We start from the raw sequence: 57671 nt of genomic DNA on the forward strand, positions 1-57671 counted from the left end.
GATCTAGTAGTCATCCGCTAACAGAATTTTAAATTTTGGAACCACCGCGATCTCGCAAATCCCCAAGAACACACTAGTTCGCCTTGCTGTACCCTACCTGAAGTCTATGAGTACGTCTACACGACTTCGTCCCTATATTGGGCAGCACCGGATTATTTAGCCAATTTAAAAAGATAATCACAAGATTGATGTAGCCCAATACTAAAAAAACACAGAAAGCTCTTAACATTAATTGTTGCTGGCAAAAAAGGCGTCCTTTCGAGGCTCTTAACAAACAATTCTCAAACCTCATAGCAGAAGTCCGTTGTAATTAACACCCTAACTTGCCAATAAATTTATTTCTTGGCGCTTAAGTTTACCATCAGCATATAACTCTAAGGGTACTAGTTCTACCTTGCCATTAAATATAACTTGAGAGTAAACAATTTTTACTAATGGTGATTGATTTTCGTTGTAACGTACACACATAATTCCTCATTGCTAAAAACTTATACTAAATTTATCTATTTATTATTTTTTGAGTTTTCTAATATTTCCTATCAAAACTATTTTGTGCTACAATATCTACTAATTAAAATTAGAACAATAGACAGTAAAATCAGTTATTTTTGTCAAGATTAGCATGATAATTACAGATAATTATTAACAAAATAGACAAAATCAAATGTTGATTTTTTTATTCTTCGTTTGTCTGTTCTTCCCAATATTTAGGAAAGAGTTTCTCATCCCTATGTTCAATTAGCTATTCACAAGAGATAATAAATCAACCCCTGAACTGAGACTGTAATCTTATTGCCCGTTACAGAAACATTTCTAACTTGGTTGACATACTTAAAATACAAAGTCACAGGGTTACTTTCCGGAATCTACTCTCTAGTCCAATCATGAAAAAAGCTTTTCAAGTGCAAGATCGTCTAGAGTATTATTATCAGCAAATCAAAACAATCATCCTAGCACGGCAAAATCCGATTACTGGTCTACTGCCTGCAAGTACAGCAATCACGGCTCACGGTGATTACACTGATGCTTGGGTACGTGACAATGTTTACAGTATTTTGGCAGTTTGGGGGTTAGGATTAGCATACCGCAAAGTAGACGAAGATAAAGGACACACCTATGAATTAGAACACAGCGTCGTTAAGTTGATGCGGGGTTTGTTGTTTGCGATGATGCGCCAAGCGCACAAAGTCGAAAAATTTAAACATACTCAGTCACCCTTAGATGCTTTACATGCCAAATACAACACGGCTACGGGAGATATTGTTGTTGGTGATGAAGAATGGGGACACTTGCAACTAGATGCGACATCAATATTTGTGCTAATGCTAGCACAAATGACTTCTTCAGGATTGCAAATAATTTTTACTCTCGATGAAGTCAACTTTGTGCAAAATTTGGTTTACTACATTGGCAGGGCTTATCGCACACCAGATTATGGAATTTGGGAAAGAGGTAATAAAATTAATCATGGCAATGCAGAGTTAAATGCTAGTTCCATTGGCATGGCAAAAGCTGCTTTAGAAGCAATCGATGGACTAGATTTATTTGGTGTACGTGGTAGTCAAGCATCAGTAATTCATGTATTGCCAGATGAAATTGCCCGTGCCAGAATTACTTTGGAATCTTTATTACCAAGAGAATCAGCTTCTAAAGAAATAGATGCGGCACTTTTGAGTGTGATTAGTTTCCCAGCGTTTGCAGTTGAAGATGCACATCTACGCGATCGCACTCGCAAGGAGATTATGACAAAACTAGAAGGCAAATACGGCTGCAAACGGTTTTTACGCGACGGACACCAAACAGTTTTGGAAGACACTAAGCGTTTGCACTATGAACCGTGGGAACTCAAACAATTTGAAAATATTGAATGTGAATGGCCACTATTTTTCACTTACTTATTTCTCGATGGGCTATTTTGCGGCAATCAAGAACAAGCTAAATATTACCAAGAACGTTTAGAGTTTCTACTTGTAGAAAGGGATGGTTTAGGTTTATTACCAGAACTTTATTATGTACCAGCAGAATTTGTAGAAGCAGAAAAAAAAGCACCATCAACTCAGCCTCGTTTACCTAATGAAAATGTCCCTTTAGTATGGGCACAGAGTCTATATTATCTGGCTCAAATGCTCAGTGAAGGATTAATTGCTGTGGGTGATATAGATCCCTTGGGACGACACTTACGCATGGATAAACACCGAGAACCTCTGGTGCAAATCGCTTTATTAGCAGAAGATGAAGATTTACAAGCAGAATTAGAAGTTCACGGGATTGAAACCCAAACACCCAAGCAAGTAGAACCAATTCAAGTCCGCCAAGCTGATGATTTTATCAATATTTATGCCCAAATTGGACGTAACGACAAACTTGGTTTAACAGGACGTCCACCCCGCCGTCCTCGCAGTTTAACTACTTCTAGAATATTTCGTATTGGTAACGAAACAGTTGTATTTTTACCCTCATTTCTGGACTTTCAACAGTTTTACATAACGCTGGATTACCATTTTTTGGTAGCGCACTTACGCAGTGAACTTGGTTATATTCAAAAGTATTGGAGTGATTTAGGGCGTCCGATTTTAACTTTAATGTTGACGCGCACCATGCTAGAAACAGGTTCCGAAGCATTACTTAACTTAATGCAAGAACTCAAAGATGGTATTTGTAACGGCGTACGGGTAAAACTAGGACGATTGAATCAGCTGATGTTAACAGCAGCGATCGAACGAATTGATTTTTTCCCAGAGTTTGAATTTACCCTGTCTTCTGTCAAAGATGCTAAACCTCGCTGCGTCTATTTAGCACTACATCCCGATAAAAATTGGCCTTTGGGACATACTCAAGAATTTCAAGTAGAATGTGAAACCAACTTTGGATTACTGCTAAGTTACTTGCGTTCCTCAGAAAATATTTATGAACAAATAGAGTTATTGCAGACACTGACGCGTTTGCAAGGGCTAGAATTTGATACAGGTTTTGGTGGCCCACGAAATCCCGTCACAGTAGGGGATTTACTTGATGAAGTTTACACTAAAGCCGCAGAATTAGGAATTTGGGCCGTTGTACGACGTGCAGCAGGGCTGCGCCAAATGGCGTATATTGCTTTATCAGACGTAGTTACAAGTATCATCGTGCGGGGTAAACAAATTGCAGTGGGTAAAGCTTACAGTGAAGCGTCGTTGATTACTGTACCCCTCTCCCACAACGAAATAGTCGAGAAAATCAACCATTTTTGTCGCGAAGATATACGCGATCGCGTTTTAACTCAAGAAATCCTTATTTATCTCAGTACCTTAATCAAATCAGAACCAGAGTTGTTTAAAGGACTACTCACCCTCAGAGTTGGTTATCTGATTTTGTTGCTTACCAGCGAACTGGCGCAGGAGTTGAAAGTGACTCAAGATGAAGCCTACGAAACCTTGATGCAACTTTCACCCTTTGAAGTCAAAACCCGGCTACGGCAGGTATTAGCTGAATACGCTGGTATGAGTAAACTATTACGCCAGCAAGAGTCTTTACACGTCAAACAGAAAGAAAGTGATATTGACTGGGTAGTACAACCAGGAATTGTTGACGATATCGAAGTACAACCAGGTGGTTGGCGACGGTTCCGCCAAGCCGAAGGCGCAACCGGACGTGTACCTCAAGACTTTTACAAACAAGTTTGGTTGTTAATGCACCATTGCAAAGGTTTGGTGATTGGCGATAAACTAGAGCGTCGCAACCGCTTAGAAAGTGAAGAAATCATCTCGGAGATGACAGCCGGGGAAAAGAACTTTGCTCTGCAAGTAGAGCATCTGCTAAATAAAATAGAGGCTCCTGAATATCGCCAAGTTAATATCGAAACATTAATGGAATTAGCAGCGATCGCATCCAAAAACCCCGATTTGCAAATCGAAGAATATATTGTCTTAGATGTATTAATCGGTCACGCTGTGAGATTAGCATGGTTAGATGAACACCCAGAAAGAGGCGATCGCTATGATGAAGACAAAGGTAGTGCGTGGCGATCGTTTTACAATACTTCTCCCAGAGAGTGTGCTACTTACGTGGTGAAGGCGTTTAGGTTCTTGACGGAGTTTGTGCAAGAGTTGTAAATGCAAAGGAACGCAGAGGAAGACGCGGAGGAACGCAAAGTTTTTTTGCTTTTTCTGCGCTTGTTTCTTGGTAATGATGTGATTCATTTTAATTTTGGGCAAGTTAAAAGTAGTTGCTTTTTCACCCAAAATTGATGACAGAAAATGAGTTGAGTGGAGTGATTATTGGTTGTGCGATGAGAGTCCACACGGCTTTAGGAGCAGGTTTACTGGAGTCTGCTTACGAAGAGTGTTTGTATTATGAACTAAAAAAAACGGGATTAAATGTTAACAAACAAGTTCCTTTACCTTTAATCTACCAATCAGTGCAATTAGACTGTGTTTATCGATTAGACTTGCAAGTAGAAAACAAAGTCATTGTCGAAATCAAATCCGTAGACATATTGAAGCCAATTCACTCCGTTCAACTCCTCACTTACCTCAAGCTCGCTAACTGTAAACTTGGTCTTCTCATCAACTTTAACGTCCTCCACCTCAAAGAAGGTATCAAACGCGTAGCCAATAACCTCTAACTCTGCGCTCCTCCGCGTACCCTTTGCGCCCCTTTGCGTTGAACACATTACTCTACAATTAAAAGGGTGTTAATTCTCAATGTTGATCCAAAATAATGACAGCAAAAACGGTAGAAGATTTTCATCCTCTACCGTTTTCAATTTAAATTTTAGATTCAACCCAAAATCTTACTCAACTCCAGGTGTCATCAATTCGCGGCGCTGTTCGCCTCTGACCGCAATATTACCGCTCTCATCCACATCAACAATGGCAGTATCGCCTTCCTTGATGCGACCAGACAGGATCTCTTCTGCGAGGCTGTCTTCTAGTAAGCGCATAATAGCTCGACGTAGAGGTCTTGCACCATAACTGGGGTTGTAACCCTCTTGTAACAGGCGCTCTTTAAAGCGATCGCTCACTTCGAGATTGATTCCTTTCTCGGTAAGGCGACCAAATACTTCTCGAAGCATAATGTCGGCAATTTGCATTACCTCTTCCTTGTTCAGTTGACGGAAGACGATAATTTCATCCAGACGGTTGAGGAATTCTGGACGGAAGTAGTTCTTGAGTTCTTCGTTGACTAAGAACTTAATCCGGTTGTACTGCGATTCGCTTTGGTCTTCAGCAAACTCGAAGCCGATACCGCCGCCACCTTTTTCAATTACCTTGGAACCGATGTTGGAAGTCAAAATCAGCAAGGTGTTCTTGAAGTCTACGGTGCGACCTTTGGCATCAGTTAAACGACCGTCTTCCAAAATTTGCAGCAGCATGTTGAAGACATCGGGGTGCGCTTTTTCGATTTCATCGAATAGCACCACGGTGTAAGGACGACGGCGTACTGCTTCGGTGAGCTGACCACCTTCGTTGTAACCAACATAGCCTGGAGGCGAACCGATTAACTTGGAGACGGTATGACGTTCCATGTATTCGGACATATCCAAGCGGATCATCGCTTCTTCCGAACCGAAGAAGTAAGATGCCAATGCTTTTGCCAACTCGGTTTTACCGACACCGGTAGGTCCAGAGAAGACAAAGCTAGCAATGGGTCGGTTGGGGTTCTTTAAGCCGACACGAGCGCGACGAATTGCCCGCGAAACAGCCTTCACAGCATCTTCTTGACCAATTAGGCGCTGATGCAAGGTGTCTTCCATGTGCAGCAGCTTTTCGGACTCAGACTCGGTGAGTTTGTTGACTGGTACACCTGTCCAGGAAGCGACAATGTGGGCAATGTCTTCTTCTGTAACTACTGGTTCTTCACCTTCTGCGCGACCAGTACCGGTTTTGCTTTGAGCGATCGCGCGAATTTCGGCTTTGATTTCCATTTCGCGATCGCGCAGTTCTCCAGCTCGGTCGAAGTCTTGAGCGCGAACTGCATCATCTTTTTCTTTTAAGATCTGTCGCAGTTCTCTGTCTAACTCTTTGGCTGCGGGTGGCAATTGGGAGTTAATCAGACGGACCCGGGAACCAGCTTCATCGATTAAGTCAATGGCTTTATCTGGTAGGTAGCGATCGCTAATGTAGCGGTCAGACAATTTTGCTGCCGCAATCAAAGCTTCGTCAGAAATCTTCAGCTTGTGGTGTTGTTCGTAGCGGTCACGCAGACCACGTAAAATTTCAATTGTCTCATCGACTGAGGGCTCGCCGACCATTACTGGTTGGAAACGGCGTTCTAAGGCTGCATCTCGCTCTATGTGCTTGCGGTATTCATCTAAGGTGGTAGCACCAATACATTGCAATTCACCTCTTGCTAAAGCCGGCTTGAGGATATTTGCCGCATCAATTGCACCTTCTGCCGCACCTGCACCAATTAGGGTGTGTACTTCGTCGATGACTAAAATGACATTTCCAGCCTGGCGAATCTCATCCATGATCTTCTTCAGGCGCTCTTCAAATTCACCCCGGTACTTTGTACCTGCTACGAGTAAACCGATATCCAAGGTGACTACGCGCTTGTCTTCCAGAATGTCGGGGACATCTTTGTTGGCAATGCGCTGCGCCAAACCTTCTGCGATCGCGGTTTTACCAACCCCTGGTTCCCCAATCAAGACTGGGTTATTTTTGGTGCGGCGACCCAAGATTTGAATCACCCGCTCAATTTCCTTGGCGCGTCCCACCACTGGATCCAGCTTGCCGTCCAATGCCATTTGGGTCAAATTCGAGCCAAACTCATCCAAGGTCGGGGTTTTGTTACCGCGTGAAGGACCTCCTTGTGTAACCTCAGCAGTCTCTCCCAGCATCCGGATAACTTGAGTTCTTACCTTAGAAAGATCCACACCCAGATTCTCTAGCACTCTGGCTGCTACACCTTCCCCTTCTCGGATCAGGCCCAACAGCAGATGCTCGGTGCCAATGTAGTTATGCCCTAATTGGCGCGCTTCTTCCAAGGATAGTTCCAGAACTCGCTTTGCCCGTGGCGTAAACGGAATTTCCACGGCTACAAAGCCTGAACCCCGGCCTATGATTTTTTCTACTTCAATCCGAGCGTCTTTGAGATTGACGCCCATGGATTTCAGCACCTTAGCCGCCACTCCGGTACCTTCTCCAATCAGACCCAGGAGGATCTGCTCGGTACCAACGAAATTGTGTCCCAGGCGGCGTGCCTCTTCCTGGGCCAACATGATTACCTTAATGGCTTTTTCTGTGAAGCGTTCAAACATGGCATTTTTCCCATCACCTGCGTCGTGCCGGTACGCTGATTTTAGCACAGCCAAATCGATAGAATGTCTGTATAAAGAAATAGACATCCAATTCGGGATCACCCAGCTTTGATGGGAATTGTTAACTTTTTATTACTTTTTATTGAGTGTGTATTGAGGAGTTTAAATTTACTGTCTTTGAAGAGATTGACAACCAAGAAAGAGTTGGGTTTGCAATGTTTTTAATGCAAATCCCAACGAATGATATATATCATATTTTTGTATAATTGTCAATTTGCTATTGGACATTATGAAAATTTTTTATAGATAATAAAAACCATATACAGTTAAAATTTTTTATAAAAAATAAATTTTTAGGGATAGGGGATCAGGGATTGGGAGGGGGCAAGGAGGATAAGGGAAAGTGTGGGGAGTTTGTAGACGCGCTTTGCGGGGCTTCCCGTAGGGTGGAGTGTGAGGAGAATAAATAGTGACAAATGACCAACCACCAACAACTAACCACCAACAAACAACAATTAAGAATCAACTATGGACCAATTGTATAGATTGAGGCGATTGCTCATTTTGATACGTAGCTTTTCCAAAGTATCTTGAAATTCTGGATATTGGATATTTCCTAACCACAAAATCAAGGCATCTTCATCGTTATCTTTATAGTAACGCCGTCGCTGTCCTGCTGTTTTAAAACCAAATTTTTGATACAGAGAAATTGCAGCTTTGTTAGAAACTCGGACTTCTAGGGTAGCTCTTTCTAAACCCAGTTCATAAGCAGTCTTAAGCAAAAAATAAAGAATAGCCTGTCCTAAGCCTTGACGTTGATATTGGGGATGAACCGCCAAAATAGTAATGTGGGCTTCTTCTAAAATTGACCAAAAACAACCCATAGCCAGCAGTTTTACCTTAGATAAAGGTGCAAATAAACCGAGTAAAACGCTGTTAGGACTATCTAACTCTCGTTTATAGGCGTCCAGCGTCCAAAGACCACTAAAACAAGCCTGATCTAGTTCTACAACCGCACCTAAATCATCTGTTGTTATTGATTTCAGTTCTAATTGGTCATTGATCATTGATTAGTAGTTAGTGGTTCGTTGTTGATTGTTGGTTGTTGATGGCTAATAACAATGCCCAATTACCAATTACCCATTCCCAATTACCCATTACTAAATCAATCCCAGAAGACAGGGGCGAAAAAGCACGTTATTCGGTAAACTGGGAATCGGCATATCCGCTCATCGCTTGTAATTAGTACGAAGGACAACTCTTAATAGTTATGGTATCGACTCACCCTGCCGGGGTTCAACTTTCTGGTAGACAGTATTTACCAAAAACTGGTAATAATAACATTAATATTTCACCCAATCAAGAAATTTTACCACTGACTGCGAAAGTGAATAATCAAGACCACCTAGAAATAGGGGGTTGTGATGTGACAACTCTTGTGCAGCAGTTTGGTTCACCTTTATACATTTTGGATGAAGAAACCCTGCGAACAGCTTGCCGCCAGTACCGGGAAAGTTTCCAGCGCTATTACAAGGGTGAATCTAAAGTATTATATGCCTCCAAAGCCTGGAGTTGTTTAGCAGTCTGTGCGATCGCTGCTTCAGAAGGCTTAGGAATTGATGTAGCATCAGGAGGCGAACTCTACACAGCCCTAAATGCGGGTGTGAGTCCTGATAAAATTTACTTCCACGGTAACAATAAATCTCGTGAAGAACTGTGTTACGCGATTGAGTCTGGCATTACCATTATGGCGGACAATTGGCGTGATTTGCAGCAAAGCGTGGAGTTAGCAGGAGCACAACAGCCTGTCCGTATTATGTTGCGGGTGACACCTGGTATCGATTGTCATACTCATGAATACATTCGTACAGGACATTTAGATAATAAGTTTGGTTTTGATCCAGGAGATTTGGATGAGGTATTTGCTTTTGTAAGTAAACAACAAGCCCTGAATTGCGTGGGGGTACATGCCCATATCGGTTCCCAGATTTTTGAGCGCCAACCACATCAAGACTTGGCGGCGCTGATGGTGCAGTGGTTAACTAAAGCTGCTAGCTACGGTTTAAATCTTACCAATTTAAATGTCGGTGGTGGCTTAGGGGTTAAGTATACAGAATCAGATGATCCCCCTAGCATTGAAGAGTGGGTAAAACCAATTTGTGAAGTAATTCAACAAGCCTGTGCAGCAGAAAACTTGCCTTTGCCGAAATTACTTTGCGAACCAGGGCGATCGCTAATTGCCACAGCTTGCGTCACAGCTTACACTATAGGTTCTTCTAAAGTTATTCCCGGTATTCGTACTTACATAGCAGTTGACGGTGGTATGTCTGATAATCCCCGTCCGATTACCTACCAGTCAGTGTATCGTACTGTAGTTGCTAACCGCATGTCTGCTTCCTTGACACAAACAGCTACAATTGCTGGTAAACATTGTGAATCAGGGGATATTTTGATCAAGGATGCCCAACTACCTAAGACTGAATCTGGAGATATTCTCGTAGTTATGGCAACTGGTGCTTACAATTACAGTATGGCATCTAATTACAACCGCCTGCCCAAATCAGCTGCTGTTGTAGTAGCCAATGGCGAAGCAAATTTGATTTTGCAACGCGAAACTTATCAGGATTTGATTCGACAGGACTGCCTACCAGAAAGACTTAAGAAGAATGAAGGATAAAGGCTGAAGGATGAAGGATGAAAACTCAAGGCTGAAGGATGAAGGATGAAAACTCAAGGCTGAAGGAAAAGGATGAAGAATAAAAATAAGAATTTAGGTTTTATAGTTCATACTTTATATTTCACACTTGATACTTCATACCTTACACTTGATACTTCATACCTCACACTTCATACTTTACACTTGATACTTCACACTTCATACTTCATAGTTTCACCCCAGATGTCATGGGAGATTGGTGGAAGCAATGGCTGATAAACCAAGGTTGGTCTCAGCCTTTGCTGCTTGAGACTCTGGATATTGTTTTAGTACTGGCGCTGACGTACATGATACTAATTATTATCAGTGAGCGCCGGACACTGTGGATGGTGCGAGGTTTTATTATTTTGATGCTGGCATCAGCCATCAGTGGGAGGTTACAGCTACAATTGCTAAATTTTGTACTAGAAAAGTTAGTGATTGGCTGTGCTGTCGCAATGGCAGTTGCTCTCCAATCAGAGTTTCGGCGATTTTTGGAACAATTAGGACGTGGTGAATTCTGGCAATTATTTCAACCGTCCCGTCTAGCAGTTCCTAAATCTGATAGTGTAATTGATGAAATAGTCGAAGCAGTCAGAGAACTGTCGAAAAATCGGATAGGTGCGCTACTAATTTTGGAAACGACTGGCCCTATTGATGAACGGGATTTTTCTGTACCAGGAGTAAAACTGAACGCTGAAGTGTCCAAAGAGCTAATACAAACAATTTTTCAACCGAAAACTCTCTTACACGATGGTGCTACATTGATACGAGGTTCTCGGATCGTGGCATCTGGTATAATTTTACCGCTTTCGGGACGTACAGCTTCGCGCCAGTTGGGAACACGCCACCGGGCGGCGATGGGAATAACTGAGCGGGTCGAGAATTGCATTTGTGTCGTTGTATCTGAAGAAACAGGTTCTATTTCTTTAGCGGAAAAGGGAACTCTAAATAGACCACTGACGATTACGAAGCTGAAAGAGTCTCTAGAAGCGAGATTTTCCCCAACTGTGGATCGGGAGGCTGTTGCTCCTGGTTTGATCAGTTTAGGTCGTCAGATTCGTAGTCAGGCCTTAGCATTGGTTTCACGTTTACTCGGATTACCATCGACCGCATCGCGAGACAAAAAATGACAGCACAACAAACTGAACTGCAATATCTGCCTCTTGACTTAAAACGAGAACTACTGCCCAAGCACGTTGCGGTGATTATGGATGGCAATGGTCGATGGGCAAAGCATCAAGGGCTACCCCGAATCATGGGTCATAAAGCTGGTGTTGATGCCTTAAAAGATTTACTCCGTTGTTGTAAAGATTGGGGGATCGAAGCCCTGACGGCTTATGCGTTTTCTACGGAAAATTGGGGAAGACCGCACGAAGAAGTTGATTTTTTGATGACTCTATTTCAGCGAGTTTTGCGTCAAGAACTGCGGGAAATGGTGGAAGAGAATGTGCAAATTCGGTTTGTGGGTAACTTGAGCAGCTTACCGCGATCGCTACAAGCAGAAATTAGCCGTGCGATGGAAGAAACGAAAGTGAATCGTGGAATCAAGTTTACAATCGCTACTAATTATGGCGGTAGACAAGAAATTATTCAAGCTTGTCGGGCGATCGCCCAAAAAGTCCAACAAGGTCTACTCCAACCAGATGAAATTGATGAAGCCACCTTTGAACGTCATCTTTACACTATCGGTATTTGTGACCCTGATTTATTAATTCGCACCAGTGGAGAAATGCGAGTTTCAAATTTTCTCCTCTGGCAAATAGCCTATTCAGAAATATATATAACCGATACTCTCTGGCCTGATTTTGATCGCCATGAATTCCACCGCGCTTTGTGTGCGTATCAGCAACGGGAAAGGCGGTTTGGGAAAGTGTGAGGGGTGTGTAGACGCGTAGCGGCTTCCCGTAAGGGTGGGGTGTGAGGGGTGTGAGGGGAAAATTATTTATCTCACTCCAAATAGATCCCTACTTCACTTACAGCAAGCCGCGCACAGTGCGTCTACACACTCCTGACACTCCCCCTACTCCTCTACTCTTGTTCACTATGGTCCGGAAAACACAGCCTGTTCCACATCTCGCCGACTCAAGGAATATTTGAAGGCGCGTTGGATATCCTGTCCATTGTCTCCAACATTGAGATATCGAACTACAATTTGCTCAATGTCTAGCCAAAGTTCTGCTTGCCAACCAGGACGCTGGACGCGCCAACAATGTAGCTGCATTTCATCTTGTTCACAACCTTGTTCTCTTAACCACTGCTCAATTTGAGGAAGAGGGTGGTTATATAGTGGTGTGTCAGAAGGGGGAAGAGACATAACAATTAAAAATTAAAAATTAAAAATTAACAGGTGTAATATCAATCCTACAGGTTGTAAAACGGTCTCACCACGAGTTAAACCAATGGCGATCGCTAACAGCAAGCAACCTAAAAATGTTAAACCCAGAATAAATAAAGCGAAGATTTCACCTGATGAGAGGGGGCGATCGCTAGCATCAAGATAAGCTGATTTAGACCAGTCGTAGGAACGGGAAACGGGACGATTTAAATCGGGTGGTGCTTGAATTACTCCAAACCGAGAATAACCAATTTTCAGGTCATAACTTAACCGTCGTTCTGGGTTACTTAAGGTAGCGTAGGCTTCGTTGATTTGCTGAAATTTGGCAGTGGCGACAACTGTAGGTAAGCTTGTAGTATCAGGATGATAGCGTTTGCTCAATTCCCGATAAGCACGACGGATCTCGATTGGCGATGCACTCGGATGCAGTCCTAGCAGAGTGTAGTAGGTGTTCTCGCTGCTTTGTGACATTGCACCATTCTGATTCACGGCTGTTTGATTCACCTAGCGCTAAACTTTTTTCTAATATTCTAAACTTACTCTGTAACTCCTGGCTCAAGCAGAGTAGAAGAGGGAGTGGGGAGGTAGGGAGATCGGACAGGTGTAGGTTTTTTAGAGGAATGTGAGTATTGATTCGCACAGTCAGAAAATATAAATAGGAAATCTTGTGTAAAAGAGGCTCATAAGGGAAAAAACTCTTGCAGTTAAGCTGAGTATAGAAGATAAACTAGTAAAATCACATATTTATTAGTATAAAACTGCTCTATGTCCTTCAAAATAGATCGTGGATTGTTTAAATATGATTTCATAGACTACCACGCAATTTTAGGCGTGCCAATTAATACAAGTATTCAAGATATCCGCAAACGCTATCTGAAAATAGCCCGCCGCCTACATCCGGATAGTTGCGCTTTGTCTGGTGAAGTAGAAAAGGAACTGGCGAGCGATTTATTGTCAAAATTGGTGAACCCCGCTTACGAAAAACTATCTCAAGAAAAAAATTATACAGAATACACCCTAGTTCTCTCGCAGATGGGCAGGCGTTTAGTTCAAGAATCTGCTTCGGTGGAACTAACTAGCGATGTCGCAAAACAATTAGTAAGTATACCCAACTTAGAACAAGCTTACAAAATGGCGATCGCCAAAATAGCAGAAACTCAATATAACTATTTACAGCAATCAATAGAAGTCATTGCTCAAATCAGTGAATTGAATTTAGTTTACCTCATGCGGAGTGCAGGCAAAGCAGTCTCAACACCGCCTCCTCCTCCTAAACCCACACTTAACTCCACTACACCACAGCCAAATACAGCAACTGCACCTCCACCCCCGCCAGCAGCAGCCAAAGAAGATTCAGCAGCAGAACATTACCTCCGTCGTGCTCAAACTTTAATTGATAAAAACCAATTTGCCCAAGCCAAGGTAGAGTTACAAGATGCTCTGAAGCTAGAACCTAAGAATAGTCGCTGTCATAGTCTCATTGCACTGGTGTATATGAAACAGAATCAGCTGAAAATGGCCAAAATTCACTTTGATAACGCATTAAAATTAGACCCCAACGATCAACTAGCATTGACATGGAAACCTAAAATAGAAAAAGCTTTGGGGTTAGGACCTACTAGCTCCCAAGTGACTTCACCTTCTAAGACTGCAACCAAGCAGCCAGATAAATCGGGAGGTGGCGGTTTGTTTGGTGGTTTGTTTGGTGGGAAGAAAAAATAGTCAGTGACAGGGGCGACTGTGTGATCGCATAATCGTAGCAGCTTACCCCTAATCTTTGGACTAAAACAATACACTAGCTGAGTACAACACACTGCTAGCAAATTTCTCACCGACAGCAAGGTACTGGAGACGAAAATTTCTAATGGCGTTCAAATCAGATAATATGATCCGATATACGAGGGACTTTGCAACAAAACAGGACTAGTGTAACGGAGGATAAATGGTGTATCAACCACCAGCGGGAGCTAGAGATCTATTACCCCTTGATGTCGCTCAGAAATGCTGGATAGAAAACAGGCTACAGCAGGTATTTCACCGCTGGGGGTACCACAGAATTATCACCTCAACCCTAGAGCGGATAGATACGCTGATGGCGGGAGGTGCTATTCAACGCTCAACTGTGATTCAATTACAAAATGCTGAAGATGAAGAATTGGGACTGCGTCCAGAACTGACAGCCTCAATTGCTCGTACCGCTGTCACTCGCATGGCGGGGGTCACCTATCCCCAGCGTCTATACTACAATACCAATGTCTTTCAGCGCACTTGCGATTATCGGCGCAATCAACCCCAGGAATTCTATCAAGCCGGGGTAGAATTATTAGGTAGTGGCGGCTTACTTGCTGATGTAGAGGTATTGCTTCTACTAGCAGATTGTTTGCAAGCACTCTCAATTAACAACTGGTATTTAATCTTGGGTGAAGCGGGAATTACCCAATCACTGTTGCAGGTATTTCCTGCTAACTTACGCAACCAAGTCCGCAATGCGATCGCCCATCTTGACAGAGTAGCGATAGACAATTTACCCTTAACAGAAGAATTACGTTCCCGCGCCACAACAATCCTGGATTTGCGCGGTAACAGTGTAGATGTTCTACAGAAAGTCAGTAGCCTCGATTTAGATGCTCCCCAACAAGAGGCGGTGAATAACCTCAAATCCTTGGTTGAATTACTGGAAAATCAGGGAAATTTCCTATTAATTCTAGATTTAAGCCTGATTCAAACCTTCGACTACTATACTGGCATTTCTTTTGAAGTAGTTAGTGATACTGAAGCCGGAGCAAGAGTATTAGGTCGTGGTGGCCGTTATGACCAGCTTCTAGGACAGTATCACCCCCAAGGTGATAATATTCCTGGTATTGGCTTTGCATTATTTATTGAAGATTTATACCAGATTCTTTCTTGTTATCAGCAATTACCGCAAAAAACACCGCCTAGTAACTGGTTAGTTGTGGCAGAAAACAACCAAGCCTATGATGCTGCTTTTGCTTACGCCCAAAAACTCCGTAATTCTACTCACTTGGTGCGAGTAGAAATGGATTTGGGAGGACGAGACGCCGAAGCAATTCGCCAATATGCACGCGATCGCTCTATTGCTCAGATCGCTTGGGTGAAAGCTGATGGCTCAACAACAATTGAGTCAAATAATTGAGATGATGTGAAAAATAAAGATACCCGATTTCTTGTGGAAATCGGGGATCTGTTTTCAAAAATGATGTTTTATATTAGAAATCGAACACCGATGCACACCGATAGACACAGATGAATAATGCGTGTACGTTGATGTCATATATTAGCTTATATCTTCTGCCTTCTGCCTTCTGCCTTCTTGATTAGGCTTACTAACAGATACATAAAACTTTTCTAAGGATAATATTGACCAAAAAAATCTGGTTCTTACGAGCAATACACCCAAAGTAATTATTCCCAATAGTATTGTTGTTAATTTATTTCCAAGATAATGGGAACCAATCATCACAGTATGCATGGAACTCAATAATAAAGCTGGTATAGCCAATAGATGAATCTGTCGCCAGCGCTTGCCTAAAGACTTTTGCAACGAATCAAAACTTGTCATAGCAGCAGGAATCATCAATACCAACGCTATAGCACCCGCAGTCATACCCAATTGAAACTCAGGCGGTAAGAACCAGAAAGCATCAACATTCCATTGCAGAGAGTGTTCCATCATGTGGACGGCGTGGACAACGGCAAGTACAAAAGCACCTACCCCTAAAGCACGACGATAACGTAAAGGTGCTGCCCACAAGTAACTTACCGGACGAGCAATGAGGGCTAGCATTAACAAAATCAGTGCTGCATGACCGGTATAATCTGCCATAGTGTCACCAGTCCGCAGCAGTGTCAGCATACCAATGGTGAGAGTTACCCAACCACCAAGACGAAACAATTGACTGCGCCTGTCTTTACTTAAGACGGATGTAGACACACCTACAGCCAACATCATTGGGAACGTTCCTAAACCAAAAGCCAGCATTGTTGCTGCACCCATCCACAAATTACCAGTTTCCGCAGCTTTAATTTGGGCAACATACAAAAAGCCACAGGGCATAAAACCCCAAGTCATCCCCAAAGCTGCTGGTGTCCACCAGCTGTTTTTTGAGGAAAGTTTGACCATTACATTACTCAAGCGGCTGTGCAAACTTCCCTGTAATAAAGGATGTAACACTGGTATGCGCGGCAAAAAGTCGGGTTTGATGTGTCCTAACCCAAACCAAATTAACATAATGCCAGTGAGAATCGCTATCCACTGCCGTAATTGACTACCAACTCCTGCCATTTGACCACTGGCAAGTAATACAGAACCCAGTACCCCAATTCCTGCACCAACTAGGGTATAACTCAGCATTCGTCCCAAATTTAGCAAAGTGTGAAATTTGATTTGCTGCCGCCAGTTACAAGCTTCTTGTTGATGAGACAAAGAAAAAGCCACAGCCAAGGGGCCACACATGCCTAAGCAATGTCCAAAGCTTCCTAAGAATCCTAAGGTTACAAGCAGCCACAAATCTAACATGCTAAAGCTGATTTTGTTCCATAGGGAACTTTAAGCTAAATATTCACCTCCTGTCAAAAGACAAGTCGTCAAACTCTCATGTGTGCTGGTCTTTGTGTCATCCACCGATAGATTATGGGTTGGCTGTGATGTCCAGTCCCCTATTCCTATTTTCCAGGGATCGTTTATGAATGTTGATTTGACGAACACCGATGCACACCGATGATCTATCTGCGTGTATCTGTGTCTATCTGTGTTCGTCATTCATCCACTTTGGTTGTGGCTGTCAGTCGTCTCACAAGTCCAATGTTTTTTGAGAAAGCGAACACCGATGCACACCGATGCACACGGATGGATTATGGGTTGGCTGTAAAGTTGGTTCCCTTGTCCCCTATCCCTATTTTGGCACACTGCGAATCTCAAATATAAAAGGCTTGACCTCTGGGAAGTCCATATGGTAAAGCCTTGCTCACCATATTTATGAGTGTGGATAAAAAACAGGTATCAATCTATGGTTCAGGCTTGATACTGTTGATATATGTATCAAAATCCACATAAATTTGGGTATTATCACTATTCTGATTGAGTATTCTCCCCGCCGCTAAACCAGCACGATCTAAGAGCCTTTCCACAGCCTGTTTAGCATTAGTACCACGCTTGAGAGTAAATAAAAGATTATTGTTGTTACAAGTATCGTATGTGGTGGCAGCAGCACATACAACAGGTTGTCTATTCAACGTACCAGAAATAATGGTTTTGAGAGTACCGTTATCATAGCTTCTTTGAAATCTATCCGATACTTCTTGACAGCGTTGTATAGGAGATAACTTAGAGGGAAAGTAATTGTTCGGAACCCAGCGAATCATTGGTATTTTCCTTCCACTATTAGTCTTGGCAAATGTCGTTGGATAACCTTTGCTAACAGCACAAAAGAAGGTTGTACCACTGGCATAACTAGGCTGATGGGTAATTGCAGCTGTGGTAGATGCAGTCAGCAAAGCAATACCAGAAACTCTCGCAACTTTTGTCAATACGGAACTACTACTGCTCATAAAAAGTGCGTGAATAATTAAAAAGCGTAAATCCCACTGTTGTGGGGATATAAAGAGCTACAACTTTTATTTGTAGCATTTCGGAATCATACTCAGATATATCAGTAAAAATAACATTATTTAAATGTGAAAATAGTTAAATATATTTATGGATATTTTTATTTGATTAAAAGGTAGCAAATTATACTCAAATCTTGTCGATTGCGATCGCGCTATCAACTCCATCACATGATTAACTGATGTCTTGCACTTCACAAATGATCTTTAAATGCGATCGCTGACAAAGAAACAAGACTTTAACCGAGAAGTCTTGTTTTGAGAATAGTTTAGTGCTTGATTATCCCTAATCACAACTAACAAAGACCAACCGACAAAACCGTATTTATCCAAACCAGTGAGATGGTTCACAACCTGGTTGAACCGTTTCACAGAGATGACGACTGATCCCATCAGATTTTTCTTGCATGATTGAATAAATACCTTGGTGAATCAAGGTCTCTAAGTGTATTTGATATTCCAAGGGGCTACGAGGTAACTTGTAGTTTAGACAACAAGCTTGCTTGGGTTCAATCGCACTGTACATACAAGGAATACGGCTAAAAACATAGTTAATCAGGTCTTGGCGTAACTCAGGAATAGCAAACGCTTGTTGATATGGATGATAAGGATAAGTATCTAAAACACTTTCAATTTCTGCTATGACTGATTGCTGTGTTAAATTGAGTACAGTTTTCATCGGTTCTAAACCCCTTTTTGAATCAATTGGTAGCCGCTGGCTGATATAGAGCGATATTTATCAAATGATGATTACAACCAGTAAATAGCAAAGAATTTAAGTATTTATTGCTCTTTTTTCACTGAACCTACTATTAAGGTAAAGTGTGAGAAAATAGGAACAGTCTTTCTCAATAAAGATTAATTTTGAGGAATCAACAAATACTTAAATCCATAACTAAGACCCTGGTCAGCATTGACAGATCTGTATCTAATAATAATTATTTCAATTTCATGATTTTTGGTTCATAAAGTATACAAAAATAATCTTATTGCTCCAAAAAGTTCACACTATTAACAAAGTTGTGAGACTTTATAATCAACCGTTGTTGCGATTTAGTAAAAAATTGATAATCATCTTAAACCTTTACTAACTAGCAACAAGTAAGACTGAAATTATGTTTCCTCCAAATAAAATAAGATTGCATTATGTGTGAATTAATGAGTCCAAAAGCATAACACCTTTTTTGTATAATTGCCACACTGTTTGTACTGTGTAGGTGTAAGTAGATTTTCCAGGCAGTTTTAGTGAAACAATGGTCTTATTATCATTAGTTTTAAGCAAGTGTACCCAAAGAGTTCAAGTAGGTTACAACCATTATCCTAGTTAGTTTTGAGCTAACTTCAGCTTTAAGCCCCGAATTGATTTGAGGCGGGTACATCAACTAGGTGTAAGATATGAATCACCCCTTGTGCTCTGCCCCGATGCCTCTGCCATCTACCCTCAAGCTAATAGTAGAATAAGGTACAGGATAAAGCTGCATGGAAGGGAGGCAGGGAAATTGGATGAACTGAGGGCGGCACTCGAACTTGCAACCGAAGATGAATTGCAAGACTTAACGGCAATTCTGTTTAGCCGTAAGTTCAATCCCCTAGATTATGTTCAGACACCTGAACCAATAGAAATACAAAGCCAAGGTCGTGAAGCTTGGCTAGACGCACTGGAAGAACGCTTTCGTTTTTTGGCAGCCGATGGTGTGACGGTATTGCGAGGACGTACAAACCAGGTAACCTATCGGCAAGCGCTAGTCCAGGTATGTAAACATTTAAAAATTCCTTATTCTCATGATTTATCAACGATCGATTTAGAAGCAGAAGTGTTTTTACATCTATTGGGTCGGGTGTGGAAAAAATTGCCGGAAAAAGAAAAACAAAAATTAACTGCACAAGTGCAGCGTCAGTTAGCAAAATCACAGCTGAATGAACCACTACCACTTTCGTTGCAGCGTGATCCTGTGGGGTTACTTTTAAAAGGAGGTAGCGCTTTAGCTGTCACCTCTGTGATCCAGCCACTGTTGCTGAAGCAAATTGCTCGTCAGTTTGCGATGCATTTCGCTACCTATCAAGTCACCAAACAAGCCGCACTCCAAGGTGGAGCTACTGCTACAATGCAGTTTCAAAACTACGTTACTTTGCAGATGGCACGACGGGGTATGGCTGTAAGTGCAGCTCGTTATGGTGCTGTTAGGAGTGTGTTTGCATTTTTAGGGCCGATGATGTGGGCTTGGTTTTTTGCGGATTTAGGATGGAGAACCATCGCTGTTAACTATGGTCGAATAATTCCAACTATCTTCGCTTTAGCTCAAATTCGGCTCACTCGTGCAGAATGCTGGGAAATAGCTTGACGAAATAGTCACTGGTCATTAGCCATTGGTCATTAGTTGTTGATTATTGGAATATAAGAAACAACTGAGAATAAACAACAGACAAATGACAAATAACAGATGACTAATGACTAATGACAAAAAACAAATGACCAAGTATAAATTACCTTTTTTAAGTCATCCTGACCCTAAACTGCAATTTTTGTGGAGTTCCGCCCAGGTAGGATTGCTAATCTTTCCATTAGTGCCATTGTGGGGAAGCGTGCTTTTAGGTGTGGCATTGTTGGGAACATGGCTAATAAAATATCGTAGTATTATTCGTCAACCTCATAATTTAGGATTTACGCTTTTAAGTATATTGCTTGTTCTTAGTACTGTGTTTGCCTTTGATCAAAAGGAGGCAATTCTTGGTCTATCGAATTTCTTGCCATTCATTTTATTTTTTGCAGCTTTTAGTGTCTTAATTCAAACACCACAACAACTGCGACAGCTATCTTGGATTTTAGTGAGTACTTCTGTAGTGGTAGTCGTCATTGGCTTAGGGCAATTATTTTTTGGTTGGACTACACCACGATACTGGGAAAAGATTTTTGGTTGGGCGATCGCATCAGGAGGAAACCCACCTGGTCGTATGGCTTCTACCTTCATGTACGCTAACACTTTGGCTGGTTATTTGGTAATAGCCTTTGTGCTGGGGTTAGGTTTATGGTTAGAAGAATATCAAAACTCAAAACTCAAAACTCAAAACTCAAGAGTTATTAGTTATTCTCCCTTGCGTCTTTTTTCTCCCACTCTCTCACTGCTTTTCCTTACCATAATAGTAATTGTTGATTTTGTGGGATTAATTTTAACCAACTCACGTAATGCATGGGCGATCGCTGTTTTTGCCTGTTTAGTTTATGCACTTTATCAAGGTTGGCACTTTTTGGTTGCTGGTATCACTGCCATAGCCACAAGTATACTTTTAGCTGCCTTTGCTCCTCAACCGATCGCTGAATTATTTCGCAAATTCATACCTGCTTACTTCTGGGCGCGGTTAAATGACCAAATGTATCCAGATAGACCAGTTGCTCTCCTGCGCAAAACTCAGTGGCAATTTGCCTGGACATTAACTCAGCAACGTCCTTGGACTGGTTGGGGTTTACGCAACTTTACCCAACTTTACCAAGCAAAAATGCATATTTGGTTGGGCCATCCCCACAACTTTTTTTTGATGCTATCTGCTGAAACTGGATTACCCGCAACTATTTTATTTTGCACTTTACTGGGCTGGATATTTCTAGCAAGTATGCAACTGTTGCTAAATTCCAAAACTCTCAAAACCGAAGACAGATTAATATTTTTCAGTTATCAAGTAGTCTTTGGAGTTTGGGTATTATTTAATACAGTAGATGTGACGCTTTTTGATTTGCGACTAAATACGCTTTCGTGGTTGATTATCGCTGCCATTTCTGGCGTAGTTTATCGCTACAGTCAGTACGAGAAATTCATTGCTAAGCACATTTAGCGTAGTGAAAAAAACTATTTTCGACATTATCTACACTAAATCAACAGTGAGAAAAACTTAAGTATATACACAGGTGGCAGTTAAATATTGAGTTAATAAAATTACTAATATCACGTCTGTGACTGTGAGTGTGGCTAATCACACATTTAGTCACTGTTGCTGATTGTTGGGAAGGTGTAGGTACACCCTTTGCGGGTGTTATCCTGCAAGACGGTCATCTCTAAAAAGATGCCCTTTTCTATGCTCAATAATTGATTAATAAAAATGTTACATCTAATTGTGAATTTAAGAAGCAATAAGGTTTTTTGGCAATGTCCAGAGTTTATTGGTTAACGAACACTCATGGAACACAGATGCACACTGATAATCTATCTGTGTTCATCGGTGTTTAATTTTTCAACAAGATTGTTGTCATATTTTTAATCCACATTAGGCGTATATTACAATGACTAAAAATAATTCCGTGGAAATTTGCCCAGCAGAATTTATTGGCTTGGTAAGTAACGAGTAACGCTAAGAGATTTTCTGGTAAATTTGTTGCCAATAGACTATCACAACTGTAGTATCTTAGAATAATATAAGGCTATACAAAAATTAATGCTGTTTGGTAGTCTACTAAAGCTAAACAATACAAAAGTGTAATACCAGGAGTAGAACAATCAAAACTGGTAGCTTTAGTCCCAAAACCCCAAGCTTATCAGCCTTTGGGATTTACAATATATTAAATGTTAATAAATGCTGAACTACTACTGCAATACCATCGCTGTAAGCGCCGACCTTATTTAGATATCCACGGTGACTTCAGGGAAACAGATGGTGCAAATGACTTGCTCCTAAAGTTGCAACAAGACAAAATCTTATACCAAAAAACTATTGTCTCACAGTGGAATTTTTACAAACCCAGTTATCCCCAAGGAGACTGGAACAGAGCGAAAGCCGCTACTTTGGAATTAATGCAGCAGGGCGTAGAGTGTATTTATCATGGTGTGCTGTTAACTCAGTACTCTGATGTCCAGTGGTACCCACATGAATTGACAGACGCAGAGAATATTACAGATACGGATGCGGAAAACTTATCAGCAACATCGCCCATTTCTCCGTGTCTTCGTTTCCCGTCTGCTTCTCCCATTTCTCCTAATTTAGAAAGATATACCCTTCTCAGCCGTCCAGATTTACTCATAAAAAAGCCAGGACAATCTTGCTTTGGAGATTGGATGTATGTTCCGGTGAATATTGAACTGGGAAAACGTCCTAAGCTGGAGTATCAAACTGTAGCAGCATTTCACACCCAAGTTTTAGCGATGGTGCAGCAAGCAGAACCCGAAACGCCTTGGCTAATTTTACGTGGTAAACAGACCAGATATCCAGTAGATTTGATGAAAGCTATGCCACAAATGCAGCGAATGTTGTGGGAGTTAATTCAAACTCTGGAAAGACAGCAAGCACCAGAAGTATTTATTAGTCGTCAAAAATGCAACCTTTGCCATTGGTATAGTAGTTGTTATGCGATCGCTCAATCTCAAAAACACCTCTCTCTACTACCAGGTGTCACACCCGTTCGCTACACTCAACTACAAGCACTAAATATCACCACATTAGAATCTTTAGCAAAAACAAGTCCAACTTTACTGGAAAATCTACCTGGTTTTGATAGCGAAGTCGCTTGTAAAATTGTCATCCAAGCTCAAGCTGTATTAGAAAATCGCCCACTCATATTACCTTGTCAAGACAAAATTTCCACTATCGAAGATGATGGAACTACAAACGAAACTATGGTAGTCAGTGGTATTTACCCAAAACTGAATTCACTGCTACTTTCTCCACAGCAAATAAATTATCTGAGTGTTAATAACTCACATCCAGATATATCACTTACAGCACCGATTGAGTTTTATTTTGACATTGAAGCCCAACCAGATCTGAATTTGGATTACTTATTAGGGGTTTTGGTTGTTGACAGACAAACCAATACAGAACAATTTTATTCTTTTTTAGCAGAAAAACCACAAGACGAAGAATTAATATGGCAGCAATTTTTGGATTTAGTATGGCAATATCCGGATGCGCCAATTTATCATTTTTGCGTGTACGAATCTGATACAGTCAAACGGCTGGGCAAACTTTACCGTACTCCCCACGCTGTTGTCCAGCCCATACTGAATCGGTTTGTAGATGTATATGAAAAATTAACCCAAAGTGTAGCATTGCCCGTGGAAAGTTACGCCTTAAAAGCGATCGCTCGTTGGTTAGGATTCGAGTGGCGCAATCCAGAAGCAAGTGGGGCTAAGTGTATATACTGGTATGATCAGTGGTTAAGAACAGGCGATCGCACCTTACTAGAAAAAATTCAATCTTACAACGAAGATGATTGCCGCGCTACACGCAGCGTCAAAGACTGGCTTGTCAACTTTTTTGCGGACTGAGCATGATATCGTGTTGTTGATTTTTGTAGTTAGCAACGCTTAGCCATGCACTTATTCAGAAAAATCCGGAAATTTCCCCAAATTATTTTATTTTTTCTCCCCATTTTAGTCATCAGTTTATTCTTTAGTAATTTAAGCTCAGCTGCTGTTGAAATTGCAGAAATAAAATTTATTGGTTCTGCTACTTTACCCAAAAAATTTTTATTTCAAAAAACAGAAGTGGGAGGTTTATCTGGCATCACCTATGATGCTAAAAATGACCTGTATTATGCCATATCTGATGACCGTAGCAACAAAGCTGCTGCTCGTTTTTACACTTTCAAAATAGATCTAAGCAAAGGTTCACTTCAAGATAGTGGCGTTACTACTATTGCTGTCACTCCACTACTTAATGAAGCTGGTAAAACATTTGCTGCTGGTAGTATCGATGCAGAAGGAATAGCCTTAACTAGCAAATCCACAGTATTTATTTCTTCCGAAGGTGATGCAAATCAATTAATAAACCCTTTTATCAAAGAGTTCTCTTTATCTTCCGGTAGGGCATTAACAACACTAACTATACCAACGAAATTTTTACCAGAGAAGAGTGGAAAACAAGGTATACGCAACAACTTAGCTTTTGAAGGTCTCACCATTACACCTAACGAGAACAATTTATTCACAGTCACTGAGAATGCTCTCATTCAAGATGGCTCACCAGCAAAGCCAAATACTAGTAGTCCATGTCGAATTTTGCAATATAATCTATTGACCAATCAACCAGAAAAAGAATTTCTTTATCTCACTGAACCAATCGCACCATTTTTTAATATATCCCGTAAATTTGCTAGCGGCATACCTGATTTAATAGCTCTTGACAACCAAGGACATTTTCTAAGTTTGGAACGGGCTTTTACTGATTTAGGATTTTATATTGCACTGTTTCAAGTTTCTTTAGCAGGAGCTTCGGATATTCATAATGTCGAAAGTATTTTGGCATTAGATACCAAAAACATTAAACCAGTCCAGAAAAAACTACTCTTAGATTTAAGAAAACTTGACATCTTTTTAGACAACATCGAAGGTTTAACTCTTGGTTCCAAATTGCCAAATGGACAGCGCTCATTAATCCTTGTCAGCGACAATAACTTTAACTCTCTGCAACGCACCCAATTTTTAGCTTTTGAACTCAAGATAGAATCACCACTGATTAGGCTATTACGTCGTCTGAGAAATCTTAATTTCCAACGCTAACACTTTTTGACACACACAAGATAGTGGTGGGTTCCAATCCCAATAAACTTTGCACGATTATGAACTTTTCACCTTCGTGTCTTTGGGTCTTGGTGGTGAAAAAATCATTTTATTAACCACAAAGACACTAAGACACCAAGAGAGTACATGATTTTAACTTACATTACCAAAGGGCTAGGGTATAGGGATAAAGTATGGATAAGCCTTAAACAAAAAAGCTTCTATCTTCAAAACCTTTGAAGCATTAAACCAGATTGCCATAATATTATTGATGTAATGTGATTTGATGTATAGAGTTATATCAATGCATTTCCATGGAAAAATTATATGAAACTTTGTAAAAAAGCAGTACAAAAATAAGCGAAAATACTTATTGGGAGTGGCTTTTGCGTCAGACTCAATAAGGAGTAGCGTCAAATGAAACAGGCATTTGTATCAGTAATGCCAAAATGTTTTGAGTCATGGTGTGGTAGGTTTGACGAAATTTTTAGTCGGCAAATCCGGGATCAAGTGTTCCGTCCATATCTAGGGAGGGTGATGAGAAAAAGTGAACGAACAGGCCACAGTGGCCGAAAACCTTCTCTGGATAGAATTGTACAGCTATAGCCAACAGAATTGTTGATTCCTAAGGAATTTTTAAAGTTCTAGAAAAGTAGTTTATTTTTTTACATAAAGTTACGGTCAACCCTTATCCAACAGGCAATTCCCGTGTTAGAAGCATGTATATTTGCAACAATATTGTGCGGATTTTTCGGCATTATCCTTAAAAAAAATCTTGTGATGAAGATTATTTCTATGGATGTGATGAGTACGGGGGTTATCGCCTATTACGTGCTGATAGCATCGCGAGATGGCTTGTTCACACCCATTTTTTCAGACGTCAAAAATGTCGCTTACTCTGATCCGGTTCCCCAGGCGGTTATATTAACGGCGATTGTGATCGGCTTTTCGATTCAAGCCTTAATGCTGGTCGGTGTCATGAAGTTGGCACGGGATAACCCAACATTAGAAAGCAACGAAATCGAGAAGAATAATACGCCATGAGTACTTTTACGATTGCCTGGATCGGACTCCCGTTTTTTTTAGGGTTCGTAATTTATCTAATCCCGAAACTGGATCGCTACCTCGCACTGGGGATGGCCCTTGTTTCTGGTGGATATGCGATGCTGCTATTTACCAAACCGCCACTGACACTGCAATTACTGGATAATTTCGGCGTCACATTAGTGATTGACCAATTGAGTGGCTACTTCATATTGACAAATGCCCTGGTAACGGTGGCGGTCATGCTCTACTGTTGGTACAGCCATAAGACAGCTTTTTTTTATGCCCAGACTATCATTTTGCATGGCAGTATTAATGCCGCCTTTGTCTGTGCAGATTTTATCAGCTTGTATGTGGCGCTAGAGGTGAGCGGGATTGCCGCGTTTCTCTTGATTGCCTATCCCCGCAGCGATCGCTCGATTTGGGTAGCTTTACGCTATCTGTTTATTAGCAACGTGGCAATGCTGTTTTATCTGGTGGGCGCAGTGCTGGCGTATAAGGCCAATCATTCGTTTAGTTTTGCCAGTTTGCGCGGCGCACCTCCCGAAGCAATTGCTCTAATTTTTCTGGGACTCTTGGTCAAGGGAGGAATCTTTATATCAGGATTGTGGCTACCGTTGACCCATTCCGAAGCCGAAACACCGGTGTCGGCCATGTTGTCGGGAATTGTGGTCAAAGCTGGTGTCTATCCGTTGGTGCGTTGTGCGCTGATGGTAAATGAGTTTGATCCAATAATCAGGCTCTTCGGAGTTGGGACGGCACTGCTGGGAGTGTTCTATGCAGTCTTTGAAAAGGATACCAAGCGAATGCTGGCGTTTCACACAGTTTCCCAGTTAGGCTTTATCCTGGCTGCACCGAAAGTAGGTGGCTTTTATGCATTGACCCACGGGCTGGTCAAATCAGCGCTGTTTCTGATCGCCGGCGCCTTACCTAGCCGCAACTTCAAGGAGTTGCAACAGAAGCCGATTCATACTGGAGTCTGGATTGCCCTAGTCATGGCCAGTTTCTCGATTTCAGGCTTTCCCATGTTGTCCGGCTTTGGGGCGAAGGTGTTGACATCGAAAAATTTTCTCCCTTGGCAAGCGATCGCCATGAACATTGCAGCCCTGGGAACAGCAATATCATTTGCCAAATTCATCTTTCTACCACGTGGCGGACAGGGTGAGGTGCAACGCGGTTTTTGGCCAGCGGTAATCCTGTTGATTGCTGGTCTGATTCTGGCCAATATAGTGTACTTTGAGGCGTATACTGTCGCAAATATTATCAAACCACTCGCGATTATCGGTGTGGGCTGGATCGCATATTTTTTGATTTTTCGACGATCAGTACTCAAGCTACCGCGTGTAATTGAACAATTTGAGCATCTGATTGGAATGATGAGTCTGATGTTGATCCTATTATTTTGGATGGTGTTTGCATGGTTGGGTATTTAAATCTGATATTGCGACTGGTCATCTGGTTTCTGCTCACCGCTAATTTGAGTGTGGCAAATATCATCATTGGTGTGAGTATTGCCCTTCTATTACCAGGAAGTCCCAAATCCTTAGGAAGATTACAGGATTGGTTACGGGCAATATTTGAGGTCATTGTGGCAATTCCACAAGCCTATATAGAAGCATTTGAAATCATCCTCCGTCCCCATAACCAAGAAGAAGTCACCTTAGAACGAGTTAAACCAGGACGAACGCCTGGGCTAATATTTTTGGATATCTTTCTGATCACATTTACGCCAAAGACTATTGTCTTGAAATACCAAGAAGATGGCTGGTATGAAGTCCACCGAGTTCGACGGAGGAAGAAAAAAGCATGAACTTGAACTTGGTAGTGATTGCAATGATTTTGACCCTGCTCATCCCCATCTACGAGGCATGGAAGGATGACAGTATCTGGCAGAAAATGTTGGCATTTTCCAGTATCGCAACCAAGACATCAGTCATGATCTTAGTCATATCCGTTTTGCGTGATGATTGGATGATCGGTGTTGCCGGGGTAATTATCCTTAGTGTGGGGAATGCTGCATTAATGCTGCTGGCCCATGTAATTAAACGCATGAGTGATGTATCAAGTTGAGTGAGATAAGTACTTAGACGGAATTAATTACACACATTATTTTCTTGTTCCCTGTTAAATTTTATCCAACTACTTATGATCAACCTGTTTAGCTATATCTGCATCGGCATCGGAATTGTCTTCTCGTTTTGGGGAACCTCTCACCTGCTCGGCAAGCGTTCAGTATTATTCAAGCTGCATAGTCTTTCCGTGGCAGATACCCTGGGATCGATGAGCATTATCTTCGGCTTGCTTCTGAAGATTCCCAGTGAATGGCCGTTACTTATCCTCGCCATTATCTCTTTGGCAATCTGGAATACGATGCTGGGGTATGTGTTGGCATACTGTTCCAGTAGAGGAGGTAATAATGATTGATAGCTATATCTATGTCATCATCGCTCTGCTGCCTTTGGCTGCGTCTATGCTGGTACTTCAGGTCAATCCATACCACGCCTTAGTCATCCGTGGCATCCTGGGAGCAGTGGCGGTATTGGTATATGCAGTTTTGGGAGCGCCGGATGTTGCTTTGACTGAAGCATTGGTGGGTACTATGCTTGCAATTACTCTCTATGCAATTACGGTGCGTTCCTCGCTAGTCATGCGTCTGGGCGTGATTAAAGACGAGTCGGTGGAGGCAGATGAAGATCACCATTTTGGGCAACTGATGGATGAGTTACGAACAATTTTTGGCAAACGGCATATGCGCCTTGAATTAGTAACCTACACAAATATGCAGGCTTTGCACCGGGCGCTGCTGGACAAAGAAGTCCATGCGACTTGTAGCCGAGCAGAACACAGCGATCAAAACGGTGCAGTACCTGGGGACGAAGAGCCATCGTATCACACCACGACCAGGGTGCAACGCATCTATGAAATCATACAAAACGAACTTTCTTTACCAGGGACAACCCTAACTTATGTAAGTACACCAGAGTCAGGGGAGAAGCATTGATGAAATGGGTCTATATTATCGCAGGGATAGCGCTGTACGTCAAAATGCTCGTCATTCCCAACCCAGCACCAGACTTGTCAATCTCTATAGTCGAGTCCATTGTCCGAGATAGTGGAGTCCCGAATGCAGTTTCAGCGATCATTTTCAGGAATCGTCTGTACGACACTATCTTTGAAGTAGTTGTATTTACAATTGCGATCTTGGGTGCTAGTTTTCTGTTGGCGAATGAAAGACCGTCTTGTACAATCTATCAATTCACCGATCAACCATCAATTGTCCTGGCGCGCCTCGGAGCAACAATTGCCGCGTTGGTGGGTATCGAATTGGCGATTCGGGGGCATTTGAGTCCTGGTGGTGGTTTTGCAGCTGGGGTAGCGGGGGGAACGGCGATCGGTCTAGTGGCGATTACCTCATCATCACAGTGGATGCAGGCGATCTACAAGCGCTGGCACGCTGCTACCTGGGAGAAGGTTTCGGTTCTGATTTTCATTGTACTGGCGGTGATCACTTTGGTTGGATTAGAATTACCCCACGGAGAATTGGGCGCACTTGTCAGTGGCGGGGTTATCCCTATACTTAATATTCTGGTGGCAGTAAAAGTCGCCTTGGGGTCGTGGGCGGTTATTTTGGTTTTTATTCGTTATCGGGGATTGTTGTGAGATTTCCCATCGGTGGGTACAGGATAAACTCAACTGCGATCGCATACAATCTCATTTTCAGGACAACAGATATCCTTTAATCCTTGCCAAATTTGAGCAACAGGAATCGTTGGTTAAATCCTAATGTTATGTTCGATTACTTAGTCCCGCAATACATAGCCCACACCACGCACTGTATGAATTAAACGCTTTTCGTTATTTTCCTCCAACTTGAGCCGTAGATAACGAATATAAACCTCAATAATATTAGAATCACCCATAAAGTCGTAACCCCAAACTTTTTCTAAAATTTGCTCACGAGTAAAAACTTGACGCGGATGTGAAAGGAGATATTCTAATAAGTCAAATTCTTTTACTGTTAACTCAATTGCTCGTTTACCTCGAAATACTTCACGGGTGCGCCGATTTAAACTCAAGTCTGCAAACTGCAACAAGTCTTCATCTGTTTCTTGAGTGCGACGGAGATGGGCGCGGATTCTCGCAAGCAGTTCTTCAATGCTGAAAGGTTTGACTACATAATCATCGGCTCCTGCATCTAATCCTGCCACGCGATCGCTCACTTCATCTTTTGCTGTCAACAAAATTACTGGCATTATAATACCTGTTGCTCGCAGACGGCGACAAATTTCTAAACCAGACAGTCCTGGTAACATCCAATCTAGAACTGCTAAATCAGGCGATGACTCTCGTGCTAAAGTTAGTCCAGTGATGCCATCATGGGCTATGCTTACTTTGTAGCCTTCACTACTCAGTTCTAATTCCATAAATCGCGCTAGTTTGACTTCATCTTCAACCAAAAGGATATGTGCTGTCATATTTTCACTTCTAAAGTAGGTAAAGCTCATCTGCACTTGATTATTTAACTGCGTTAGCAATCAAATGGCTTAACATCTGCCTTTAATATTCAAAAGTTTTGACTGTGTTAACAAATATTGCCTATTGCCTTCTATCCCTGTCTGCTGCGACTAACTATATAGGTAAACTGATTGTAAACGTACTTCCTTCTCCTAACTTTGATTGTACGCTCACACTACCTCCCATACCCTCTACAAGTGTCTTGACAATCGATAAACCCAAACCACAACCCCCAGTTGCATGAGAGCGAGATTCATTGACGCGGTAAAATCTCTCAAAAATACGGACTTGGTGTTGCAAAGGAATGCCATAACCCTTGTCGCAAACTTGAATAATAGCTTTGTCCTGAAGTTGATTCAACTTAAAAGTTATGGGTGTACCAGCTTCAGAATACTTAACAGCATTATCAATTAAATTCAGTAATACTTGTTTGAGACGACTGTAATCTACTTTTACTTCAATTGGGTATTTGATTGAGTCGATGGTAATTACGCGATCGCTATATTTCTCTGCCATGATCACGACTTCTTCAACTAAGTCATTCAGGACATAAGATTTCATTTGAAACTGCAAATAACCACTATCTGCTCGTGCTAAATCAAGTAAATCTTGTAGCAGACGAATGGTACGTTCAGCTTCCGATGCAGCAGTTTCTAAAGCTTCTTGTTGAGTTGGAGTTAAGTTATTTTGTCTTCGCAAGACGCTTTGCAAATAACCATGTACAATTGTTAAGGGTGTACGTAACTCGTGAGAAACATTACTCACAAATTCTCGCTCTTGCTCCCATGATTGGGAGAGGCGCGATAATAGCATGGTTAAAGTTTGAGCTAATTGTTTGACTTCGCTAGGTGCATTATCAACACATAACTGCGCTTTTCCTAAATCTTCTGTGGAAATGACAGCAGTCATTTGACTTAGCTGGCGCAGAGGTTGCAGAGAACGCTTAATATAAAATGCGATCGCAATTATGAACACAATAATTGCCAAAATACTAGTAATACTTAAACTTTGTACCATTACCACAAACATCGTTTGTTCGCGGGTAATATCCTTAACTACAAATAAATCGCCTAGTAAATTACCCTGCACTTCTACCGATCCACCACATAAAACAAAGTAGCTTTGATTAACTTTGTAAACTTGTGATTTAATTGGCATCCTAGTTAAAGACATCAATTCATCTACCATAAAATCAGACAATAAATCTAATGTGGCAGATTTTGCTATTATTTTATTGTCAGGGCTTTTTAACCATAATAATGTATTGGTATTCGCCAAATTATTAATAGCCTTTTGCAAACCAGTTTCAGGTTGCATCATTTCACTATAAAGTTGTACGTCTTGTGGTAAACGCTTGGCTATTTGTTCTATATCATTTTTATGACTATCAATTAAAATTTGTTGCATTTTCCAACTAGTCCATGTAGCGAGGCTACCTAATACCAAAGCTGAAAATGCAGCTATGCCAAGGGTTAGGCGTAAATTTAATGAAAATGGGTCTATATTTGTCCAAATTTTTCTGATTTGCTTCACTGTTTTGGTTTGATTTGAAGTGTCAAAGAAGACTTTAATAATCAACTAAGACCATTAAATATAACTTTAGTGTTAACTGCTATATTAATCCGATTTTATTAATTAATTTACTCTTGGAGGCAGGCAATAGGAACTCTTGTAATAAAAAAGAAGACTCTTCGAGGTGTACCTAGCTTCGCAAAAACCAAAGAGGAATCCTATACACTTTCTAGTTAAAAGTTGATTTGAACTGATAACTTTAATGCAGTCCTTAACTTCATCCTGTTTTTGCAAGTTAAAATACTCCGCAGTATACCCAAAGTTGGCAGAAGAAATGATAAAAATCTGGCTAAAATCCCGTGAAAACTCAAAAATTTTCACTCTACCTGTTGTAGCAATTGGCGTAGAGTCTGAAAAGGAAAATACAGAAACAAGCAACTACTAACTATGAAAAAATCAGTGTAATTACTGATTTGATCCCCAAAATTATGAACTAGTCATTCAGTTTCAGTGTAATTTCTCATACTTGTTAATTCATAAATATGTTAAACCAGTTTTACAGGTATTTACATATTTTTACTGGCATGAACTTGTCAAACTTTTATAATCACTTGTATTGCTTTTTATAGTAAATAAATAAGGTTTAAAAATGTTGATTAATTTTGTTGTTTTAAAATATTAAAAAGATCAAGGAATAATTCATTTTATGTTGCAAAATGAAATTCATCGTCAAGTAAGACAAAAAACAGAATTAGATACTTATATCGGCAAATTTCTCAACAATCGTTATCTGATTAGAGATTTAATTGGCAAAGGTGGAATGGGTAGAGTCTACCTAGCAGAAGATGTTGCAAAAGGAGGTATGGCAGTTGCAGTTAAAATTTTGTCTATGAATTTAGCTAATCAACAACTTTCTCAACGCTTTGCTAGAGAAATTTTTATTGGCGCTCAACTAGGACGCAAAAGTACACACATCGTTCGAGTATTGAGTTATGGTGTCACTGAGGACAAAATTCCTTATTATGTTATGGAGTACCTGCAAGGAAAAAACCTTAAACAAATTCTGAAGAATGAGACTTTGAAAATACCAAATTTCTTAGAAATTTGTCATCAAATTTGTTTGGGTTTACAGTGCGCTCATCAGGGTGTCAGTATTAAAGGAGAAATTTTCCCAGTTATTCACCGAGATATTAAACCAGAAAATATATTTATTATCGAAGATGATAGTAAAGATAGGATTGTCAAAATTTTAGATTTTGGTATTGCCAAATTTTTAACTGAGCGTACTGGAATTACACTCGCTGAGTCTTTTATTGGTAGTTTACCTTATTGTTCTCCAGAACATATGGAAGGACGTAAACTCTTAGATGTGCGTTCTGATATCTACAGCTTAGGAGTATTGATGTTTGAAATGCTAACAGGCAAACATCCATTCCAAATAAAAAGTAATTCTTTTGCTGATTGGTATCAAGCTCATCGCTTTCAAATGCCCCCTATGTTTGAAGATATAGCACCTCAGATATCTATACCCAAGGAACTAAAAAAATTAGTAATGAGTTGCTTAGCTAAAGAAGTAAGCGATCGCCCTCAAGATATTAGTCAAATATTAGTAGTATTAGAACAGTTACAGCGTAAATATAATAATCTTATTTCTGATAACCAGAAAAATATTCAAAATCAAGAACTATTACAGTTAGTACCTGTTACGTCATTATCTGAAAAAATTTGTTTACAGAAGAGTTGGCCGAAAAATCAACCAATAGCTCCAATTTGCTTTTCACATTTATTACCCACTCCACAGGGAAGTGTACCTACTTTTTGGGCGATGTTAGCTAAAAAAGAAATCGCTAAATTTATAGATAATAATAATTATACAGAATTTATCTTTCAAAAAAATCTATATCCTATTATCTTATGGATAACTGTGTTATCAGATGCACAAGCTCAACTGACACGATGGCTATCTTGCTTTTTAGACTTAAAAGATATTAAAGGACAAAAACTAGTACAAAATTTAGTAAATACTGGCTACTATCATCTACTATTTTTTGCTTTAGAAGAGCCAACAGTTTGTGTGAATGTTATCACCTTAACTCTGAGTGCATTTCAGCGTCAGCAACTATTAGATTGGTTAGATTATAGCCAAAAGGTCAATGCAATATCTTCTCTTAATGAAAGTAAAACAATTCTGAAAACAGAATATGAAAAAATTAAACCCGATATTTTGCAAAAGCTTGTAAACAAGCAAAAACAAACAAGATTTAATATTAAATATTGGTTACTTAATTTATATGGTCATATTTTAAGTTTATTTCCACGCTCTTCTTTGATTGAAGAAGGCAGAACTACGAAAGTAGGTAAAACCAAAAGAAAATTAGTAAGGGATTCAAGTCTTCATTAATCGTAGGCGGTAGCCTTCCTGTAGGGTAAACTAGATTTATCGTAATTTATAACTTGCACCAGTAGCAAATACTGCTAAACATTAAAATTTAAAAGCTAACTAGGTATACCCTTTTGGCTATCACCATCAAAAATAATTCATTGGGTCTACTGGTGTACCATTTTTGCGAACTTCAAAGTGCAAGTGGGGTCCTGTAGATAAACCTGTGGAACCAACAGCAGCGATCGCTTGTCCGCGTTTTACTGTTTGCCCTTCCGAAACATATAATTCACTAGTATGTCCGTAAAGTGTAGTTAGACCGTTGCCGTGATTAATAATTGCAGCTTTACCATAACCGCCATACCAACCAGCAAAAATGACTGTACCTGAGTCGGCGGATCTAATTGTACTACCGTAGCTAGCAGCAAAATCTTGACCTGCGTGAAAACGGCGATAACCGAGAATGGGATGTACTCGCCAACCGAAGGGACTACTGGTAGGTGCATCGGTAGGATATGCAAACATACCTGTACCACGAATGATGACGCTGTTGCGGCTGTTTGTCTTGGCTGTTGCTTCTGCCTCTGCTACCTTTTGTTGAATTAAAGTTGTAATTGCCTGGGAGTCCTTCTCTAGCTGGGTTTGTGCTGCTTCTAATGCCAAGCGATCGCTATTGAGACGCCCAATTAATTCCTGCTGCAAGTTTGCTTGGGTTTGATAATCTGCTTTTTGAGCAAGTAATTGCTGCCTCATCAAGGCTATTTCATTTTTTTGCTGTTCTACTGCTATTTTTTGGTTGTTGATCTCGTTAGCCTGGGCTGTAAGTTTAGCTAAAATTTTCTGGTCTGCCTGATAAACTAACTTCAAATAACGACGGTGACTAATAAAATCGCTGAGATTTTGGCTTTGCAGCAAAACTGCCCATCCCTGGTTCACTGGGGAACGTTGCAAAAAGCGTAGTCTAGCAATTGTCGCCGCTTGTCGTTGTTGATAAGCAACTTCTTTGACTGCTAAATCTGCTTGTAGCCGCTGCAAGCTTTCTGTTGCTAGTTTGAGGCGTAATTCACTATCTTGAATTTGCGTGTTAGTGGTTTTGAGGTTTTGCTGCAAGTCGTTCAGCCGTTCTTGGGCTGCTTGCTGTAAATTGGTTAAGTAATCGCGTTCCTGTTTGACACTTTGATGCTGTTGATTAATTTGCTGCTGCTGCTGTCGCAAATTTGTAATTGCATCAGATGTCGTTGCTGATGCGTTAGTTGGTAGTCCTAGTAAAATGCATAAAATTCCACAAAATGCAAGACAAATAAAATCATAAATTCTCTTTTTTTCTAGAAATAGCGCTCTCATGTTGTTTAGATAGAGCTAAGCGATCGCTCAAAACATCATGAGTAGTGTTCCCAAAAATTTGTTAAGTGTAACGGGGAAGTAGCTACGGCGACAGACGTAATTGAATGAAAGCATAATCATTGAGTTGCTTTAGGCGTTTTTTTGCGGGAGCATCCCAAATGTTTGAGTTTATTTTTAAACGCAGAGGATCACAGAGGTTGACGCACTAGGTAGCAGAGTGTTGAGCAGAGCTACTTAGTTCTGTGTTGAGATCAGTAAGCATTCGCCTAACAACAACTACCACTACTACTACCAACTCAGGAGGGTTGTGAGGCGATCGCGTTGATTTGAAATTCGATAGCACTTCATCTACCCTCCAGCAATGCCCAGGAGGGTTTAGAGTTTTTATGGCAATCCGAATAAGGAAAAATCAGATGTTCATTTATCAGTTTATTCACCTCACTACCACTACCACCACAATCGCGCCTGGAGGGACGTGAGGATAATTGCTGCCTTGCAAATTGAAACTCAACCGCCCCTCTAGGTCAAACCTAGAGGGTTTTTTATTAGCAAAACATTGATTTACAGGAGATACAACCATGTCTGATCATCGAGAACTAGCAAAAGTAATGGATCTATTTCACTTTGAGGAGCATAGTCCGGGAATGATCTTTTGGCACCCAATCGGGCTTCAGCTGTTGCGGCTGATTGAAAATTTTATGCGAGAGATTTATCAAGCTCATAATTTTGAGGAAGTGCGATCGCCCATAGCCTTGAGTCGATCACTTTGGGAGCGATCAGGACACTGGGAAAAGTTTCGTCAAAACATGTTTATCGTGAGTAGTTCGGACGCTGAGGAAGAACCAGATTACGCCTTGAAACCGATGTCCTGTCCAGCGCACATTGCCATTTACAAATCTTACAAGCGGAGTTATCGAGAAATACCGATGCGATTGATGGAATTTGGTATGGCTCATCGCAACGAACCTTCGGGAACGCTATCTGGTTGTATGCGTTTGCGTCAGTTTGTCCAGGACGACGCCCATATCTTTTGTCGGGAAGCTGATATCCGGAATGAGATTAGCAATTTTCTCAGGATGGTCAAACAAGTTTATGCAGCCTTTGGATATAATAACTTTTCCATTCGGATTGCCCTGCGACCAAAACAACGTCTTGGCTCAGATGAACAATGGGATCGGGCTGAATATGCCTTGATTGCAGCCGTTCAAGCGCTGGGTTACGCCTATGAATTAGCGCCAGGAGAGGGTTCTTTTTATAGTCCCAAGATTGAAATCAGTATGCAAGATCATCTGGGAAGATTGTGGCAATGTGGTACGATTCAGGTCGATTTTAACTTTCCTCAACTTTTTGATTTGTCCTTTGTCAATCAAAAAGGAGATTTAGAGCAGGTAGTGATCTTGCACCAAGCAATTTTAGGTTCTTTAGAACGCTGGATTGGCATCTTGTTGGAAAATCACAATGGAGTTTTACCATTGTGGGTTGCTCCTGTGCAAATAGCCGTGGCTTCAGTTTCCGAAAAATCTGCGGATTGGGCAGAAGTGATTTTCAGAAGGCTAAAACAAATTGGAGCGAGAGTAGAATTACATGTGAGCGATCGCACGATTGCCAAAAAAATTCGAGAACTGTCCGCACGCAAGATTCCACTGATTGCTGTTGTTGGTGAAAAAGAAGCTATCAATCAATCTCTCAACTTGCGTCGTCTGGGAATTGTGGGACAGCAGGAAATTCAGCTGGCTGAGTTAGAAGCAGAATTGGTCAATCCTCGTAACCCCATATATAGTATGGGCTAGGGAATTACTGGGAGGTGGAGTGTGGGGAGTGTGGGGAGTGTGGGGAGTGTGTAGACGCGTAGCGGCTTCCCGTAAGGGTGGAGTGTGGGGAGTGGAGGAATAACCACTAACTACTAACAACCAACAACCAACAACCAACAACCAAATCAATATTCGTCAATGAAATTTGTTCGCTAGACACTGAAGCAAAATTCTAGTTGTGCCAGCATTAATTTAAAGATAAGTAACTAGACGCAAATAAACACAACTACTTGACTGGGTGTATCAGGATAGGGGTAAGCTACCAAATCTACCTCTGTACCTCACACCCAGCCTTCATCAGTTAGCTTTATTGGCAGTTCTAGCTCTCATTTCGTTATTTCTTCCCCGTCTTCAACATAGTCAATCACGGGAAAATCCCACAACCTTTGCATGAAAATATGACTTTTCCTACACCCCTACATCCTTAAACCCCCACATCCATTTTCAAGTCAGAGGATTCTAAAGTTAATACGAGGTTTCTATGAGTATAGGCAGAGCCATTCTTTTGATTGCTCTGGTTTTTCCAGGCTTGATGGTAGTAGCAACATCGATCTATGCATACAATGCTGATTATGCGACGATGGAAAGAACCGAAAGGTTTGTAGAACAGTTAGCAAGGCAAAGAAGAGCAGATGATAGACAATTACAATTAGCCTATCATCGGAGTATGGTGCATCGCATGAATGCCTTTACTAATGGCACCTGGGGATTTATCGGCGCTACGATCGCAGCCATTGGCATACATGGGTTAGCAATTACCAAAGAGGAATCAATTCAAGACCAAAAAAGATCGGGTAATTAGTGTTGGTGGTTGGTGGTTGATAGTTAATAGTTGATTGTTTCCAACCACAATCAACAAACAACAAACAACTAACAACTAAGCATATCAACAATAAACCTTTTGAGGTCAGACAAAGCGCGATCGCGATAACGTCCGTAGCGCTCTTGTTTATTTTTGATTTTCTCTCCTAACTCTGGTAAGATACCGAAGTTGGGTGGCATGGGTTGAAAATGCTTGGGTGAAGCTGAACTGATAAATTCAAACAGTGCCCCCATCATTGTTGTCGGTGGTACAGTTAACGGTTCTTTCCCTAAAGCGATGCGTGCGGCGTTTGTCCCGGCTAACCATCCATCGGCGGCGGCGGCTGTGTAGCCTTCAGTGCCAATTAACTGCCCAGCGCCCAACAATGTGGGACGATTTTTGAATTGTAAGGTGGATAGCATCAGCTGGGGAGCGTTAATAAAGGTGTTACGGTGCATCACCCCCAGTCGCACAAACTCAGCATTTTCTAAGCCAGGAATCATTCGGAAGATGCGCTTTTGTTCACTCCAGCGCAAGTTAGTTTGGAATCCTACCATGTTCCAAAGTTGCCCGGCTTTGTCTTCTTGTCGTAGCTGCACTACAGCATAGGATCGTTCACCTGTACGATTATCTGACAATCCTACTGGCTTTAAAGGCCCGTAGCGCATTGTATCTTCCCCTCGGCGTGCCAGTTCTTCTATGGGCAGACAAGCTTCAAAAAATTTCGCTGTTTCTCGCTCAAAATCCTTTAATTCTGTTTGTTCGGCGTTACATAGTTCTTGCCAAAACTGTAGATATTGCTCTTTGTTCATGGGACAGTTGAGATAGGCGGCTTCGCCTTTGTCGTAGCGGGAAGCCAGAAAAGCGATGTCATGGTTGATTGTTTCCCCGACAACAATTGGACTAGCAGCATCAAAAAAGCTGAGATATTCCATCCCGGTAAAGCGACGTAAATCTTCGGCTAGGTCGGGACTGGTTAAAGGACCTGTTGCTAAAACTACAATACCTTCAGGGATAGCACGTACTTCCTCCCGACGCAATTCAATTAAGGGATGTTGAGAGAGGGTTTGTGTCAAATCTTGGCTAAATTGTCCCCGATCAACTGCTAGCGCTCCTCCGGCAGGAACTTGGTGTTCATCAGCTTTGCCAATGACAATCGATTTTAATTGCCGCAGTTCTTCGTGTAACAAACCAGCAGCGCGATCGCTTGCCATTGCCCCAAAGGAATTGCTACACACTAATTCCGCTAAATGTTCCGTGTGGTGGGCAGGACTGAAGCGTTGGGGGCGCATTTCATAGAGAATTACTGGTACTCCCGCCTGAGCAATTTGCCAAGCTGCTTCTGTTCCAGCGAGTCCACCTCCTATGACTGTGATCGGTTGCTTTTCCATACTTTGGGTTTTAGTAAAACTTTTTATAGTTCTTAATTTATCTAATGTAGCGCCAACGTCAATTTTAATTGCTGTTAATTATTTCTTATGCCCAATTACCAATTACTCATTACCGCTAAAAGCGGATAGCATAAGTGCTTAAGCAAACATGATCTAAATAATTGCCATTTTGGCAACTTTTCACGCAAAGGATAAGTAAATTTAGTAATCATATGCCGTCCTTTAGCGAATTGCGAAAACCTCCTCCCCCGGTAGACAGCTAACTACCGGGGTCTTTCATTTATTAGTTAATTGTCATTTGTTGGTAGTTAGAGATGGGATGAATCGGGTCTGTACATTAGTAGTTGGTTATTCCTCACACTCCCCACACTCCCCATCTCCTCATCTCCATCCCTTATATCCAGCGCCAGTTATAACGATTCCACTCGTAAATACCTTGAATTTCATACTCAGCGCCGTTATTAAAGCGAACAACGCAATTAGTAAAAGATTCGTTGCCATTTTGAACTTCATCAATTTGAATGACTATGCAAGTAAACCATTCCCGTGGACAGGGGCCATCATCTTGTACCCATTCCCATAGTGCATTGCAGACTTCTATGCGATCGCCCACTTTCAGGATTAATGTATCTTCAGAATACTGATTAAAATGATACGGCTGAATGCGGTTGAGCCATTGTAACCCGTAGCGATCGCGGATAAATTGTACCTCTCCAGAGTCATTTTCACGTAGCCAGTCATTTAGTAGCTGCGCTTTCCATGAGAGGTTTTGCTCTTCCTGGGCTTTAATGTAACCTAAAAAAGCTTGTAACTCTTGCGGCGTCAACTCATCTAATGGGTTAGTTTCAGGTGACACTTCTAGATGAGAGTTTCCTTGAATTTGCTCGACTACTTGCAGCAATATCTGTTTTTGTATATCAGTGAGAGGGCAGTTAGCTATTTCACAGCGATTAAAGGCTGTTTGCAATACTGCTTCAATCTCATCTGGTTTCATAGGTAAACAGCTATTAACAGGCTACTAAATTAAACCCCACTGATTACTGATAGTAGTTTTTTCTCTAATCCTCTTCTAACTTGAGAGGCAACAGAGGGATATTATCCAGTAATTAGTTGAGTTTGATATTAATCTAATTATTACAAATTATATCTATGAAGATAGAGCAAAGATAAAAGAGTAAACGGGAACAGACAGCAGATTGACGAAGCGGAGTCGCGATCGCAAGTTGCAAATGAATTTGAATTTGGACTCTGGCAATTACTTCCTCTTGCTGCAAGGGTTTAGTAATGTAATCGACAACACCGAATAGATAACCCTTTTACTTTATTTTCTGTGTCTGACAAAATCGCATACTTAATTTCTCATTGATGATTGCCACAATAGCTCCGTTTCGTGCATACTGCTTCAGTCCCACTCAATATGGCCCTTACTCCTGTGATATTTGTAACGCTTGATTCATATTTTGATTCAGTAACGCCAAAAAAAGCTATATTTATAGCTTTTTTATGCTATAATTTTTATATTGCGACTGCATTTGTCAGTAGTGCAAGGGCGTGTAGCTCAGTGGATTAGAGCGTCAGATTCCGGTTCTGTAGGTCGGGGGTTCGAATCCCTCCACGCTCGTTTGGCAAAGAATTATTTGTTAGCGGTTGGTTGTTGATTTTTGTAACAACAACCAGCTACTAACCAATAAATATTAACTACATTCTAAAGATTCTCTAGTAGATACACCAGTTTTAGAATTTACACCATTTGCCCTAGCACAAAGTTTTTTCAATTCTGGCCCGTCTAAAACTGCGTTGGTGAAATCAGTACCTGTGATCTCAACATTATCAAAAGTAGAATAGAGCAACATGGTGTCTGTAAAAATTGCATCACTTAAATCAGCATCCCGAAAATCAACTAAATAAGCGATACCATTGGTAAAATCTGCACCATGTAAATTTGCTTTTTCTAAATACGCATTGTTAAAAACAGCACCACGTAAATCAGCATTACTAAAATTAGCTTTATCCAGTTTCACCTTAGTAAACTCTTCACGGATTAGGGTTTGTCCAGAAAAATCTGCATTACTCATTTGTTTATAGCCTGCAAAACGGCTGCTGGAAGATTTTGCTGCTTCTGCTGACAGGGGAAACAACAGCACCACCATAGCTAAGATAAGGACTGCAAATACTCGCCAAGACTTCATAACTTTAACTTAATAAATCTCAACACTTACACAATTAATTATTAAACATCATGGTTAATACCATTTTGGATTTTGCGAAAAGTTTGTAGACGCTTTGCGGCTTCCGGTGATCAAAGCTTTTCAAGACGGTTTGGGATTTAGATACTCAAATAAATTAAACAGTCTGCTTAAGCAGACTTGAGTGATGAGACTGGGATTTGAATCGCAGGCAGGTTTTTTGCTATGGAAAAAATGCGATCGCTTTTAGTGTCGTTTGTGTATTTGTGGTTTAAATAATGCCAGCGATCGCAGCCCTTACCTGAATCAATTCCGTAGTATATAAGATGTTGACCTCAGAAAAAATTGCCCGTGGCTAAACCAGAAGAAAACGCCCTTCCCCTATATCAAACACCTCTATATTTTCTTGCCCAAGAACTCAAAGCGCGGCTCACTAGCTTTGGTGGTTGGGAAATGCCTGTACAATTTAGCGGCATTACCACAGAACACCAAGCAGTAAGAAATGCTGCCGGGATATTCGATATTTCCCACATGGGCAAATTTACCCTCACAGGGAAAAACCTTATTGCACAACTTCAGTACCTGGTTCCATCAGACTTAAGTCGTCTGCAACTAGGTCAAGCTCAATACACCGTCTTGCTAAATCCAAACGCTGGTATCATTGATGACATTATATTCTACTATCAAGGGGAAAACTCTGACGGCGAACAGCAGGGAGTGATGATAGTCAATGCTGCGACTACCAGTAAAGATAAAACATGGCTGTTGCAACACCTTGACACTCAAGAAATCAATTTTCAAGACCTTTCCAAAGAAAAAATTTTAGTTGCTGTCCAAGGGCCAAAAGCTGTTGAGTTGCTTCAGCCTTTTGTGGAAGCAGACTTATCATCAGTGAAAGCCTTCGGACACTTAGAAGCATCGATTTTGGGTAAACCCGCCTTCCTTGCTCGTACAGGCTACACAGGCGAAGATGGATTTGAGGTGATGCTGGACCCAGAAGAAGGCGTAAAATTATGGCGTAGTCTTGTTGAGGCTGGCGTCATTCCCTGTGGACTTGGTGCTAGAGACACTCTGCGACTAGAAGCAGCAATGGCACTTTACGGACAAGATATTGATGATACCACCACGCCCTTAGAAGCAGGTTTAGGTTGGTTAGTGCATCTTGATACCAAAGGAGATTTTATTGGGCGTCCTATCTTGGAACGACAAAAAGCTGCGGGAGTGCAGCGCCGACTAGTCGGTTTGCAAATGCAAGGACGCAATATTGCCCGTCATGGCTACCAAGTGTTATCAGCAGGTGTAATAGTAGGGGAGGTAACTAGTGGTACATTATCACCGACACTTGGTTATCCCATTGCCCTAGCATATGTTCCCACCCAGCTAGCAAACACTGGTCAGCAGCTAGATATAGAAATTCGTGGTAAAACATACCCAGCGATAGTGGTTAAGAAACCTTTTTACCGTTCTCAAACTCGGATCACAAAATAAACAGAGGTACATAGCGGTGTGAACCTACAAAAACCTGTATTTTCTGCTATAGAAAACCGCTATATTAGCCATTAGTCATTAACCATGTTAAATTTTTGCATGTGGAAAAGGAAGTGATATGTCTTTGGAATATCCACAGGATTTAAGATACTTAGATACTCATGAATATGTCCGCCTAGAAGGTGAAATAGCCACAATTGGTATTACCGCCTTTGCCGTAGATCAACTGGGAGATATTGTATTTTTGGAATTGCCAGAGATTGGTGACGCTGTTACCAAGGGAGAAAAAATTGGCACAATCGAATCCGTAAAAGCTGTTGAAGATTTAAACTCACCAGTAACTGGCACTGTTATAGAACGTAATGAGGAGATGATCGAATCTCCCGAACAAATAGCAGAAGATCCCTACGGTGAGGGGTGGTTTATTAAAGTACGGGTGAATGACCCTAGTGAAATTGATGATGCGCTCACAGCACAGGAATATAGTGCTGAAGTGGAGGGGTAGAAGGAGTGGGGAGGTGGGGAGTGTGTAGACGCGTAGCGGCTTCCCGTAAGGGTGGAGTGTGAGGAGTATTTCTTTCATTGATATTCTCCCGTGTCCCCCTTGTCTCCCCTGTCCTCCCTATCCCCCATGCTGTCCGGGAAAATTTGATGAATCTTAGATGAACTGATATTTTAGATCCAACACATCAAGCATACTTATTGCAAAATATGAAATAGTAACGTCTGGAGAAGCTCTTTGTGGTAATATCTGCTCCTCGTCCCCAGTCAGGTAATCAGCAAATTCTGGGCGAAAGCACTGAAAAATTAAGTGATTTTAAACAAAGACATATTGGTCCTAATGCCGATGACATACAGCAAATGCTGGATGTGCTGGGGGTTTCTTCCCTAGATGATCTCATCAACCAAACAGTACCGCAGTCCATCCGGCTACCTCGTGCTTTAAATTTACCAGAAGCACTTAGTGAGTACGCGGCACTAGCAAAGTTAAAAGAAATTGCTTTAAAAAACCAAATTTTCCGCTCATTCATTGGTATGGGATATTACGACACTATCACTCCGGCGGTGATACAGCGTAATATTCTAGAAAACCCTGGTTGGTACACTGCCTACACTCCTTATCAGCCAGAAATTGCCCAGGGGCGACTAGAAGCAGTGTTGAATTTCCAAACTATGATTATCGATCTGACGGGTTTGGAAATTGCTAATGCTTCATTACTAGATGAAGCAACAGCCGCAGCCGAAGCAATGAGTATGAGCTATGGTATTTGCAAAAATAAAGCAAATGCCTTCTTTGTCTCGCAAAACTGCCATCCCCAAACTATTGATGTGTTGCAGACCCGGGCTAAGCCTTTGGGAATCAAGATTATCATCAGCGACCATGAATCTTTTGATTTCTTAGAACCGATTTTTGGGGCAATTCTGCAATATCCCGCCAGTGATGGCACTATTTACGACTACCGCGCTTTTGTCGAAAAAGCCCATGCTGTGGGAGCATTGGTAACGGTAGCAGCAGACCCTTTGAGTCTGACACTATTGACTCCTCCGGGTGAATTTGGTGCTGATATAGCTGTTGGTAGTACTCAGCGCTTCGGTATTCCCCTGGGTTACGGTGGCCCCCATGCAGCATACTTTGCTACCAAACAAGAGTATAAGCGGCAAGTCCCAGGACGGATTGTGGGCGTATCCAAAGATGCCCAAGGTAAACCAGCATTACGTTTGACTTTGCAAACCCGCGAACAACACATCCGTCGAGAAAAAGCTACTAGTAATATTTGTACGGCACAGGTGTTACTGGCAGTGATGGCAAGTATGTATGCTGTTTATCACGGCCCAGCAGGATTGAAAAAAATAGCCGAGAATATCCACACATTGACTGGAACCTTGGCAGCAGGATTGAAAAACCTGGGTTATAAAATTAGTTCTGAAAGTTTCTTTGATACCATTCGCGTAGAACTAGGAACCCGTAGTTTACAAGAAATTCTTGCTGGTTGTGAAGCAAAAAAAATTAACCTGCGGATTTTTGATGAAACTGCTGTAGGTGTTTCGCTGGATGAAACAACCACAATTGAAGATGTGCAAAACCTGTTAGAAATTTTCGCCCTGGGAGATGAGTTTACTCTCCCTCCCCCTCACACTCCCCACCTCCCCCTTAAGCGTACAAGCTCATACCTCACTCACCCCATCTTCAACCGTTATCACTCAGAAACCGAGTTGCTGCGTTACCTGCACAAGTTGGAAACCAAAGACTTGTCATTAACTACATCAATGATTCCTTTGGGGTCATGTACGATGAAGTTGAATGCAACTTCAGAAATGCTTCCAGTCACTTGGGCAGAATTTGGTAAAATTCATCCCTTTGCCCCCGAGTCACAGACTCAAGGTTATCAAATTCTTTTCCAGCAATTGGAAGAATGGTTAGCAGAAATTACTGGCTTTGCGGGAATTTCTCTGCAACCAAATGCTGGTTCTCAAGGTGAATATGCTGGGTTGCTGATAATCCGCAAGTATCATGAAAGTCGCGGGGAAACACACCGCAATGTTTGCTTAATCCCCACATCTGCCCACGGAACTAACCCAGCAAGTGCGGTGATGTGTGGGATGAAAGTGGTGGCCGTGGCTTGTGATCTTGAAGGTAATATTGATTTGGATGATCTCAAGGCAAAAGCAGAAAAGCACAGCAATGAACTCGCTGCTTTGATGGTGACTTATCCTTCTACCCACGGCGTGTTTGAGGAAGCAATTCAGGAAATTTGTGCTGTTGTTCATAGCCACGGTGGACAAGTCTACATGGATGGGGCAAATATGAATGCCCAGGTGGGGCTTTGTCGTCCGGGAGATATTGGGGCGGATGTTTGCCACTTGAACTTACACAAAACCTTTTGTATTCCCCACGGTGGTGGTGGCCCTGGTATGGGGCCAATTGGTGTAGCTGCCCATTTAGTAGAATTCTTGCCTGGACACGCTGTGATTGCGATGCCAGACTACAATCCAAAATCGATAGGGGCTGTTTCGGCTGCACCTTGGGGTAGTGCTTCGATTTTGGTAATTTCCTGGATGTACATTGCGATGATGGGTGCAACAGGTTTGACGGATGCTACGAAAGTGGCTATTCTCAATGCCAACTACATCGCTAAAAGGCTGGAAGCACACTATCCTATTTTGTATCAAGGCAAAAATGGGTATGTTGCTCATGAGTGTATTTTAGATTTGCGATCGCTCAAAAAATCCGCCAACATCGAAATTGATGACATCGCCAAGCGGTTGATGGACTATGGCTTCCACGCACCTACTGTTTCTTGGCCTGTGGCGGGTACAATCATGGTGGAACCCACCGAAAGCGAGTCTAAGGAAGAGTTGGATAGATTCTGCGATGCGATGATTAGTATTCGTCAAGAAGTTGCCGAAATTGAAGCAGGTAAGGCGGATGTGCAAGATAATGTGCTGAAAAATGCACCCCACACTGCCGAAAGTCTAATTATCGGAGAATGGAATCATCCTTACTCCCGTGAACAAGCTGCTTATCCTGCGCCTTGGACACGCGAACACAAATTCTGGCCTGCTGTTGGGCGTATTGATGCCGCTTTTGGAGACAGGAATTTTGTTTGTTCTTGTCTGCCTATGGAGGCCTATTCGTAAGTTAAGGCTGATTCTTGAATTTGTCTCTGCTTGCCCAGAGGAGGATATATTAACACAGATGCACACTGATAAAGACAGATGATTGATTGGTGTGCGTCTTTTGTTTATGTATATGTTTTAATTGTTTTTTATAACAGCAGCATAGTAAGTTTAAAAGCTTCAGTAACAGGACTTATCCACAGATGAGGAAAAATGAACCGCGAAGACGCGAAGTACACGAAGGGGTAAGAGAGGGTTGTGCAACTCTATAATTTTATATCAAGTCCGGCTAATTACTGACGATATTATTCTGATGCAGTTGGGCATTGGGCATTGATTTTTCCCATTACCAATTACCAATTACCGGACTTCACAGATATGATAAGTCTTTAAAAGGACATGATATTAAAGTTAATTTAGGCAGGATGAAGTACTGTGAAGTGCAAATCTTGTCTAGTTTTACCTTGTAGATATCGTTCTTGTAATGGTTGCCATTGTTGCCACATTTGGTAACGATTTTCTGCTAGTAAGGCAGCAATGGTGGGGATTTGAGTTTGAATTTCTGATTCAAAGATACTTTCTAACCACTCAGCTAATACTATACTGTCTTGTATGGAACCTAAGATATCTTGGATGCTTTTTAATTCTGCAATATAAGCTGTGTAAGTTTTACTGTATAAATCGGAAAATAACTCCATTTGGTAACGTGTGCGTTTAGCTTGCTTGCGTAGACTGTGAAGAGTTTTGCTGTTGGTTGCTAATTCTTTTTCTATTTTTTTTGCTTCCCAATTGTGCAAAACTACTATTTGATGTTCTTCGATTTCAGTCCCGACTAGCCAACCTGGGTGTAGTAAAAAATTGCTGACTTCTGGTAAAAGTAAGTCTGGTAAGACTTGCTGCATTGGTAAAGACGCTAGTGGTTGATAGTTTGGTTCATCTAACCATTTTTTTAATGCTTGTTTGATTGCTTTATAATTTTCATCTTTGAAGGTGTCTCGCACATCTGCAAGTGCCTCTTCCCGTTGTTTCTCCAAAGCATCCAAGGCTGTTTGTAGAGATTGCCGTTCTTTTTTAGGTAATTGTGGTTGAGAAAGATGTTCAAGTGTTTCTTTTAATACATCTAAGTCTCGAAGATTGCCAAGACGACGCGCTATTTTTCCGATATTTTTATCACTTACAACCTTTGGTAGATTCACAGCGATCGCAAACCGACTAGTAGCTGTACGTAAGCGGCGCATGCCCACTCGCATTTGATGTAATGCTTCCGGATCTTTATCTTTTTTAACTTCTGATTCCCATTTTAAGGTTTTCTTAAAGTGTTTTTGAATTGCTGAATAAGCATAATATCCAAAATTTTCTACTTTCGGTTCGACAGCCAATGACATAAAAAATGATACGCCTTATCTAGTTATTTCTATTGCCTATACTTCTTGAATAATAGCATTAGTTAAAATTTACAATATTTGATTTGTAAATTTTTGTATAGAAAATTACTTAAATATTATGTTCACAACCAATTGTTTTTTTGAAAATTCATATAATTGTTCATCTTAAATAATGTAAAGCTACGTGAATTTTATTTGTGATTTCAAAAATCTCTAACTAAGCACGAACTTTCATTAACTCATGGCGAATTATGTGTTCTTCTGCGTTTAAAAATGTTAAGATTTGACGCGAAAATGTACTAACTAGCTAATTATTTAATAAATTTATAAAATTGAAATAAATAGCAGGTATTATTTAATACTTAAACAAAGAATGATACTAGGGAAAACACTTAGAAAAGATTTAACATGAAAAACTCAACATTGCTAAACAAGGTTTTACTCACATTTACTGATGGCTTTAAAGAACACCGAGAAGACCTATCGGCAGTAATGCTAACACCAGAAAAGCATCTATGGTTTGGATCAGATGAAACTTCAACTATTGAACGCCTTTCTTATATCAATGCTAATCATTTTGGTGAACATAAGCAATTTCGTGTAGCAGAATTTATTGATTTACCTGCACCAGAAGAGGAAGAAATTGATATTGAGGGTATCGAGTATAGTGATAGCTATCTCTGGATTATTGGTTCCCATAGCTGGAAACGCAAAAAACCCAAACTAGATAAATCAGATATCAAAAACATTCAGAGATTAGCTAAAGTTGCATCGGAACCAAATCGATATATCCTAGCACGTATTCCCCTTGTTAACGGAGAGTTATGCAAATCTTGCCCCCATCCGGAAGATGCAAATATGCAGCTAACTGCTGCTAAGTTGCAATTAACTGAGTCTACAAATATATTGATGGAAGTTTTGGCAGATGATCCTCATCTGGGGTTTTTTGTCAAAGCCAAAATTCCCGGGAAAGAGAATGGCTTTGATATAGAAGGTATAGCAGTTCATCAAAATCGAATCTTTTTGGGTTTGCGTGGGCCAGTATTACGGGGTTGGGCTGTAATTTTGGAAATAGAAGTAGAACTTTTGCAAGCAGGACTACTAACACTAAAACCAATAGCAAAAACAGGTCAATGCTATAAAAAACATTTTGTATTTTTGAATGGTTTAGGAATTAGAGATTTACATCTAGCTGGAGAAGATTTACTGATCCTAGCAGGCCCAACGATGGATTTAGATGGCCCAGTGGAAGTTTATCGTTTGCATGTTAACCCCTGTTTGCAAGATGATGTCCTACACTACCCTGAATATGTACAAGATATTCCCTTTGGTAATCGAGATGATCATGCAGAAGGCATAACGCTGTTTGAAGAGATCAGTGGAATACCTTCGCTACTAGTAGTTTATGATTCTCCAGCAAATCATAGGCTGGTGAGTGATGATAGTGTGATTGCAGATGTGCTCAAGTTAGGTTAGTTGAGGAGTGGGGAGTGGGGAGAGATGGGGGGCTAGGGGTCCCCACTTTGTGGGGTTGGGGGGCAATGGGGTGATGGGGGAGTGTGAGGAGTGTGTAGACGCGTAGCGGCTTCCCGTAAGGGTGGAGTGTGAGGAGTGTGAGGAGTGGAGGAATAACTACTAACTACTAACTACTAACTACTAACTACTAACCACTAACCACCAACTACCAACAAACTAAATATTTGTGGAAATTGCTTGCACTGGACAGGTAGGTATACACTGTTCGCAGACGATGCAGCGCGATCGCGTAAATGTCAGTTTGTAGGTTTCTGGGTTCAGGGTTAGGGCTTCGGTAGGACAAACTCCTGTACATAACCCGCAGTGAACACAGACTTCTTCGTCTATGACTATTTCTCCTAAAGTGTGAGATACGCTGATATTTTGCGATCGCATCCACTCGACAGCAGCATCTAATTGATCTATATCCCCAGAAAGTTCTACTACCAATTTACCAATTTGATTCGGTGCTACTTGGGCGCGGATAATATTAGCAGCGACATTGAAATCTTTTGCTAGTCGGTAGGTGACTGGCATTTGAATGGCACGTTTAGGAAAAGTGAGGGTGACTCGTTTTTTCACGGTTTTGGAAACAGGGATTGGGAAATTTGGAAGTTGGAAGTCAGAATTAAATAAAGCGGTAAACTGAAAATAAGAATGCTTAATAAGTTTTAATAAATTCTGTTATGAGTACCGATACTTCTGGAAAATCTCCAACTAAATCAGAATTCAACGCTGGGACACGTGTAAGAAACTTTTTAGTCGCAATAGTGGCGATCGCTCTTAGTGTTAGCCTTGTTTTCGGTTTGAAATCTCAGGGTAACACAGTTTCTCTCACTCAGCTGGGTGAGGAATCTACTCCTCTAGAAGTAGCTTTAGCCAATGGTAAGCCATCGCTAGTGGAATTCTATGCTAATTGGTGTACTGTTTGCCAAAAAATGGCTCCTGATATTGCCGCATTGGAAAAGCAGTATGCAGAAAAAGTGAATTTTGTGATGCTGAATGTGGATAATAGCAAATGGCTACCCGAGATGCTAAAGTATCGCGTTGATGGTATTCCCCATTTTGTGTTCTTGAGTGAAAATGGAGAACCCATTGCCCAAGCAATTGGCGATCAACCCCGTACTATTATGGCAAGTAATTTAGACGCCTTGGCTGTTGGGTCACCCCTGCCGTATGCTCAAGCTAGTGGCAAAGTTTCCAAAGTTTCCACATCAGTAGCACCACCAGCTAGCAGCGATGATCCTCGTAGTCATGGTGGTCAAGTCGTCAATTAGTTGTTTGTTCCAATCAACTACGAACTATTAACTCACAACAATTTATTAAACTTGATATATCGACATAAATCGATATAATTGGATTATGGATAGTAAAGATATTGATATTTTTAAAGTCCTGGCGAATGAGACTAGGTTACAAATTTTGCATTGGTTAAAAGAACCTGAGGCCAATTTTCCTTGTCAGGATGTAAACCCGCGTACAGTTGGAGTCTGTGTCGGTAGTATTCAGAAGAAAACTGGTTTAGCTCAATCTACGATATCTCATTACTTGTCTATGCTGGAAGATACGGGGTTAGTTGTCTCAACACGCATAGGACAGTGTACTTACTATCGTCGTAATGAAGAAGCTTTTTCTACGTTTGTTACTCATGTTGCCACTGATCTATAAGTAAAAGCTTATAGATTGTTGTATTTTGTTTTTTATTTACTTATATCGAGATTGTTCGATATTTCTAAGCTTTAAAATATTGCTATCGTGTAGGTGCGATGGGTAGCCAACGTTGTATTAAAGGAGATAAGTATGCTGGCAAGCTATTTGTTATTATTAGTTATTGGTTTAAGTGCTACTGTTCTTGGAATAAAAATACGGGAGGAAGTCTATCGCATTGCCGTTGTATTTAGTGGAGGAATGCTGTTAGCCATGGGGTTAATATTGGCTCCTGCACCTGTACAAATCGGTTTTGGATTATTGTTGTTAGGACTAGTGTATATATATTCTCCCACCAAAATTTTAGATTGATGGGATTCATGCTGTTCGTTGTGAATCACTGAGAATCATTTTGACTGAAGAATTGCTCAATGGTACAATCTCCTAGATTGGTATGTAAAAATAATCCAAAATATAATATCTAATATCTATGACATTGCTCAATTAAATTTAATCCCAAAAACAGAGCCGCAACACTACCAGTCACACAAATTTCTCCTTGGATTATTTTTGTTAAAACTGATCCTACAGGAATTAAAATTACTTCTATTTCTTCTGTGATATCCAGTTGTTGTTCACTCGTTTTGCTGACATTTTCTGCTAAAAATAAATGTAATCGATTGGTATCTTTGCTGGGTCGATCATATAAAGTAGCTATTTTTTTTATTTCTTTAGCTGTATAGCCAGTTTCTTCCTCTAGCTCTCTTTTCGCTGCTATTTCGGCGCTTTCTTGATTGGGGTCAAAACTGCCAGCTGGTAGTTCTAGAAAAAATTCTTCGATTGCGTGTCTGTATTGGCGGACAAAGACAATTTCTTTATTGGTAGTGATGGGTAAAATTAATGCTACTTCTGGTTTAATATGGACAAAAAAATCATCTATAATTTGGCCATTTGGTAGAAGAATTTCATCTTGCCTAACTTGACACCAGGGATGGTTTAATACCATTTTTGAATGTAATAATTGCCATTTTTTTAATTTTTCCATAGAGTTTATTCAGTCTGGGTAAATGAATATTTAGATTTTCTGTTATGATAGATGGCCACAGGGTGGAATATTTACATTAACGAACCGCAAAGAACACAAAAAACACAAAGGTTTTTATAAAATAATACTAGTGAAAAAGTAGAAAAGACACAAAGTGTTGACCGATAATTATTCCCAGGGTAGAATTCCCAAAAATTATCTTTGGATTCAATCCAAAATCTAAGAATTAAACTGAAATTTGAATTATGCAAATTGAGGTGGAAATCTTTACGGTTAATAAACGATTTCCCTTGACTATTAGTCGTGGGACAACAACACAGACAACTAATGTTTGGGTGAAGATTTCCGATGATGGTATTGAAGGTTGGGGAGAGGCGTCGCCGTTTAGTATAGGCAATTATCCGCAATCAACAGAAATTATTAAAGATGCTTTGCAGAAAGTCGCCCCTGCTTTGCAAGCACATAGCCCATTGCAAAGGCAGCAAGTAGAACAAATTTTAACAACAGCCAAAATTCCTTCGGCAGCGAAAGCAGCGTTAGATGTAGCAATGAATGACTGGTTGGGAAAGCGCATCGGCTTACCATTGTGGCAATTATGGGGACTTGATAGAAATGCGATCGCACCAACTTCTGTAACTATTGGGATTAATTCAACCGCAGGGGCAAAAGCTAGGGTAAGGGATTGGTTAGAAATTCTGGATGTCCGTGTTTTCAAGATCAAGTTGGGTAGCCCAGAGGGTATTGACGCCGATCAAAAAATGTTGATGGCGGTACGAGAAGAAGCACCAACACAGGAATTATATGTTGATGCCAACGGTGGATGGAATTTAGCAGATGCGATCTACATGTGTAATTGGTTGGCAGATTTGGGTGTAAAGTATGTAGAACAGCCCCTCGCACAAGGTCAAGAGCAAAGTTTAGCCGAACTTAAGATGCGATCGCCTTTACCTATCTTTGTGGATGAAAGTTGTTTCACCAGTGCTGATATCCCTCAATTAGCGAATATTGTCGATGGAATTAATATCAAGCTAATGAAATCGGGGGGATTAAGCGAGGCGATGCGGATGGTAAATACAGCCCGCGCCAATGGGTTGCAAGTCATGTTTGGCTGCTATTCTGATAGTGCGCTTCTCAACACAGCAGCCGCACAACTAGCGCCACTTGCTGACTATTTAGATTTAGATAGTCACCTGAATTTAATTGATGACCCTTTTACAGGGGCATTTGTACAAGCAGGAAAAATTATACCAAACGACTTACCAGGCTTGGGGGTACAACGCAGTGCGTCTGCCACTTAATCAACGAGTAGCTATCTTATTGCATGAGGGAATCAAGGGAACTCGCGGAAAAACAGGGTTATCACTTTTACGTTACAGTGAAGCCCCGATTGTAGTAGCGATCGACCGCGAATGTCCAGGGCAATCCTTGCCAGAGTTAACAGGTATTCGCCGCGATGTACCTATAGTTGCATCAGTCTCAGCAGCACTAGAGTACAAACCGCAAGTTTTAGTAATTGGCATTGCACCTCTAGGCGGCGTTTTACCAGATGATTACTGGCATGACATCAAATATGCCTTAGCTGCGGGAATGTCGCTGGTAAATGGTTTGCACGTACCACTATCAACCATACCCGACTTAAAAGCACTCCTGAAGCCAGGACAAATGATTTGGGATGTGCGGAAAGAACCGCCGAATTTGGGTGTAGCTACGGCGATGGCGCGTACCCTTCCCTGTCGACGGGTACTGACAGTGGGAACTGATATGGCAGTTGGCAAAATGTCAACTAGCTTAGAATTACACTGGGCATCAAAATTGCGGGGCTGGCGTTCTAAGTTTCTGCCTACAGGGCAAACTGGTTTGATGTTAGAAGGGGATGGTATACCCCTAGATGCTGTACGCGTGGACTTTGCTGCTGGGGCAGTAGAACAAATGGTCATGCGCTATGGTAAAAACTACGATATTTTGCACATCGAAGGGCAAGGTTCTCTACTGCACCCTAGTTCCACAGCAACATTGCCCCTAATACGTGGTTCCCAACCAACACAAATGATTTTAGTCCATCGGGCAGGACAAACAGAAGTTGCTGATGGTATACCAATTCCACCTTTAATAGATGTAGTCAAACTTTATGAAACAGTTGCCAGTGCAGGTGGTGCTTACCCAAAAGTACCAGTAGCAGCAATTGCCCTCAACACTCGTCAGTTCAGCGAAGCAGAAGCAAAAGCAGCGATCGCCCAAACAGAAGCAGAAACCGGACTACCTTGTACAGATCCAATTCGTTTTGGTGCTGACAAGCTGTTGGATGCCGTCATGCAGAATTAAAATAAATAAAATAAAAGCGCCAGTGAATACGGTGCAAAACCTGGCGCTGGTCCTATCGGTTATTTGGAAGCGTTATTATAAGCAAAGAGTTAATGATACGCTAGGGGGTCAGACCCCTCATTTGGGATTGGGGAGGTGTGAGGGGTGGGGGACAAGGAGGACAAGGGAGACATTATCAATTCAAAATTCAAAATTCACGCATCAAGAACTTTTGACTTGTTTGCCCCATGCCCAATGCTCAACCAACCACCAACTACTAACTACTAACTAATAACTAATAACCACTAACTACTAACTCTTGACTTACTTGAAATTTCTAGGATTGAGACGAGTACCAGATTGAGTCCGAGTTTGGGTTTGAGTTTGGGTTTTAATTGCTACACCTTTTTTAAGCTGGCTACCAGTACCACCATCTTTCTTATCCAAGAAAGGTTTGAGATTAACTGGCCCCTTAGATGTACGGGTATTATTATTGCCGCCACCAAAAATAGTTCTAGCCTGGTTATATATTTGTTCGATTTGGCTACCGCCGCTATTACGACTGCTATAAGTATTGACGGCTATGGTTTGCTGACCGTTGTCGGCTGAGATCAGGTTTTGGAAGACGCTGTTGCGTACGTTATAGGGGTCGTATCCAGGGGGTACTGTCAGTACAATTCGGCAAGCTGGGTTAGCTTCACTAGTTACACAGAGAACATTGTATCCATTCTGTGTGGCATTACGGAGTTCTGTTAAGCCATCTGGGCGGTAACTTTCCAAGCGTTGGGCTATGGTCACGCAGCGTTTATATTCATCCCAGCCACCGCCCAATCTTTGGGGAGTCGCCCAAGGAAAGAATTGCCCTGGTTGGCTTTCTGGTTGGTACATTACTGTATACTGTCCGTTGTAGTTTTGACAGCTAAATCGGGCATTGGTACTGTATGTAGTAGAAGTGCTGGTTGTTGTACTTGAAGAACTAGTTGTAGTTGAAGTACCGTTCACTGGTTGTGTTGGCACTACCACATCGCCAACTTGTGCGGAGGCGATCGCATTACCTACAAATACAGTTAAACCCAGACCACTAGCTGCAAGTAATTTCAAGATTCGTGATGACATAGACATAGAATTTACACTGATATCAATCAAATTAGGGAGTTGTTATATTCAATAGACGAAAATTTTTTGGTTTTGATTCAGGTATGGAATGTATTTTTTCTTCCCTTTTTTGAATACGCCTACAGGTAAGTTTTAGTTCCCGATCCCTTCTTAGGTCAAAATCGCTCCACCCATTAACCGTTCATAGCGATACTTTAATTCTTCTTTCATCAAATACCAACGCTCTAAGGTTGCATCTATTTCTATGACTTTTTCCGCAGCTTGCCGTGCTAGCATTAATACTTCTTCGTCTTCCACCAAACTCGCTAAGGTAAAATCTGGTACACCTGATTGGCGAGTTCCCAGTACTTCACCTGGACCACGAAACCGCATATCCATTTCGGAAATAAAAAAGCCATCTTGAGACTGTTCCAATACTTTGAGTCGTTGTTGAGCGTCAGGACTTCTGGAACTACTCATCAGTAAACAGTAGGATTGTGCTGCACCTCGACCAACACGTCCCCGTAGCTGGTGCAATTGCGACAAGCCAAAGCGTTCCGCATTTTCTATGAGCATAACTGTAGCATTAGGTACGTCTACACCGACTTCCACAACGGTAGTAGAAACCAAGATTTGAGTTTCATTGTCGCGAAATTTATTAATTGCCTCGTCTTTCTCAGCAGAACTCATGCGACCATGCAACAAGCCGACCTGAAAATCAGGAAACACACTTTCTTTTAACTTTTGATACTCCTCTGTTGCCGATCGCAAATCCAATTTTTCTGATTCTTCCACTAAGGGTAAAACTACGTAAACCTGCCGTCCTTGGGCGATTTCCCGTCGCATCAAATCGTAAGCTTGAGGACGCTGCTGACTTGTTAATACTGTGGTTTGAATTTTTTGCCGCCCTGGGGGCAATTCATCAATTTGGCTCACATCCAAATCCCCATGAATTGTGAGCGCCAGTGTCCGAGGAATTGGTGTAGCTGTCATAGTTAATACATGGGGTCGCTCACCTTTTTGCTGTAATTTTGCTCGTTGTTCCACCCCAAAACGGTGCTGTTCGTCAATGACTACTAAACCCAAGCGATGAAATTTGACAGGATTCTGAATTAAGGCATGAGTTCCCACCAACAGAGGCAATTCTCCTGTTTCTAACTGGGCGTGAATTTGTCGCCGTTTTGCAGTTTTTGTGGAACCTGTCAGTAAT

The 57671-nt window shown here is 41.3% G+C and carries 50 protein-coding genes and 1 tRNA gene (1 of these 51 cut by a window edge); 31 read left to right on the plus strand and 20 right to left on the minus strand.

The genetic code is table 11. The features are described from left to right. Positions 1 to 318: 318 nt before the first annotated feature. Complete coding sequence (locus tag NIES592_RS24955; RefSeq protein ID WP_178379485.1) at positions 319 to 468, minus strand: hypothetical protein; 150 nt, start codon at positions 466 to 468, stop codon at positions 319 to 321. A 416-nt stretch (positions 469 to 884) separates the two neighbouring features. On the opposite strand from NIES592_RS24955, the gene NIES592_RS06595 reads away from it, so the two are divergent. Further along, the gene (locus NIES592_RS06595; RefSeq protein WP_073555248.1) at positions 885 to 4091 is read left to right on the plus strand and encodes a glycoside hydrolase family 15 protein; all 3207 of its coding nucleotides are present in this window, start codon (positions 885 to 887) and stop codon (positions 4089 to 4091) included. 134 nt (positions 4092 to 4225) lie between these two features. Beyond that, positions 4226 to 4603, plus strand: a complete 378-nt coding sequence (locus tag NIES592_RS06600; protein WP_073555249.1) for a GxxExxY protein — start codon at positions 4226 to 4228, stop codon at positions 4601 to 4603. 168 nt (positions 4604 to 4771) lie between these two features. Here NIES592_RS06600 and NIES592_RS06605 read toward each other — a convergent pair whose 3' ends face one another. Beyond that, the gene (locus NIES592_RS06605) at positions 4772 to 7240 is read right to left on the minus strand and encodes an ATP-dependent Clp protease ATP-binding subunit (RefSeq protein ID WP_062250419.1); all 2469 of its coding nucleotides are present in this window, start codon (positions 7238 to 7240) and stop codon (positions 4772 to 4774) included. A gap of 515 nt (positions 7241 to 7755) precedes the next feature. Next, the gene (rimI, locus tag NIES592_RS06610) at positions 7756 to 8307 is read right to left on the minus strand and encodes a ribosomal protein S18-alanine N-acetyltransferase (RefSeq protein ID WP_062243837.1); all 552 of its coding nucleotides are present in this window, start codon (positions 8305 to 8307) and stop codon (positions 7756 to 7758) included. 203 nt (positions 8308 to 8510) lie between these two features. On the opposite strand from rimI, the gene lysA reads away from it, so the two are divergent. The 3 genes from lysA to NIES592_RS06625 all read left to right on the plus strand — a co-directional run bounded on the left by lysA (position 8511) and on the right by NIES592_RS06625 (position 11814). After that, positions 8511 to 9917: a diaminopimelate decarboxylase gene (gene lysA, locus NIES592_RS06615; protein ID WP_073555250.1), complete on the plus strand. Its 1407-nt coding sequence runs from the start codon at positions 8511 to 8513 to the stop codon at positions 9915 to 9917. 227 nt (positions 9918 to 10144) lie between these two features. Next, a complete protein-coding gene (cdaA, locus tag NIES592_RS06620; RefSeq protein ID WP_009457558.1) occupies positions 10145 to 11068 on the plus strand; it encodes a diadenylate cyclase CdaA in 924 nt (307 codons plus the stop codon). Beyond that, positions 11065 to 11814: an isoprenyl transferase gene (locus tag NIES592_RS06625; RefSeq protein ID WP_062243841.1), complete on the plus strand. Its 750-nt coding sequence runs from the start codon at positions 11065 to 11067 to the stop codon at positions 11812 to 11814. The genes cdaA and NIES592_RS06625 overlap by 4 nt, the downstream gene beginning before the upstream one ends. 165 nt (positions 11815 to 11979) lie before the next feature. Here the strand turns inward: NIES592_RS06625 and NIES592_RS06630 are convergent, their stop codons facing one another. After that, positions 11980 to 12252 (minus strand): DUF3143 domain-containing protein, encoded by a 273-nt coding sequence (locus tag NIES592_RS06630; RefSeq protein WP_009457562.1) that lies wholly within the window; start codon positions 12250 to 12252, stop codon positions 11980 to 11982. 12 nt (positions 12253 to 12264) lie between these two features. Further along, positions 12265 to 12744, minus strand: a complete 480-nt coding sequence (locus NIES592_RS06635; RefSeq protein ID WP_062243844.1) for a J domain-containing protein — start codon at positions 12742 to 12744, stop codon at positions 12265 to 12267. Positions 12745 to 13038: 294 nt separating this feature from the next. Here NIES592_RS06635 and NIES592_RS06640 point away from each other — a divergent pair, with 294 nt between their 5' ends. Continuing rightward, positions 13039 to 13995, plus strand: a complete 957-nt coding sequence (locus NIES592_RS06640; protein ID WP_062243847.1) for a J domain-containing protein — start codon at positions 13039 to 13041, stop codon at positions 13993 to 13995. A gap of 220 nt (positions 13996 to 14215) precedes the next feature. Continuing rightward, positions 14216 to 15427, plus strand: coding sequence for an ATP phosphoribosyltransferase regulatory subunit (locus NIES592_RS06645; protein WP_073555251.1), 1212 nt, complete (start codon positions 14216 to 14218; stop codon positions 15425 to 15427). Positions 15428 to 15568: 141 nt separating this feature from the next. On the opposite strand, the gene NIES592_RS06650 is transcribed toward NIES592_RS06645, so the two are convergent. The 3 genes from NIES592_RS06650 to NIES592_RS06660 all read right to left on the minus strand — a co-directional run bounded on the left by NIES592_RS06650 (position 15569) and on the right by NIES592_RS06660 (position 18577). Continuing rightward, positions 15569 to 16810 (minus strand): urease accessory protein UreH domain-containing protein, encoded by a 1242-nt coding sequence (locus NIES592_RS06650; RefSeq protein ID WP_073555252.1) that lies wholly within the window; start codon positions 16808 to 16810, stop codon positions 15569 to 15571. Positions 16811 to 17298: 488 nt separating this feature from the next. Beyond that, a complete protein-coding gene (locus tag NIES592_RS06655) occupies positions 17299 to 17841 on the minus strand; it encodes a COP23 domain-containing protein (protein WP_073555253.1) in 543 nt (180 codons plus the stop codon). 382 nt (positions 17842 to 18223) lie between these two features. Continuing rightward, positions 18224 to 18577 (minus strand): hypothetical protein, encoded by a 354-nt coding sequence (locus NIES592_RS06660; protein WP_062243859.1) that lies wholly within the window; start codon positions 18575 to 18577, stop codon positions 18224 to 18226. An 820-nt stretch (positions 18578 to 19397) separates the two neighbouring features. Between NIES592_RS06660 and NIES592_RS06665 the strand changes: the two genes are divergently transcribed. From NIES592_RS06665 to NIES592_RS06720, 11 genes are all read left to right on the plus strand, one after another. Then, on the plus strand, positions 19398 to 20240 hold the full coding sequence (locus NIES592_RS06665; protein ID WP_062243862.1) for a YaaW family protein: 843 nt from the start codon (positions 19398 to 19400) through the stop codon (positions 20238 to 20240). 106 nt (positions 20241 to 20346) lie between these two features. Continuing rightward, a complete protein-coding gene (locus NIES592_RS06670) occupies positions 20347 to 21726 on the plus strand; it encodes an O-antigen ligase family protein (protein WP_073555254.1) in 1380 nt (459 codons plus the stop codon). Between the two features lie 725 nt (positions 21727 to 22451). Next, complete coding sequence (locus tag NIES592_RS06675) at positions 22452 to 24149, plus strand: TM0106 family RecB-like putative nuclease (protein WP_073555255.1); 1698 nt, start codon at positions 22452 to 22454, stop codon at positions 24147 to 24149. Positions 24150 to 24194: 45 nt separating this feature from the next. Beyond that, entirely contained in the window at positions 24195 to 25382 is a 1188-nt protein-coding gene (locus NIES592_RS06680; RefSeq protein ID WP_062243870.1) for an esterase-like activity of phytase family protein, read from the plus strand. Between the two features lie 708 nt (positions 25383 to 26090). After that, positions 26091 to 26426, plus strand: a complete 336-nt coding sequence (locus NIES592_RS06690) for a cation:proton antiporter subunit C (protein WP_062243873.1) — start codon at positions 26091 to 26093, stop codon at positions 26424 to 26426. Then, on the plus strand, positions 26423 to 27859 hold the full coding sequence (locus NIES592_RS06695) for a cation:proton antiporter (protein ID WP_062243875.1): 1437 nt from the start codon (positions 26423 to 26425) through the stop codon (positions 27857 to 27859). Before NIES592_RS06690 ends, NIES592_RS06695 begins: the two co-directional genes overlap by 4 nt. Beyond that, positions 27844 to 28236, plus strand: coding sequence for a Na+/H+ antiporter subunit E (locus NIES592_RS06700; protein ID WP_073555257.1), 393 nt, complete (start codon positions 27844 to 27846; stop codon positions 28234 to 28236). The genes NIES592_RS06695 and NIES592_RS06700 overlap by 16 nt, the downstream gene beginning before the upstream one ends. Beyond that, positions 28233 to 28496 carry a hypothetical protein gene (locus NIES592_RS06705; protein ID WP_062243883.1) on the plus strand — a complete coding sequence of 88 codons (264 nt, stop codon included), beginning with the start codon at positions 28233 to 28235 and terminating at the stop codon, positions 28494 to 28496. The genes NIES592_RS06700 and NIES592_RS06705 overlap by 4 nt, the downstream gene beginning before the upstream one ends. Positions 28497 to 28571: 75 nt before the next feature. Beyond that, positions 28572 to 28850 carry a monovalent cation/H(+) antiporter subunit G gene (locus NIES592_RS06710; protein ID WP_071588835.1) on the plus strand — a complete coding sequence of 93 codons (279 nt, stop codon included), beginning with the start codon at positions 28572 to 28574 and terminating at the stop codon, positions 28848 to 28850. Then, positions 28843 to 29427, plus strand: coding sequence for a DUF4040 domain-containing protein (locus NIES592_RS06715; protein ID WP_073555258.1), 585 nt, complete (start codon positions 28843 to 28845; stop codon positions 29425 to 29427). Before NIES592_RS06710 ends, NIES592_RS06715 begins: the two co-directional genes overlap by 8 nt. Next, positions 29427 to 30086: a Na(+)/H(+) antiporter subunit B gene (locus tag NIES592_RS06720; protein ID WP_073555259.1), complete on the plus strand. Its 660-nt coding sequence runs from the start codon at positions 29427 to 29429 to the stop codon at positions 30084 to 30086. Before NIES592_RS06715 ends, NIES592_RS06720 begins: the two co-directional genes overlap by 1 nt. 140 nt (positions 30087 to 30226) lie before the next feature. Here the strand turns inward: NIES592_RS06720 and NIES592_RS06725 are convergent, their stop codons facing one another. Continuing rightward, positions 30227 to 30901 carry a response regulator transcription factor gene (locus NIES592_RS06725; RefSeq protein ID WP_073555260.1) on the minus strand — a complete coding sequence of 225 codons (675 nt, stop codon included), beginning with the start codon at positions 30899 to 30901 and terminating at the stop codon, positions 30227 to 30229. Positions 30902 to 31055: 154 nt separating this feature from the next. Further along, complete coding sequence (locus NIES592_RS06730) at positions 31056 to 32474, minus strand: sensor histidine kinase (RefSeq protein ID WP_062250421.1); 1419 nt, start codon at positions 32472 to 32474, stop codon at positions 31056 to 31058. A gap of 685 nt (positions 32475 to 33159) precedes the next feature. Between NIES592_RS06730 and NIES592_RS06740 the strand changes: the two genes are divergently transcribed. Further along, positions 33160 to 34854: a serine/threonine protein kinase gene (locus tag NIES592_RS06740; protein ID WP_073555261.1), complete on the plus strand. Its 1695-nt coding sequence runs from the start codon at positions 33160 to 33162 to the stop codon at positions 34852 to 34854. 126 nt (positions 34855 to 34980) lie between these two features. On the opposite strand, the gene NIES592_RS06745 is transcribed toward NIES592_RS06740, so the two are convergent. Together NIES592_RS06745 and NIES592_RS24965 are read right to left on the minus strand one after the other, a co-directional pair. Then, the gene (locus tag NIES592_RS06745) at positions 34981 to 36177 is read right to left on the minus strand and encodes a murein hydrolase activator EnvC family protein (protein ID WP_073555262.1); all 1197 of its coding nucleotides are present in this window, start codon (positions 36175 to 36177) and stop codon (positions 34981 to 34983) included. 205 nt (positions 36178 to 36382) lie between these two features. Further along, on the minus strand, positions 36383 to 36520 hold the full coding sequence (locus tag NIES592_RS24965; RefSeq protein WP_178379487.1) for a hypothetical protein: 138 nt from the start codon (positions 36518 to 36520) through the stop codon (positions 36383 to 36385). Positions 36521 to 36755: 235 nt separating this feature from the next. Between NIES592_RS24965 and thrS the strand changes: the two genes are divergently transcribed. Further along, the gene (gene thrS, locus NIES592_RS06750) at positions 36756 to 37967 is read left to right on the plus strand and encodes a threonine--tRNA ligase (protein ID WP_073555263.1); all 1212 of its coding nucleotides are present in this window, start codon (positions 36756 to 36758) and stop codon (positions 37965 to 37967) included. A 502-nt stretch (positions 37968 to 38469) separates the two neighbouring features. After that, positions 38470 to 38790 carry a hypothetical protein gene (locus tag NIES592_RS06755; RefSeq protein WP_062243918.1) on the plus strand — a complete coding sequence of 107 codons (321 nt, stop codon included), beginning with the start codon at positions 38470 to 38472 and terminating at the stop codon, positions 38788 to 38790. Between the two features lie 68 nt (positions 38791 to 38858). Here the strand turns inward: NIES592_RS06755 and trmFO are convergent, their stop codons facing one another. Both trmFO and NIES592_RS06765 read right to left on the minus strand, forming a co-directional pair. Then, positions 38859 to 40181, minus strand: coding sequence for an FADH(2)-oxidizing methylenetetrahydrofolate--tRNA-(uracil(54)-C(5))-methyltransferase TrmFO (gene trmFO, locus NIES592_RS06760; RefSeq protein ID WP_062243921.1), 1323 nt, complete (start codon positions 40179 to 40181; stop codon positions 38859 to 38861). A gap of 394 nt (positions 40182 to 40575) precedes the next feature. After that, positions 40576 to 41175: a hypothetical protein gene (locus NIES592_RS06765; protein ID WP_062243923.1), complete on the minus strand. Its 600-nt coding sequence runs from the start codon at positions 41173 to 41175 to the stop codon at positions 40576 to 40578. A gap of 553 nt (positions 41176 to 41728) precedes the next feature. Here NIES592_RS06765 and NIES592_RS06770 point away from each other — a divergent pair. Next, positions 41729 to 41802: transfer RNA gene (locus NIES592_RS06770), tRNA-Arg, on the plus strand. Between the two features lie 73 nt (positions 41803 to 41875). Here the strand turns inward: NIES592_RS06770 and NIES592_RS06775 are convergent. Next, positions 41876 to 42370, minus strand: a complete 495-nt coding sequence (locus NIES592_RS06775) for a pentapeptide repeat-containing protein (RefSeq protein ID WP_009457618.1) — start codon at positions 42368 to 42370, stop codon at positions 41876 to 41878. Between the two features lie 348 nt (positions 42371 to 42718). On the opposite strand from NIES592_RS06775, the gene gcvT reads away from it, so the two are divergent. The 3 genes from gcvT to gcvP all read left to right on the plus strand — a co-directional run bounded on the left by gcvT (position 42719) and on the right by gcvP (position 47494). Further along, positions 42719 to 43855, plus strand: coding sequence for a glycine cleavage system aminomethyltransferase GcvT (gene gcvT, locus NIES592_RS06780; RefSeq protein ID WP_073555264.1), 1137 nt, complete (start codon positions 42719 to 42721; stop codon positions 43853 to 43855). Between the two features lie 118 nt (positions 43856 to 43973). Then, the gene (gene gcvH / locus NIES592_RS06785) at positions 43974 to 44360 is read left to right on the plus strand and encodes a glycine cleavage system protein GcvH (RefSeq protein ID WP_016870902.1); all 387 of its coding nucleotides are present in this window, start codon (positions 43974 to 43976) and stop codon (positions 44358 to 44360) included. Between the two features lie 236 nt (positions 44361 to 44596). Further along, positions 44597 to 47494 carry an aminomethyl-transferring glycine dehydrogenase gene (gene gcvP / locus NIES592_RS06790; RefSeq protein ID WP_073555265.1) on the plus strand — a complete coding sequence of 966 codons (2898 nt, stop codon included), beginning with the start codon at positions 44597 to 44599 and terminating at the stop codon, positions 47492 to 47494. Positions 47495 to 47889: 395 nt separating this feature from the next. Here the strand turns inward: gcvP and NIES592_RS06795 are convergent, their stop codons facing one another. Further along, a complete protein-coding gene (locus tag NIES592_RS06795) occupies positions 47890 to 48858 on the minus strand; it encodes a CHAD domain-containing protein (protein WP_062243930.1) in 969 nt (322 codons plus the stop codon). Between the two features lie 408 nt (positions 48859 to 49266). Between NIES592_RS06795 and NIES592_RS06800 the strand changes: the two genes are divergently transcribed. Next, positions 49267 to 50334, plus strand: coding sequence for a DUF3616 domain-containing protein (locus tag NIES592_RS06800; protein ID WP_062243931.1), 1068 nt, complete (start codon positions 49267 to 49269; stop codon positions 50332 to 50334). Between the two features lie 216 nt (positions 50335 to 50550). Here the strand turns inward: NIES592_RS06800 and NIES592_RS06805 are convergent, their stop codons facing one another. After that, positions 50551 to 50955 carry an NIL domain-containing protein gene (locus tag NIES592_RS06805; RefSeq protein ID WP_016866660.1) on the minus strand — a complete coding sequence of 135 codons (405 nt, stop codon included), beginning with the start codon at positions 50953 to 50955 and terminating at the stop codon, positions 50551 to 50553. Positions 50956 to 51059: 104 nt separating this feature from the next. Here NIES592_RS06805 and NIES592_RS06810 point away from each other — a divergent pair, with 104 nt between their 5' ends. From NIES592_RS06810 to NIES592_RS06820, 3 genes are all read left to right on the plus strand, one after another. After that, positions 51060 to 51650 carry a thioredoxin family protein gene (locus NIES592_RS06810; RefSeq protein WP_009457640.1) on the plus strand — a complete coding sequence of 197 codons (591 nt, stop codon included), beginning with the start codon at positions 51060 to 51062 and terminating at the stop codon, positions 51648 to 51650. Between the two features lie 85 nt (positions 51651 to 51735). Continuing rightward, entirely contained in the window at positions 51736 to 52041 is a 306-nt protein-coding gene (locus tag NIES592_RS06815) for an ArsR/SmtB family transcription factor (protein ID WP_062243935.1), read from the plus strand. A 132-nt stretch (positions 52042 to 52173) separates the two neighbouring features. After that, positions 52174 to 52392: a hypothetical protein gene (locus NIES592_RS06820; protein WP_062243938.1), complete on the plus strand. Its 219-nt coding sequence runs from the start codon at positions 52174 to 52176 to the stop codon at positions 52390 to 52392. Positions 52393 to 52501: 109 nt separating this feature from the next. Here NIES592_RS06820 and NIES592_RS06825 read toward each other — a convergent pair whose 3' ends face one another. Further along, positions 52502 to 53065 (minus strand): NUDIX hydrolase, encoded by a 564-nt coding sequence (locus tag NIES592_RS06825; protein WP_073555266.1) that lies wholly within the window; start codon positions 53063 to 53065, stop codon positions 52502 to 52504. Between the two features lie 245 nt (positions 53066 to 53310). Between NIES592_RS06825 and NIES592_RS06830 the strand changes: the two genes are divergently transcribed. Both NIES592_RS06830 and NIES592_RS06835 read left to right on the plus strand, forming a co-directional pair. Beyond that, a complete protein-coding gene (locus NIES592_RS06830; protein WP_073555267.1) occupies positions 53311 to 54363 on the plus strand; it encodes a dipeptide epimerase in 1053 nt (350 codons plus the stop codon). Continuing rightward, a complete protein-coding gene (locus NIES592_RS06835; protein WP_073555268.1) occupies positions 54347 to 55387 on the plus strand; it encodes a DUF1611 domain-containing protein in 1041 nt (346 codons plus the stop codon). Before NIES592_RS06830 ends, NIES592_RS06835 begins: the two co-directional genes overlap by 17 nt. Before the next feature lie 303 nt (positions 55388 to 55690). On the opposite strand, the gene NIES592_RS06840 is transcribed toward NIES592_RS06835, so the two are convergent. Both NIES592_RS06840 and recG read right to left on the minus strand, forming a co-directional pair. After that, positions 55691 to 56482: a COP23 domain-containing protein gene (locus NIES592_RS06840; RefSeq protein WP_062243959.1), complete on the minus strand. Its 792-nt coding sequence runs from the start codon at positions 56480 to 56482 to the stop codon at positions 55691 to 55693. Positions 56483 to 56632: 150 nt separating this feature from the next. After that, a protein-coding gene (recG, locus tag NIES592_RS06845; protein WP_073555269.1) for an ATP-dependent DNA helicase RecG crosses the window boundary here: on the minus strand, positions 56633 to 57671 show its final stretch. 1475 nt of this gene lie beyond the right edge of the window; only the last 1039 of its 2514 coding nucleotides appear in the window; its start codon lies beyond the right edge, outside the window — the gene reads right to left on this strand; the stop codon is at positions 56633 to 56635.

It is taken from the genome of Fischerella major NIES-592 (assembly GCF_001904645.1).
In the GTDB taxonomy this organism is placed as follows: domain Bacteria; phylum Cyanobacteriota; class Cyanobacteriia; order Cyanobacteriales; family Nostocaceae; genus Fischerella; species Fischerella thermalis.

Coding starts and splice junctions, on each gene's coding strand:
- NIES592_RS06840 (WP_062243959.1), bottom strand. CDS start 56,482: ATGTCATCACGAATCTTGAAATTACTTGCAGCTAGTGGTCTGGGTTTA.
- NIES592_RS06710 (WP_071588835.1), top strand. CDS start 28,572: ATGATCAACCTGTTTAGCTATATCTGCATCGGCATCGGAATTGTCTTC.
- gcvH (WP_016870902.1), top strand. CDS start 43,974: ATGTCTTTGGAATATCCACAGGATTTAAGATACTTAGATACTCATGAA.
- NIES592_RS06655 (WP_073555253.1), bottom strand. CDS start 17,841: ATGAGCAGTAGTAGTTCCGTATTGACAAAAGTTGCGAGAGTTTCTGGT.
- NIES592_RS06595 (WP_073555248.1), top strand. CDS start 885: ATGAAAAAAGCTTTTCAAGTGCAAGATCGTCTAGAGTATTATTATCAG.
- NIES592_RS06800 (WP_062243931.1), top strand. CDS start 49,267: ATGAAAAACTCAACATTGCTAAACAAGGTTTTACTCACATTTACTGAT.
- thrS (WP_073555263.1), top strand. CDS start 36,756: ATGTCTGATCATCGAGAACTAGCAAAAGTAATGGATCTATTTCACTTT.
- NIES592_RS06660 (WP_062243859.1), bottom strand. CDS start 18,577: ATGAAAACTGTACTCAATTTAACACAGCAATCAGTCATAGCAGAAATT.
- lysA (WP_073555250.1), top strand. CDS start 8,511: ATGGTATCGACTCACCCTGCCGGGGTTCAACTTTCTGGTAGACAGTAT.
- NIES592_RS06720 (WP_073555259.1), top strand. CDS start 29,427: ATGAAATGGGTCTATATTATCGCAGGGATAGCGCTGTACGTCAAAATG.
- NIES592_RS06625 (WP_062243841.1), top strand. CDS start 11,065: ATGACAGCACAACAAACTGAACTGCAATATCTGCCTCTTGACTTAAAA.
- NIES592_RS06705 (WP_062243883.1), top strand. CDS start 28,233: ATGAACTTGAACTTGGTAGTGATTGCAATGATTTTGACCCTGCTCATC.
- NIES592_RS06635 (WP_062243844.1), bottom strand. CDS start 12,744: ATGTCACAAAGCAGCGAGAACACCTACTACACTCTGCTAGGACTGCAT.
- NIES592_RS06775 (WP_009457618.1), bottom strand. CDS start 42,370: ATGAAGTCTTGGCGAGTATTTGCAGTCCTTATCTTAGCTATGGTGGTG.
- NIES592_RS06830 (WP_073555267.1), top strand. CDS start 53,311: ATGCAAATTGAGGTGGAAATCTTTACGGTTAATAAACGATTTCCCTTG.
- NIES592_RS06645 (WP_073555251.1), top strand. CDS start 14,216: ATGGTGTATCAACCACCAGCGGGAGCTAGAGATCTATTACCCCTTGAT.
- NIES592_RS06810 (WP_009457640.1), top strand. CDS start 51,060: ATGAGTACCGATACTTCTGGAAAATCTCCAACTAAATCAGAATTCAAC.
- NIES592_RS06715 (WP_073555258.1), top strand. CDS start 28,843: ATGATTGATAGCTATATCTATGTCATCATCGCTCTGCTGCCTTTGGCT.
- NIES592_RS06650 (WP_073555252.1), bottom strand. CDS start 16,810: ATGTTAGATTTGTGGCTGCTTGTAACCTTAGGATTCTTAGGAAGCTTT.
- NIES592_RS24955 (WP_178379485.1), bottom strand. CDS start 468: ATGTGTGTACGTTACAACGAAAATCAATCACCATTAGTAAAAATTGTT.
- NIES592_RS06745 (WP_073555262.1), bottom strand. CDS start 36,177: ATGAGAGCGCTATTTCTAGAAAAAAAGAGAATTTATGATTTTATTTGT.
- NIES592_RS06820 (WP_062243938.1), top strand. CDS start 52,174: ATGCTGGCAAGCTATTTGTTATTATTAGTTATTGGTTTAAGTGCTACT.
- NIES592_RS06630 (WP_009457562.1), bottom strand. CDS start 12,252: ATGTCTCTTCCCCCTTCTGACACACCACTATATAACCACCCTCTTCCT.
- NIES592_RS06815 (WP_062243935.1), top strand. CDS start 51,736: ATGGATAGTAAAGATATTGATATTTTTAAAGTCCTGGCGAATGAGACT.
- NIES592_RS06725 (WP_073555260.1), bottom strand. CDS start 30,901: ATGACAGCACATATCCTTTTGGTTGAAGATGAAGTCAAACTAGCGCGA.
- NIES592_RS06675 (WP_073555255.1), top strand. CDS start 22,452: ATGTTAATAAATGCTGAACTACTACTGCAATACCATCGCTGTAAGCGC.
- NIES592_RS06825 (WP_073555266.1), bottom strand. CDS start 53,065: ATGGAAAAATTAAAAAAATGGCAATTATTACATTCAAAAATGGTATTA.
- NIES592_RS06600 (WP_073555249.1), top strand. CDS start 4,226: ATGACAGAAAATGAGTTGAGTGGAGTGATTATTGGTTGTGCGATGAGA.
- NIES592_RS06755 (WP_062243918.1), top strand. CDS start 38,470: ATGAGTATAGGCAGAGCCATTCTTTTGATTGCTCTGGTTTTTCCAGGC.
- NIES592_RS06695 (WP_062243875.1), top strand. CDS start 26,423: ATGAGTACTTTTACGATTGCCTGGATCGGACTCCCGTTTTTTTTAGGG.
- cdaA (WP_009457558.1), top strand. CDS start 10,145: ATGGGAGATTGGTGGAAGCAATGGCTGATAAACCAAGGTTGGTCTCAG.
- NIES592_RS06740 (WP_073555261.1), top strand. CDS start 33,160: ATGTTGCAAAATGAAATTCATCGTCAAGTAAGACAAAAAACAGAATTA.
- trmFO (WP_062243921.1), bottom strand. CDS start 40,181: ATGGAAAAGCAACCGATCACAGTCATAGGAGGTGGACTCGCTGGAACA.
- NIES592_RS06640 (WP_062243847.1), top strand. CDS start 13,039: ATGTCCTTCAAAATAGATCGTGGATTGTTTAAATATGATTTCATAGAC.
- NIES592_RS06680 (WP_062243870.1), top strand. CDS start 24,195: ATGCACTTATTCAGAAAAATCCGGAAATTTCCCCAAATTATTTTATTT.
- NIES592_RS06605 (WP_062250419.1), bottom strand. CDS start 7,240: ATGTTTGAACGCTTCACAGAAAAAGCCATTAAGGTAATCATGTTGGCC.
- NIES592_RS06700 (WP_073555257.1), top strand. CDS start 27,844: ATGGTTGGGTATTTAAATCTGATATTGCGACTGGTCATCTGGTTTCTG.
- NIES592_RS06795 (WP_062243930.1), bottom strand. CDS start 48,858: ATGTCATTGGCTGTCGAACCGAAAGTAGAAAATTTTGGATATTATGCT.
- NIES592_RS06670 (WP_073555254.1), top strand. CDS start 20,347: ATGACTAATGACAAAAAACAAATGACCAAGTATAAATTACCTTTTTTA.
- NIES592_RS06765 (WP_062243923.1), bottom strand. CDS start 41,175: ATGAAACCAGATGAGATTGAAGCAGTATTGCAAACAGCCTTTAATCGC.
- rimI (WP_062243837.1), bottom strand. CDS start 8,307: ATGATCAATGACCAATTAGAACTGAAATCAATAACAACAGATGATTTA.